The following is a 47347-nucleotide window of genomic DNA, read 5'->3' as shown; positions in this document are numbered from 1 at the left end:
AAGGGTGGAAACGGCTTGCCATCCTCCCCCGATGATCAGTCGGGGACTATGACCTCGCAAAGAGGCCTCAGTCGAGATACAAGGGTGGAAAACCGAGGAGCGTTTTCCACGCGGGTATCGTGCCGTCGTGGATGAGGCTGCGCTTATCCACCCTACGGAGTCGAGCGCATGCCGGTGGCTTCGCGCGGGGCGGTTCCCTCACCCCAGCCCTCTCCCAGGGGGAGAGAGGGCAGAGCGGTGCGGGTGCCGTACCGTCGTGGATGAGGCTGCGCCGTCATTCACCCTACGAAATCGAGCTCAGGCGAGCCTGTGGCTTTCCTAGGTTGGGTTGAGACGGCTCCACCGTCGAAGCCCAACACGGCGGAGTCGAGCCTATGCCGGTGGCTTCGCGCGGGGTGGTTCCCTCACCCCAGCCCTCTCCCGGAGGGAGAGGGGGCGGAGCAGGTGTCTGGCGTAGCGTGGAAAACCGCAGAGCATTTTCCACGCGCGTGCGCGCCGTCGTGGATGAGGCTGCGCCGTCATCCACCCTACGGAATCGAACGCAGGCCGGGCCTATGGCGTTCGTAGGTTGGGTTGAGACGGTTTCATCGTCGAAGCCCAACGCGGCGGAGTCGAGCCTATGCCGGTGGCTTCGCGCGGAGCGGATCCCTCACCCCAGCCCTTTCCCTGAGGGAGAGGGGGCGGAGCGGTTGCCGTGACTCCGTAGGCCGGTAGCTTCGCGCGGCGCGGCTTCCTCATCCCAACCCGCTTCCTACGCCTCCTGCGCCGCCCGGACCTCGGCGGTCAGGGCCTGGAGGCGGGCGTCGAGGGCATTGAGGGCGCCGGCGTCGGCGGCGGTGTCCAGGCTCAGGCGCAGGGCGGCCAGCACCAGCAACTCGGTGGCGTCGCCGCGGCGGCGGTCGCCCTGGATGGCGACCAGTTCGTCGCGCAGGCGGGCGGCGGCCTGTTGCAGGGCGGCGCGGTCGCCTTCGGCCACCTTGAAGCGGTAGCGGCGACCGAGCACCTCCACCTCGTCGTCGGCGCCCGTCTTGGCGGTCTTCACTCGACGCTGGCCGCGTGGCGCTGCTCGGCGTCGGCGGCCACGGCCTGCTCGACGGACTGCGCGGAGAGCAGGGCCAGCAGGCCTTCCACGCGCTGACGGGTGCTGGCGCCGTGTTCTTCCTGCTCCAGCAGACTCAGTTGCAGGGTGTCGTTTTCCTCGCGCGCGGCCAGCAGGGCCTGCTCCAGTTCCTGGGTGCGGGCGGTCAGGCGCTGGTTGCGCTGCAGCAGGTCGCGGATGGCGGTTTCCAGTTCGCTCAGGGTGTTGTCCAGCATGGGCGCGGTCGTCTCTCGTGTCAGGTTCGGGACTGCCATGGGGGCAGGGGTCAGCATTCTAGGCCTCTCACCGACCACCGGCACCCCATTCGTCGTGGGCTAAGCCCTTGTTTTGCCAAGAGGTTCACGGGGGCGGCCGGCGAGCTGACCGGCTGTCAGGCAGTTGTCAGCTTGCGCTAAGGGGGCCGTAAGGCAAGACGCCTTAGCCTGGGCTCATCGCGTCGGCTGTCCTGTCCCGGCGCCCCTCGCTTCGGATGAGCCGCCATGACCGATCTGTCCCAGAGCACCGCCCCGCGCCAGCTGGACGAGCCCTTCCTGCCGTTTTCCCGGCCCAGCATCGGCGCCGAGGAAGTGGCCGCGGTGAGCCAGGTGCTGACCTCGGGCTGGATCACCACCGGGCCCCAGGCCAACCTGCTGGAAGAGCGCTTCGCCGATTCGGTGGGCACCACCCATGCCGTGGCCCTGTGCTCGGCCACCGCCGCCATGCACGTGACCCTGCTGGCACTGGACATCGGCCCGGGCGACGAGGTGATCACCCCCTCGCTGACCTGGGTCTCCACCGCCAACATGATCACCCTGATCGGCGCCACCCCGGTGTTCGTCGACGTCGACCGCGACACCCTGATGGTCTCCGCCGAGCAGGTGGCCGCCGCCATCACCCCGCGCACCAAGGCCATCGTGCCGGTGCACTACGCCGGCGCCAGCTGCGACCTGGCCCCGCTGCGCGCCCTGGCCCGCGAGCATGGCGTGGCGCTGATCGAAGACGCCGCCCACGCCGCCGGTACCCGCTACCAGGGCGAGCCCATCGGCCAGCGCGGCACTGCCATCTTCAGCTTTCACGCCATCAAGAATCTGACCTGCGCCGAAGGCGGCATGCTGGTGACCGACGACGCCACCCTGGCCGAGCGGGTGCGCCGGTTGAAATTCCACGGCCTGGCAGTGGATGCCTTCGACCGCCAGACCTTGGGTCGCAAGCCCCAGGCCCAGGTGCAGGAACCCGGCTTCAAGTACAACCTTTCGGACATCCACGCCGCCCTGGCCCTGGTGCAGCTGGATCGCCTAGGCGACATCAACAGCCGTCGCCGCCTGCTGGCCCAGGCCTACACCCAGCGCCTGGCCCATCTGCCGGTCGCGCCCCTGGCGCTGCCCGACTACGCCCAGACCCACGCCTGGCACCTCTACATCCTGCGCATCTGCCCCGAGCGGTGCGGCCTGGAGCGCGAAGCCTTCATGGCCGGCCTCAAGGCGCGCGGCATCGGCACCGGCATCCATTTCACCGCCACCCACCTGCATCCCTGGTACCGCGAGCGCTGGCCCGAGCTGGCGCTGCCCAACAGCGAATGGAATTCGGCACGGCTGTGCTCCATCCCGCTGTTTCCCGACATGACCCTCGCCGACGTCGACCGCGTGGTCGGCACCATCGAAGACCTGCTGGAGAAAGGCGCATGAAGCCCTATGCCATCGACCGGGTATCCGTGGTGATTCCCGTCTACAACGAAGAAGCCAGCCTGCCGGAACTCTTGCGCCGCACCCGCGCCGCCTGCCGCCTGCTGGATTGCCAGGTGGAGATCATCCTGGTCGACGACGGCAGTCGCGACCGCAGCGCCGAGATCCTGCAGCGGGCCGCCAGCGAGCCGGACAGCCCGGTCGTGGCGGTGCTGCTCAATCGCAACTACGGCCAGCACTCGGCGATCCTCGCCGGCTTCGAGCAGGCCCGGGGCGATCTGATCATCACCCTGGACGCCGACCTGCAGAATCCGCCGGAAGAGATCCCGCGGCTGGTGCACACCGCCGCCCAGGGCTACGACGTGGTCGGCACCGTGCGCCAGCAGCGCCAGGATTCCTACCTGCGCACCCTGCCGTCGCGGCTGATCAATCGCGCCGTACAGCGCTCCACCGGCGTCGCCATGCGCGACTACGGCTGCATGCTGCGCGCCTATCGCCGCCAGGTGGTGCAGTCGATGCTGGCCTGCCACGAGCGCAGCACCTTCATCCCGATCCTGGCCAACAGCTTCGCTCACCACACCACCGAGATCGAGGTGGCCCACGCCGAGCGCGAACACGGGGATTCCAAATACGGCTTCCTCAAGCTGATCAACCTGATGTTCGACCTGCTGACCTGCATGACCACCACCCCGCTGCGCATGCTCAGCCTGTTCGGCGGTGGCCTGGCGGTCTTCGGCTTCCTCTTCGCCGCGCTGCTGCTGGTGCTGCGCGTCACCCACGGCGCCGAGTGGGCGGCCGATGGCGTGTTCTCGCTGTTCGCCGTGCTGTTCATCTTTACCGGCGCCCAGTTCGTCGGCCTCGGTCTGCTCGGCGAGTACCTCGGCCGGGTGTACCACGACGTCCGTGCCCGGCCCCGGTTCCACGTGGAACAAGTGATCCGCGCCGCCACCCTTTCTCCTTCGCCGGCGCCGCTGCGCCAGGTCCAGTAACAGGAAAGCCCCTGATGAAAACCGCCATCGTCTTCGCCTACCACGACATCGGCTGCGCCGGCCTCGCCGCGCTGATCCAGGCCGGCTATCCCATCGCCGCCGTCTTCACTCATCCGGATGACCCGAGCGAAAACCGCTTCTTCGGTTCGGTGGCCCAGCTCTGCGCCCGCCACGGCATCCCGGTGCACGCGCCGGAAGACGTCAACCACCCGATCTGGGTCGAGCGCATCCGCGCCCTGGAGCCGGATTTCATCTTCTCCTTCTATTACCGCAACCTGCTGTCGGGCGACGTCCTGGCCTGCGCCAAGCGCGGCGCCTACAACCTGCACGGTTCGCTGCTGCCGCGCTATCGCGGTCGCGCCCCGGCCAACTGGGTGCTGGTCAATGGCGAGACCGAGACCGGCGTGACGCTGCACCGCATGGTCCAGCGCGCCGACGCCGGCGCCATCGTCGCCCAGCAGCGCGTCGCCATCGCCGCCGACGACACCGCCCTGACCCTGCACGCCAAGCTGCGCGAAGCCAGCCAGACGCTCCTGCGCGACAGCCTGCCGGCCCTGGCCGAAGGCCGGCTGACCGAGCGCGAGCAGGACGAGAGCCAGGCCACCACCTTCGGCCGCCGTAGCGCCGCCGATGGCGAGCTGGAGTGGAGCCGTCCGGCCGTGGAACTGGGCAACCTGGTACGCGCCGTGACCCAACCCTATCCGGGCGCCTTCGGCTGGATCGGTGACCGCAAGCTGATCGTCTGGAGCGCCCTGGCCCGCCAGGAAAGCCATGACCAGACCCCCGGCAGCGTGCTGAGCCTGGAGCCCCTGCGCATCGCCTGTGGCGAGGGCGTCCTGGAAATCCAGGCCGGCCAGCTGGGCGACAACGGCCTCTATCTGTCCGGTCCGCAACTGGCCCGCGAAGCCGGCCTGGTGGCCGGTGCCCGCCTGCATCGCCAGGATCGCCGCGCCAAGCGCCGCACCCGGGTGCTGATCCTGGGCGTCAACGGCTTCATCGGCAACCACCTCTCCGAGCGCCTGCTGGCCGACGGCGAGTACGAGGTCTATGGCCTCGACATCGGCTCCGATGCCATCGAGCGGCTCAAGGCCAATCCGAATTTCCACTATGTGGAAGGCGACATCTCCATCCACACCGAGTGGCTGGAATACCACATCAAGAAGTGCGACGTGGTGCTGCCGCTGGTGGCCATCGCCACCCCCATCGAATACACCCGCAATCCGCTGCGCGTGTTCGAACTGGACTTCGAGGAAAACCTCAAGATCGTTCGCCACTGCGTGAAATACGGCAAGCGCGTGATCTTCCCGTCCACCTCCGAGGTGTACGGCATGTGCCAGGACGAGCGTTTCGACGAAGACCGCTCCAACCTGGTGGTCGGCCCGATCAACAAGCAGCGCTGGATCTATTCGGTCTCCAAGCAGCTGCTCGACCGGGTCATCTGGGCCTATGGCGCCAAGGGCCTGAAATTCACCCTGTTCCGTCCGTTCAACTGGATGGGCCCGCGCCTGGATCGTCTGGACTCGGCGCGCATCGGCAGCTCCCGCGCCATCACCCAGCTGATCCTCAACCTGGTGGAAGGCACTCCGATCAAGCTGGTCGACGGGGGCGCCCAGAAGCGCTGCTTCACCGACGTCGACGACGGCATCGAGGCGCTGTTCCGCATCATCGAGAACCAGGGCGGTCGCTGCGACGGCCAGATCGTCAACATCGGCAACCCGGACAACGAAGCGAGCATCCGCGAACTGGCCGAAGAGCTGCTGGCGCAGTTCGAGGCCCATCCGCTGCGCCATGAATTCCCGCCCTTCGCCGGCTTCCGCGAGGTGGAGAGCAAGAGCTTCTACGGCGACGGCTACCAGGACGTGGCCCACCGCAAGCCCAGCGTGGAAAACGCCCGTCGCCTGATCGACTGGCAGCCGACCACCGCCATGGCCGCCACCGTCGGCAAGACGCTGGACTTCTTCCTGCGCGAAGCCCTGGCGCAGCGGGAGGCCTGATGAACACCCTGATCCCGGCCAGCCTGCGCATCGACGTGGACACCTATCGCGGCACCCGCGAAGGGGTACCGCGGCTGCTCGACCTGCTGGACGAAGCCGGGGTCAAGGCCACCTTCTTCTTCAGCGTCGGGCCGGACAACATGGGGCGCCACCTCTGGCGCCTGGTGAAGCCCACCTTCCTGTGGAAGATGCTGAGGTCCAAGGCCGCCAGCCTCTATGGCTGGGACATCCTGCTGGCCGGCACCGCCTGGCCGGGTCGGCCCATCGGTCGCGACCTCGGTCACCTGATGCGCGAGACCCGCGCCCGCGGCCACGAGGTCGGCTTGCACGCCTGGGACCACCACGCCTGGCAGGCCCATACCGGCAGCTGGAGCCTGGAGCGCCTGGGCGCCGAATTCGGCCGTGGCCTGCAGGCCCTGGAAGACATCCTCGGCGCCAGGGTCGACTGCTCCGCCGCCGCCGGCTGGCGCGCCGATCCGCGCGTGGTGCTGGCCAAGGAGGCCTTCGGCCTCAGGTACAACAGCGATTGTCGCGGCAGTGCGCTGTTTCGCCCGCGGCTGGGCAACGGCAGCCACGGCACCCCCCAGGTGCCGGTGGACATGCCGACCTTCGACGAGGTGGTCGGCCCGGAACTGGCCGCCGGTGACTGGAACAGCTATCTGCTCAAGCGCTTCCGTCCGGGGGCGCTCAACGTCTACACCCTGCACGCCGAGGTGGAAGGCATCGCCTTCGCCGACGACTTCCGCGCCCTGCTCAAGGCCGCGCGGGAGCAGGGCATCCTGTTCCTGACCCTGGGCGACCGCCTGCCGGCCGATCCGCGCCAGTTGCCCGCGGGCAACCTGGTGCGTGGCAGCCTGGCCGGCCGCCAGGGCTGGCTGGGCGTGCAGGCATGAGTCGGCGTCGCCTGTGGATGCTGCTGCCGCTGGCGCTGCTGGCCTATGCCCTGCCGCTGGCCTGGCGCGGCCTGTGGATTCCGGACGAGTCGCGCTATGCGCAGATCGCCCAGGAGCTCTGGCGGCGTGGCGACTGGGTGGTGCCGCACTTCCTCGGCCTGCCCTATTTCGAGAAGCCCATCGGCGGCTACTGGACCCAGGCCATCGCCCAGGCCTGGCTCGGTGACTCGCTGTTCAGTGTGCGCCTGGTGCCACTGCTGGCCAGTCTGGCCACCGCCGCCCTGGTGGTGCGCCTGACCCGGCTGATCTGGCAGGACCGCCCGCTGGCGCTGCTCGCCGGGGTGGTCTATCTCTCCTGCGTGGCCGTGGCGGGGCTGGCCACCTACGTGACCCTCGACGCCCAGTTCGCTTTCTGGATGGCCCTGGCGCTGCTCGCGCTCTGGCAGGCCCAGGCCGCCGAGACCCGCGGCGCGGCCCTGGTGCAATGGGCGCTGCTGGGGCTGGCCTGTGGCTGCGGCCTGCTGACCAAGGGCTTTCTCGCCCTGGTGCTGCCGGTGCTGGTAGCCGTGCCCTTCTTCATCCTGCAGCGGCGGCTGGGCGAGTTGCTCTGCCGCGGTCCCCTGGCGGTGCTGGTGGCGATCCTGGTGGTGGCCCCCTGGGCGCTGCTGGTGGCCCAGCGCGATGCGGATTTCTGGAATTTCTTCTTCTGGCACGAGCACATCCAGCGTTTCGCCGGCCAGGATGCCCAGCACGAGCGGCCGTTCTGGTTCTATGGCCCGGTGCTGCTGCTGGCCATCCTGCCCTGGGCCGGCCTCCTGCCGCGTACCCTGGGCCAGCTCTGGCAGGACCGGCGTCACCGCGGCACCGCCTTCCTCGGCATCGCCGTGGTCGGCCAGCTGCTGTTCTTCAGCCTCAGCCGCGGCAAGCTGCCGACCTACCTGCTGCCGACCCTGGCCGCCCTGGTGCCGCTGCTGGCGCGCACCCTGCAGGAGGCGGGCCGGCGCGGCGCCACCGGTGCCCTGCGCCTGAACGGCCTGTGCAATCTGCTGCTGGGCCTGGCCGGCCTTGCCGCCCTGCTGATCTATGGCGGTCGCCTCTATGAGAGCGGCGAAGGCCTGACCCGCGCCCTGGCCCTGCTGGCGCCCCTGGCGCTGCTGCTGGCCGGCCTGGCCGCGCTGGTCTGGCCGCGGCGCACCCTGCTGGCGCCGGCCCTGGCGCTCTGGGTGCTGCTGCCGCTGCTGTCCATCGCCCTGCCCAACGGCCTGGTCGACAACAAGCTGCCGAGCACCTTCATCCAGGCCCAGCTCGGCCACTTCAAGAATGCCGGCCTGCTGGTCAGCAACGACCTCGGCGTAGCCGCCAGCCTGGCCTGGGCCACCCACCGCGATGACGTGGTGCTGGTGGGCGGTCCGGGCGAACTCAAGTACGGCTTCGCCCGTGAGCCGGCCAGCGGCCGGCTGATCGAAGAGCGCGACCTGGCCGCCTGGCTCGCCGCCCATCGCGACCAGGGTCCGGTGGCCATCCTCCTGCGGGTCGACGGTCCCAGCGATCGCCAGCTGCTCGACAGCCTGCCCGAGCCCGGCGAGAGCATCGCCAGCGAGCGCCTGGTGCTGCTGGTCTATCCGAGGCCGACGCCATGACCGCCCTCGACGGCCTGCTGATCGCGGTGGTGATCGGCCTCACCAGCGCCGGCCAACTGGGCCAGAAGCGCGCGGTAGCCGCCGGCAATGCCCTGGCCGCACGCCTGCGCTCGCCCTGGCTGTGGGGCGCCCTGGTCTGCCTGGGCCTGGCCCTGCTGGTCTGGTGCGCGGTGCTGCAGCGGGTGCCGGTGGGCGTCGCCTATCCCCTGCTGTCGCTCAACACCCTGGCGGTAACCCTGCTGGCGCGCCTGGTGTTCGGCGAGGTGGTGGACGCCCGCGCCTGGTGTGGCTGCCTGTGCATCGTCGCCGGCGCCGCGCTGCTGGGTGGCCAGCTATGAACGGCCTGCTGCCCCTCGGCCTGAGCATCCTGCTCACCACCCTGGCGCAACTCGCCCTGCGCGCGGCGCTGGTGCGGCTGCCGGCCATGGCCAGCTGGGCCGGCGCGCCCGCGGCGCTGCTGAGCGCGGCCGGGCTGCTGCTGGCCCTGGGCATCCTCTGCTACGGCCTGTCGCTGCTGGCCTGGCTGGCCGCCCTGGCGCGCCTGCCGCTGGGTCGCGCCTATGCGGCGCTCGGCCTCTCCTACGTCTTCGTCCACCTCGGCGCGGCCTGGCTGCCAGGCGCCGCCGAATCCTTCACCCCCTGGAAAACCCTGGGCGTCGCGCTGGTGGTGGCCGGCGTCGCCCTCGTCGGCGGGCCCCGCGCCAGCGCCGCTCCCACCCTGAGGAATACCCTATGAACATCAGCGTTTTCGGCATCGGCTACGTGGGTCTGGTGCAGGCCGCCGTGCTGGCGGAAGTCGGCCACCAGGTGGTGTGCATGGACATCGACCGCGCCAAGATCGACAAGCTCAAGCGCGGCGAGGTGACCCTCTATGAGCCGGGTCTGGAAGATCTGGTACGCAGCAACTTGGCCGCCGGCCGCCTGGTGTTCACCCACGAGGCCGCCGAGGCCGTGGCCCATGGCGCCGTACAGTTCATCGCCGCGGGCACCCCGCCGGCCGCCGATGGTTCGGCCGATCTGTCCGCCGTCTTCTCCGTGGCCGAGACCATCGCCCGCCTGCGGCGCGAGCCGCTGATCGGCCAGCCGGTCTCCCGCGATCCGCTGCTGGTGGTGAACAAGTCCACCGTGCCGGTGGGTACTGGCGACCGTGTCCGCGCGCTGATCCACGAGGTGCTCGCCGAAGAGGGCCGCACCCTGCACGTGGAGGTGGTCTCCAATCCGGAGTTCCTCAAGGAAGGCGCGGCCATCGCCGACTGCAAGAAGCCCGATCGCATCGTGGTGGGTACCGACTCGCCCGTGGCCCGCGACGTGATGCGCGAACTCTATGCGCCCTTCAACCGCAACCATGACCGCATCCAGTGCATGGACCTGCGCAGCGCCGAGCTGGCCAAGTACGCCGCCAACAGCCTGCTGGCGGTCAAGATCAGCTTCATCAACCAGATCGCCGAGCTGGCCGAGCACGTCGGCGCCGACATCGAGGCGGTGCGCCAGGCCATCGGTGCCGATCCGCGCATCGGCCACCACTTCATCTACCCGGGCTGCGGCTACGGCGGCTCCTGCTTCCCCAAGGACCTGCAGGCACTGATCCGTACTGGCGAGGAAAACCAGGTGGAGCTGGACCTGCTGCGCGCCGTGGAAGCCATCAACGTGCGCCAGAAGACCAAGCTGTTCGAGCGCATCAACACCTACTTCGACGGTGACCTGCGCGGCCGCACCTTCGCCCTCTGGGGTCTGGCCTTCAAACCCAACACCGACGACATGCGCGATGCGCCCAGCCGGGTGCTGATGGAAGCCCTCTGGGCAGCCGGCGCCAAGGTACGCGCCTTCGATCCGGTGGCCATGGCCGAGGCCCAGCGCCTCTATGGCCACGACGAGCGCCTGGCGTTGATGGGCACCCCCGAGGCCGCCCTGGCCGGGGCCGATGCCCTGGTCATCTGCACCGAGTGGCAGCAGTTCAAGGCGCCGGACTTCGATCTGATCGCCCGCCAGCTCAACCAGCCGGTGATCTTCGACGGGCGCAACCTGTTCGATCCCGAGCGCATGGAGCGTCGCGGCATCGAGTACTTCGCCATCGGCCGTGGCGCCGCCCTGGGCGGTCCCCAGGTCACCCGCCGCGTGGACGCCGCCTGATGGTCTCGCCCATGCCCCTGACTCCACGCAGCGCGCCGCTCGCCGCGCTGCCGGCTGCCAGTCGCCTGCGCCGCGAAAGCCTGCTGCTCGGGGTGGTCGCCACCCTGATGTTCACCCTCGGCATCTGGAACCAGGCGCCCCAGGGCTTCGACGGTCGCTGGGCGGTCTTTCTCGGCGAGATGTTTCGCCATGGCCCGTCCTTTTTCGCCACCACCTACGGCCAGCCCTATCCGGACTATCCCGGCACCGCCACGTGGCTGAGCTGGCTGGCCGCGCGGGTGATCGGCGCGCCCAATCACCTGGCCAACGTGCTGCCCACCGCCCTGGCCTCGGCCGCGGTGCTGGCGCTGACCTATCGCCTGCTGGCCGATACCCGCCGCGCCTGGGCGCTGCTCACGGTGCTGCTGGTGGCCCTAACTCCGCAGTGGCTGGAAAAGGCCCGCGCGGTCTGCCTGGACCAGCTGGTCGCCCTGGTGGTGCTGCTCTGCTTCTACCTGCTCTACAGCGCCGACCGTGACGGTCGCCCGCTGCGCCGCCTGCTGGTGCTGCCGCTGTTCGCCCTGGGCTTCGCCATCCGTGGTCCGCTGGGCCTCATCGAGCCCTGCGGCGTGGTCTGCCTCTACTGGCTGGTGGTGGCCTGGGGCGAACCGGCCCGGCGCACCCTCGCCCTGCAGCGCCTGTTCGGCTACGGCCTGGCCGGTCTGGCGCTGCTCGCCCTCGGCTGGTGGACGCTGATCCAGCTCGCCCACCACGAGGGTGGGGCGGATTTCGCCGCCGAGGTCTGGCACATGCAGGTCACCGGCCGGCTGGACGAGAGCGGCAAGCCGTTCTGGTTCTATCTGCAGCTGGGGCTCTATCGCTATCTGCCGGTGCTGCCGCTGGCGCTGCTGGTGCTGGCGGCCGAGCGCCGCCGCCTGCTGGCCTGGCCGCACACCGCCCAGCGCCGGCTGCTGCTGGGGCTGGCCGGCAGCGGTCTGCTGATCTTGGTCGGGTTGTCCATCCCGCACTTCAAGCGCGCCTACTATGTGGTGCCCATGGTGCCCTTCCTGGCCGCCCTCGCCGCCCATGGCCTCCTGCGCGCCGAGGGCGGGTTCCGCCGCATCGCGCCGGTCTACACCGCGCTGGTGCTGGCGCTGCCCGGGCTGGCGCTGGTGGCCATGCTGGTCTGTCGTCACCTCTGGCAGCGCCACGGCTACTGGCCGGATGTCTCCCTGGCGCTGCTGGTGCCGGCCTTCGTCCTGCTGCAGATCGCCGCCCTGGTCAGCTGGCGCCGGCTGGACGGCAGTCGCCGCCTGCTGACGCTGAGCGCCCTGGCGCTGGCCGCCCAGTGGCTGATGCTGGTCACGGTGGTGGAGCCGGCCCAGGACCTGCAGTACGACACCCGCGGCTTCGTCCAGCAGGTGGAAGGTCTACGCCAGCAGCAGCCGGGTCCCCTGGTGTTCTTCGGCCTCGGCCAGGACAGCTGGGCGATCCGCTACATGATGAACCTGGACCACGACGAGCAGCCGATCTTCATCGCCCGGCCGCAGGTCGCGGACCTGGCGCACCTGCCGTCCGGCGCCTGGATCATCCTCGCCCGCGACGACCGCGAATTGCTGGCGGGCACCCCGCTGGCCGACCTCACCCCGGTGCTGGGGCGCCGCCTCAACGGCAATCCCTGCCTGGTGTATCGCCTGCCCTGAAGTCCCCGGAGCCGCTCGCCCTAGCGAGCGGCTCCGGCGTCTCGCGAGAACTCCAGGATGCGGTTGCGCCCCTGCTCGGCGACCAGGTAATGACCGTCGCCGCGCGGGATCAGTGTCTGCGCCGAGCGCAGGTGCGAGAGCACCGTGACCAGGCGGCCATCGGGCTGCACCAGCAGCACCCGGGCGCCGTGGGTGGCGTCTTCGGTGATCCACAGGCCATCGGCCGAGCACTGCACGAAACCGGGCGCATCGAGGCCCGAAGCCACCAGGGTATCGGTACCCCCGGGCTGCCACTGCTTGACCCAGCCCTTGGCCTTTTCGGTATAGAACAGCCGGCCATCCGGGCAGCGCGCCACCCCTTCGCCTTCTTCCAGGCCGTCGCGCAGCACCGCCAGGCGACGCTGCTGCGGGTCGTAGCTGAGCAGGCGACCGGGGGGGGCAGGTCCTCGATGGCATAGAGGGTCTGGCCATCGGTGGCGACGCCCTCGACGTCGTTGCCGTCGAATAGAGACTGGTGCTGGCCATCGCGCAGGAGAAACACCGGCAGCGGTCCGCCTTCCTGGCTGACCACCAGGCCGCCCTGGAACATGACCAGGCCATCGGGCTTGGACAACTCGCCCAGCACCGGCTGCCGCTCGCCATTGTCCAGCAGCCGCAGCAGGCTGCCGCGGCGACTGGAAAATTCCTGGGTCACGAACAGGCTGCCATCGGCGTCCAGGGCCAGGGCGCTGACCATGGGGATGTCGGTGGCGACTTCCCGATAGCGCCAGCCTTCGGCCGCACTGACCGGGTAGAAATGCCGCCAGACCGGATAGGCGAAGCCCGCGGCCAGCACGGCGACGCCCAGCGCCAGACCCTGACACCAGCCCAGGCGCGGAACACGACGCATGGCGATATCTCTGTGGCTGAACGTTGACCGGGCAGTCTAGCGGCCCGGGCGTGAAGAATCCGTCGCCGGCACCCTGGGTGCCGGCGGGGAGGGGGCCTCAGGCGACGAGGAAGGCCTCGGTCAGCTTGACCCAGTAGCGCGCGCCCACCGGCAGCAGGGCGTCGTTGAAGTCATAGGCCGGGTTGTGCAGGTTGGCGCTCGGGCCGTTGCCGACGAACAGGTAGCAACCGGGCACCTGCTGCAGCATGTAGGCGAAGTCCTCGCTGGCCGGGATGGGCGCGAAGGGGTGCAGGGCCTCGGCGCCAAAGTGCTCGACTGCCACCTGGCGGGCGAAGGCGGTGGGGCCGTCGTGGTTGACCAGCACCGGATAACCGCGCTGATAGTCCAGCTCGGCGGTGGCGCCGAAGCTTTCCGCCTGGGCGCGCACCAGGGCGCCGATGCGTTGCTCCAACAGGTCGCGGGTGCTGTCCTGGAAGGCGCGGATGGTGAGCTTCATCTCCACCGCGTCGGGAATGACGTTGGAAGCCTCGCCGCCGTGGATGCTGCCCACGGTGATCACCGCCGTATCCAGCGGCGCCACGTTGCGCGAGACCACGGTCTGCAGCGCCATCACCGTGGCCGCGCTGGCGACGATGGGATCGACCGCCTTGTCCGGCACCGCGCCGTGGCCGCCCTGGCCGCGGATGCGCAGGAGGGCGGTATCGGACGAGGCCATGGCGGCGCCGTCGACAAAGCAGAACTTGCCGGTGGGCACGCCGGGCATGTTATGCAGGCCGAACACCTGGTCGCAGGGAAACAGCTCGAAGAGGCCGTCCTGCATCATCTTCAGGGCGCCGCCCAGGCCTTCCTCGGCCGGCTGGAAGATCAGGTGCAGGGTGCCGTCGAAGGCGCGGGTCTCGGCCAGGCAGCGGGCGGCGGTGAGCAGGGTGGTGGTGTGGCCGTCGTGACCGCAGGCGTGCATGCGCCCCGGGTGCTGGCTGGCGTAGTCGAGGCCGGTGGTCTCCAGGATCGGCAGGGCGTCCATGTCGGCGCGGATGCCCAGCACCTTGCTGCCGCTGCCGGCGCGCAGGGTGCCGACCACCCCGGTGCCGCCCAGCCCGCGATGGACCTCGTAGCCCCAGCCGGCGAGGGCGGCGGCCACCAGGTCGCTGGTGCGCTGTTCCTGGTAACCCAGTTCGGGATGGCGGTGGATGTCGCGGCGCAGGGCGACCATGTCCGGCAGGTAGCCGGCGATATGACGGGCGGTGGCGTCTTGATCCGCAGCGGTGGCAAGGCTCATGGCGATCTCTCTCAATCCAGGTGGCGTTCGGGATAGCTCAGCAGTGCCAGCCATCCTATCAGCAGCATGCCGATCAGGTACCAGGCCGGGGCGAGCGGGCTGCCGGTGGCGCCGATCAGCCAGGTGGCGATGAACTGGGCGGTGCCGCCGAACAGGGTCACCGCCAGGGCGTAGGTCATGGCCAGGCCCGTGGCGCGCACCGGGCGCGGCAGGCCGGCGAGGATCAGCAGCAGTCCGGCGGTCATATTGACGCTCATGGCGGTGATCACCACGAAGCGGGCGGCAAAGGCCAGGCCCTGGGTGGTGGGGTCGTTCAGCCAGACGAAGGCCGGGTAGATGCCCAGCAAGGCCACCGCCAGGCTGATAAGGGCCACCGGCTTGTAGCGACCGAAGCGATCCAGCAGCAGTCCGGCGGCCAGGGCCGCGGCCATCTGCACGGCGCTGGAGGCCACCCCGGCCAGATAGGCGCTGGTGGCCGGCAGGCCGACGATGCGGGTCATGTAGGTGGGCATGTAGAACTGCATCAGATAGGTCAGCAGGGTGGCCGACATCACGATCAACAGGCCCAGGCCGAAGCGCCGCGGGTGCTCGCGCAGGAAGGCCCGCACCGGACCGCCCTCGACCGAGCCGGCGCCGCTCCAGGTCTCGTCCACCTGGCGGCGGATATAGAGGCCGACCGGGATGATCAGCAAACCGACCAGGAAGGGGATGCGCCAGCCCCAGGCGTGCAGCTCGGCCTCGGACAGGCTGCGGGTGAGTAGGGCGCCCAGGCCGGCGCCGAGCAGGGCGCTGCCGCCCTGGCTGATCACCTGCCAGCTGACGTGGAAGCCACGCCGGCCGGGGCTGGCCGATTCCAGCAGCAGGGTGGTGGCGGCGCCGATCTCGCCGCCGGCGGAGAAGCCCTGCAGCAGGCGCCCCAGCAGCAGGATCAGCGGCGCGGCGATGCCGATCTGGGCGTGGGTCGGGGTAAAGGCGATCAGGGCGCTGCCCAGGCCCATCAGCGAAATGGTCAGCAGCATGGCCTGCTTGCGCCCGTGGCGGTCGGCATAGGCGCCCAGCACCATGCTGCCCAGGGGGCGCATGACGAAGCCGACGCCAAAGACGCCAACCGCCATCAGCAGGGAGCCGTAGGGCGTATCCGAAGGGAAATACAGCTGGCCGATGATGGCGGCGAAAAAGCTGAAGACGGTGAAGTCGAACATCTCCAGGCCGTTGCCGAGACTGGCCGCGGCGATCAGCTTGGCCCGCGAGGGCGTGGCGACCGTGCTGGCGGGGGCCGCGTCGGCACGGGAGGAGGACGTCGGAAGAGCCTGGGCCATGGTGCGTTCCTCTGCACTGAGATGAATGCTTAGCTATGCAAATGACGGTCCGAGCCGCGCGGGCCGCGTGCCTGGGCGGTCGTGGCGGGGCCGGAGACCGGGCGTGCGCCAGGGTGGTGCAGCGCAGGCCCTCTTGCAGCCTAGTCGAACCTGCCGGCGCGGCTGGCACTTGCTCATAAATCCGTCACAATGCGCGCCTAGAGTGCCGGCTTGCGCCTGAGCGTCGCCGGCCCAGGCCTGTCACCCATCTCCGCGAGGAATCCGGCATGGACATCAAAGGTCCGCTGACCGCTGTGGCGCTTGCCCTGGCGCTAGGTGGCACGACCGCTCGGGCCGAGGGCGTCGACCCGGCCATCCCCGACTACCAGAAGGTGAGCGGGATCTCTGGCAACTTGTCGAGCGTGGGCTCCGATACCCTGGCCAATCTGGTGACGCTCTGGGCCGAGAGCTACAAGCGCGAGTATCCCAACCTCAATATCCAGATTCAGGCGGCCGGTTCGTCCACGGCGCCCCCGGCGCTGACCGAGGGCACCGCCAGCATCGGACCCATGAGTCGCAAGATGAAGGACGCCGAGCTGCAGGCCTTCGAGCAACGCTTCGGCTACCCGCCCACCGCGGTGCCGGTCGCCATCGATGCCCTGGCGATCTTCGTCAACAAGGACAATCCCCTGCGGCAGCTGACCCTGGAGCAGGTCGATGCGATCTTTTCCAGCACCCGGCTCTGCGGCGGTCCGCGCGAGCTCAAGACCTGGGGCGACCTGGGCCTGACCGGCGACTGGGCCAAGCGGCCGATCCAGAGGTTCGGGCGCAATTCGGTGTCGGGCACCTACGGCTACTTCAAGGAAGCGGCGCTGTGCCGTGGCGACTTCCGCGCCAACGTCAACGAGCAGCCCGGCTCGGCCTCAGTGGTCCAGGCCATCAGCCAGTCCCTGGGTGGCATCGGCTACTCCGGCATCGGCTACCAGACCGCCAGCGTCCACACCCTGGCGCTGGCCCGCCAGGGCACCACCGACTTCGTCGAGGACAACCAGGAAAACACCCTCTCCGGGCGCTACCCCCTGGCGCGCTATCTCTACGTCTATGTGAACAAGGCGCCCAATCGCCCGCTCAACCCCCTGGAAGGGGAATTCCTGCGGCTAATCCTCTCGCGCAGCGGCCAGGAAGCCGTGGTCAAGGACGGTTATATCCCCTTGCCGACGGCGGTGGTGCAGCAGGCCCTGAAGACCCTGGGCTACTGAGCGCCCGGCACCCTGCGCCCGTCCCGGGCGTAGCGCCTCTGGCCGTCCATTCGCTGTAACCTTTCTGTCACACGACGTGATTAGGCTCTGCGCCATGAAATCCCCGGTACCTCCGTCCCCGCCCGATCCTCGCGGCCCTGCTCGGCTGGACTTCAACACGCCTGCACTGCGCCGGCGGCGGCGCTGGCGGGCCCTGCAGGATCGCCTGATACGGGGCTCGGTGCTGGCTGGTGGCCTGGCCGTGCTGGCCACCATCACCCTGATCTTCTTCTATCTGGCCTATGTGGTGCTGCCGCTGCTGCGCGGCGCCAGCCTCGAGGCCCAGCCGCTGCCCCAGCCCGATTGGCTGGCGACTGCCGGGGCGCCGCTGCTGTTGGGCATCGACGAACAGAATCGCCTCGGTCTGCACCTGTCCCCGGCCGGCGAAGCCATCTTCTTTACCCTAGCCGACGGCCAGGCAGTCATGCGCGAGCGCCTGCCGCTGCCGCCCGGCGTCACCGTCAGCAGCCAGGCCCAGGACGCCCCCCGCGGGCTGATCGCCCTGGGCCTGTCCGATGGTCGCGTGCTGGTGGCGCACAAGCGCTATGTTTCCCGTTATTCCCAGGGCAACCGGGTCATCACCCCGGAACTGGACTTTCCCTACGGGCGCGAGCCCCTGGACCTGGGCGCTTCGCGTAGCGCTCTGGAGCGCGTCGCCATCGCCGGTGACGAGGATCTGCTGGTGCTGGCCGGTGCCCAGGGCAACCGGGTGACCGCGCTGCGCCTGTCCGGGCTGGCCGCGCCGGTGACCGGTGGCGCGGCCACGCCGGTACGCACCTCGCTCTCCCTCGGACCACTCAACACCGCGGCCAAGGCGCTCTACCTCGACCCTCGCGGCCACTGGCTCTATGCCCTCAATGGTCGCGCCCAGGCGGACGTCTTCGACCTGCGCGACGGCAGTCTCAACGGCCACTACAAGCTGCTCGACGCGGCCGACGACGAGGTCACCGCCAGCGCCCAGCTCCTGGGCGGCGTGTCCCTGCTGGTGGGTACCGCCAAGGGCGGCATCGGCCAGTGGTTCATGGTCCGTGGCCAGGACGGCGAGCCGGTGCTGCGGCACATCCGCAGCTTCCAGCTGGGTACGGCGCCCATCGTCCAGCTGGTGGCCGAGCAGCGGCGCAAGGGCTTCCTGGCGCTGGATGCCACGGGCGAGCTGGGGGGCTTCCACAGCACCGCCGGGCGCACCCTGTTGCGCGAGCAGATCGCCCCCGCCGCCGGGGTGCTGGCGCTGTCGCCGCGCGCCGATCGGCTGCTGCTGGAGGAAAACGGCCGGCTGCTCGGCTTCCGCCTGGACAATCCGCACCCGGAGGTCTCCTGGTCGGCGCTCTGGGGCAAGGTCTGGTACGAGAATTACGAAGCGCCGGCGCGGGTCTGGCAGTCCAGCGCCGCCACCGCGGACTTCGAACCCAAGCTGAGCCTGGCACCGCTGACCTTCGGCACCCTAAAGGCGGCCTTCTACGCCATGCTGTTCGCCGCGCCCCTGGCCATCGCCGCAGCGGTCTATACCGCCTACTTCATGGCGCCGCGCATGAGACGCACGGTCAAGCCGGTCATCGAGCTGATGGAAGCCCTGCCCACGGTGATCCTCGGCTTCTTCGCCGGGCTGTTCCTCGCGCCCTTCGTGGAAAATCACCTGCCGGGGCTGTTCAGCCTGCTGTTGCTCCTGCCACTGAGCATTCTCGCCGCGGGCTTTGGCTGGTCGCGGCTGCCGCTGACGCTGCGCGAGCGCATCCCGGAAGGCTGGGAAAGCCTGCTGCTGTTGCCGGTGGTGCTGCTGACCATCGCCCTGGCGCTGTGGCTCAGTCCCTGGCTGGAGGGCCTGCTCTTCGCCGGTGACCTGCGCCTCTGGCTGAGCCAGACCCTGGGCATCGCCTACGACCAGCGCAACGCCCTGATCATTGGCCTGGCCATGGGCTTCGCGGTCATCCCCAATATCTTCTCCATCGCCGAAGACGCCATCTACAGCGTGCCGCGCAGCCTGACCCTGGGCTCGCTGGCGCTGGGCGCCACTCCCTGGCAGACCCTGGTGCGGGTGGTGCTGCTCACTGCCAGCCCGGGCATCTTCTCGGCGCTGATGATCGGCCTCGGCCGCGCCGTGGGCGAGACCATGATCGTACTCATGGCCACCGGCAACACCCCGATCATGGATGCCAACCTGTTCGAGGGCATGCGCACCCTGGCGGCCAACATCGCCGTGGAGCTGCCCGAATCCGAGGTGGGCGGCACCCATTACCGGCTGCTGTTCCTGGCCGCCCTGGTGCTGCTCAGCTTCACCTTCCTGATGAACACCCTGGCCGAACTGATTCGCCAGCGGCTGAGGAAAAAATATGCGGCCCTCTAGCGCTGGCACGCCGCCAGGGCAGGGCGCCGGGCAGCGACGCTCCCTGGGCGCCTGGCTGCGCGGCGGCGCGCCCGGGGTCTGGCTCAGCGCCGGCGCCGTGGCCATCGCCGTGCTCATGACCCTGGGCCTGATCGGCATCCTCGCCGTGCGCGGCCTGGCGCACTTCTGGCCGGCCGAGGTGGTGCAGGCGCGCTACACGCCGCCGGGCCTGGAACCGCGCCTGGTACTCGGCCAGGTGGTGGACCAGGAGACGATACCGGCCGAGCGGCTGCGCAGCGCCGGGGTGACCCTGCCGACGGATAGCGGCGAAACCCTGACCCGCGAACTCTTCAAGCTGGGCAATCGCGACCTCTATGGCAGCGATTTTGTCTGGCTGGTCGGCGACTGGCTGCGGGATCGCCAGACCCCAGCCGATGCCCTGGTGCTTGAGCGCCGCGAATGGGGCAACTTCTACGGTTATGCGCTGGAGGTGCGCGAAGAGGGGCGCCAGGTGGCCAAGGGCGCCGCGGCCGTGCCCGAGCTGCAGCGCCGCCTGCTGCGCACCCGCGACCTGAGCGACCGCCTGGAGCGCCTCGAAAAGCAGGACATCGGCAGCGTCAACTACGCCCTGGAGCGGCTGCGCTTGGAGGGCCGCGGCCTGGAGCTGGACGGCCGTCTCGACGCTACCTCCCAGGCCGATCTCGCCGCCCGTCGCGCCGAGCTCGAAGCCCGTTACGACGGCCTGGAAGACCAGTTGGCCAGCCTGCGCCAGGAACGCCGGCGCGACAGCGTGGTGCTGCGCGACGTCGAAGGCCGCACCCTGGAACTCAATCTGTCGCGCATCGTGCGCGCCTACCAGCCCAACGCCATGGGCCTGGGCGCCAAGCTCGGCTTCTATGGCAGCAAGCTGTGGGAATTCCTCAGCGCCGATCCGCGCGAGGCCAACACCGAGGGCGGCGTCTTCCCAGCCATCTTCGGCACCGTGATGATGACCCTGCTGATGGCGGTGATCGTCACCCCCTTCGGCGTCATCGCCGCCATCTACCTGCGCGAATACGCCCGCCAGGGTCCGCTGACCCGCACCATCCGTATCGCGGTCAACAACCTCGCCGGGGTGCCGGCCATCGTCTATGGCGTCTTCGGCCTGGGTTTCTTCGTCTATGTGCTGGGTGGCTCCCTGGATCAGCTGTTCTTCCAGGCCAGCCTGCCCACGCCGACCTTTGGCACCCCGGGGCTGCTGTGGGCTTCGCTGACCCTAGCGATCCTCGCCGTGCCGGTGGTGATCGTCGCCACCGAAGAAGGCCTGGCGCGCATTCCCCGCAGCATCCGCGAGGGGTCCCTGGCGCTGGGCGCGACCCAGGCCGAGACCCTGTGGAAGGTGGTGCTGCCGCTGGCCAGTCCGGCGATGATGACCGGGCTGATCCTGGCCGTGGCCCGCGCCGCCGGCGAGGTGGCGCCTCTGATGCTGGTGGGGGTGGTCAAGCTGGCGCCCTCGCTGCCGCTGGACGGCAACTATCCCTATCTGCACCTGGATCAGAAGATCATGCACCTGGGCTTCCATATCTATGACGTCGGCTTCCAGAGCCCCAACGTGGAAGCCGCCCGCCCGCTGGTCTATGCCACCGCGCTGCTGCTGGTGCTGGTGATCGCCGGGCTGAACCTGTCCGCCGTGTTCCTGCGCAACCGGCTGCGCGAAAAGTACCGGCTGCTGGAAGACTAGCGCCTCGGAGAACCCATGCCTTCCGATTCCTCCATCTTCAGAACCGCCGCCGCCTACGCGGCCAGCGCCCAGCCTGCGGCGAGCGAAGGTGGCGTGGCCCTGTCGGTGCCGCGGCTCAATCTGTTCTACGGCAAGAAGCAGGCCCTGCAGGACATCGCCCTGGAGATCCCGCGCCAGCGAGTCACCGCCTTCATCGGCCCCAGCGGCTGCGGCAAGTCGACGCTGCTGCGCTGCTTCAATCGCATGAACGACCTGGTGGAAGACTGCCGCATCGACGGCGAGATCCTGCTCGACGGCCAGAACATCTATGCCCGCGGCACCGAGATCGCCGAGTTGCGGCGGCGTGTGGGCATGGTGTTCCAGAAGCCCAATCCCTTTCCCAAGAGCATCTATGAGAATGTCGTCTACGGCCTGCGCATCCAGGGCATCAAGCAGAAGCGGGTGCTCGACGAGGCGGTGGAGTGGGCGCTGCATGGCGCGGCGCTGTGGGACGAGGTCAAGGATCGCCTGCACGAGTCGGCCCTGGGCCTTTCCGGCGGCCAGCAGCAGCGGCTGGTGATCGCCCGCACCATCGCCGTGCAGCCCGATGTGCTCCTGCTCGACGAACCCTGTTCGGCGCTGGACCCCATTTCCACCCTCAAGGTGGAGGAGCTGATCCACGAACTGAAACAGCGCTACACCATCGTCATCGTCACCCACAACATGCAGCAGGCGGCGCGGGTCTCCGACTACACCGCCTTCATGTACATGGGCCAGCTGGTCGAACACGGCGACACCGACACCCTCTTCACCAACCCGGCGAAGCGGCAGACCGAAGACTACATCACCGGCCGCTACGGCTAGTTCCAGGCAGGCCGGTGCCCCACCCGGCGACTCGCTCCTCTCAGGCAGGACTGACAGCATGATCAACAAAGAAGGCCACACGCAGCACATCTCCCAGCAATACAACGTCGAACTGGAAGAGGTCCGCAGCCACCTGCTGGCCATGGGCGGTCTGGTGGAAAAGCAGGTCAGCGACGCCGTGCGCGCGGTGATCGACGCCGATGCCGGGCTGGCGCGCCAGGTGCGCACCATCGACGACCAGATCGACATCATGGAGCGCGGCATCGACGAGGAATGCCTGCGCATCCTCGCTCGCCGTCAGCCTGCGGCCTCCGATCTGCGCCTGATCATCAGCATCTCCAAGTCGGTGATCGACCTGGAGCGTATCGGCGACGAGGCCTCCAAGATCGCCCGTCGCGCCATCGAGCTGACCGAGGACGGCGAGGCCCCCCGCGGCTACGTCGAGGTCCGCCACATCGGCGAGCAGGTGCGCAAGATGGTCCACCAGGCGCTGGACGCCTTTGCCCGCTTCGACGCCGAACTGGCCCTCTCGGTGGCCCAGTACGACAAGCTGATCGACCGCGAATACAAGTCCGCCCTGCGCGAACTGGCCACCTACATGATGGAAGACCCGCGCTCCATCTCGCGGGTGCTGAGCATCATCTGGGTGCTGCGCTCCCTGGAGCGGGTCGGCGACCATGCGCGCAACATCGCCGAACTGGTGATCTACCTGGTGCAGGGTACCGACGTACGGCACATGGGCCTCAAGCGCATGGCCGAAGAGGTCAATCGGTCGCGCGAATGATCCGCCCGGTCACTCCCCGGGTGGCGTGCCGAACCTGCCTGCTATGCTGGAAGACTTGGCATGGAGTGACCGATGAGCAAGTTGAACGTACTGGTGGTGGATGACGCGCCCTTCATTCGCGATCTGATCAAGAAGGGCCTGCGCAACCTGTTTCCCGGGCTGACGGTGGACGAGGCGGCCGATGGTCGCCGCGCCCAGACGATGCTCGGCAAGCAGCGCTTCGACCTCATCCTCTGCGACTGGGAAATGCCCGGCATGACCGGTCTGGAACTGCTGAGCTGGTTTCGCGCCCAGCCGGACCACAAGGGCGTGCCCTTCATCATGGTCACCAGCCGCGGCGACAAGGAAAACGTCGTCCAGGCCATCCAGGCCGGCGTGTCCGACTACATGGGCAAGCCCTTCTCCAACGAACAGCTGGCGGCCAAGGTCAAGAAGGCCCTGCAGCGCACCGGCAAGCTCGCCGAGTTGCAGGCCGGCGCCCAGCCGCGCCCGGCCACCGGCTTCGCCAATGATTCCCTCGGTGCCCTGACCGCCGGCCGCAGCGACGTGGTCCAGCCCACCGCCGCACCGGTCGCGGCGCCGGCTGCCGCCTCCAGTGCCGCCCTGCTCACCGGCAGCGCGCCGCCGCCACCCGCCCGTGGCAAGCCCGCCGCCAACTTCGGTCAGGGCCAGCTGCGCCTGCCCAACGCCAGCATGGCCTGTCTGATCAAGGCCATCAGCATCAAGGAAGCCCTGCTGGTGGTGCGCCGTGGCGATCCGCTGCCGCAGATCCTGGAAACCGCCGTGCTCGACCTGGAGCAGGGCGAAGACGGCAATGACGTGGCGCGTCTCAATGGCTATCTGCATTCTCTCAGCGCGGTGGAAGCGACGCCGGCCAGCGAGTGGGTGCAGGTCAACTTCCGCTTCATCGATCGGGACCCGGCCAAGCTCGACTACCTGTCGCGACTGATCGCCAAGGGCACCGCCCAGCGGCACTACGTGCCGGGCGCCTAGGGCGGGGCAGCGCGATGAAGGGCCTGGCACGGAGACTGCTTCGCGCTGAGACACCGCGGATTTCTGACGCCCTGCCCATGCCACTCGCCTGTCGCCTGCTGCTGCTGTCGCTCGCCCTCTCGGGTCCCGCCCTGGCGGCGCCCATCTACAAGTACGTCGATGCCAACGGCGTGGTCACTTACACCGACAAGGCGCAGAAGGGCGCCAAGGTGATGACCTTCAGCGACGATCCCATCGAGCGGCTCGACCAGCGGGTCAAGCTGCAGCCGCGGCACTATGCCGGCGGCACGGTGCTGGAGGTGCGCAACGACAGCTTCCTGCCGGTGACCGTCACCCTGCGCCTTTCGGCGCTGCAGAACGTCAGCGGGGTGGGCGAGGCGCCCATTCGCAAGGTCCTGCCGGCGCGTAGCCTGACGCGCCTGGCGACCTTAATCGCGCCCGACCCGGGCCGTCCGCAGCGCTATACCCCCCAGCTCACCACCCTGATGGGCAGTGCCACGCCGGTCTTCGCCTCCGGTTTCGCCTATCCGCTGCCCTGGCTGGGCGGGCCGTTCAACGTCAGCCAGGGCGCCGGTGGCGGCTTCAGCCACAACACGCCCAAGAGTCGCTATGCGGTGGACATCGCCATGCCCGAGGGCACGCCCATCGTGGTCTCGCGCGCCGGCCAGGTGGTAGAAGTGGAAAACGACCAGGACGGGCGCGGCAATCACCCCTCCGGCAACTTCGTGCGCATCCTCCATGACGACGGCACCATGAGCGTCTATCTGCACCTGCAGCGCGGTTCGATCAAGGTCGCCGAAGGCCAGTGGGTGCGCACCGGCCAACCCCTGGCGTCTTCGGGCAACACCGGGCGCAGCACCGGGCCCCACCTGCACTTCGTGGTCCAGCGCAACACCGGCGAGGCGGTCGAATCCATTCCCTTCCGCTTCGCCCAGGCGGTGGACAGCCTGCCGAACTTCGCCGTCGGCGGACCTTGAGAGCCTGTTCAAAGGCTGCTGCGCGTCGGCCAAACGGCGTTGAAAAGCCCTTCGGAATGCTCATTTACCATCTGTAAACTCCGCTTCCTTAGGGCTTTTCGCCTTGTTTGGCTCTAGCTCGCGAGCCTTTGAGCAGGCTCTTACCCTTGTCTAGTTTCAGCCCTGGGCGTCGAGGTACTCGCTCGGCGAGACCCCCAGCACCCGGCGGAACATCCGGGTAAAGGCCGAGGGCGAGGCATAGCCGAGATCCAGGGCCACCCGCGTCACCGACTCGCCAGCGGCCAGCCGCGGCAGGGCCAGCATCAGCCGGGTGTGCTGGCGCCAGGTGGAAAAGCTGGTGCCGGTTTCCTTGAGAAACAGCCGGGCCAGGCTGCGCGAGCAGAGGTGCAGTTGCTGCGCCCAGGTCGCCAGCGCCGTGTCGTCGGCGGGATCGGCGTGCAGGCTGGTCTGGATGGTACGCAGGCGCCGGTCGGCCAAGGCCGGCAGGTGCAGCGCGGTCTCCTCGAGAAACACCAGTTCCGCCAGCATCAGCGCCCGTACGTGGCTGCCCAGCTCGGCTTCGCTGTAGGAGGCGCCGCCGCGTCTCAGGCAGCGCAGCAATTCGCGCAGCAGCGGCGAGATGAGCACCATGCGGGTAGCCGCCTGGGGACAGGGCAGGCCGTTCGGCAATTCGATGATCACCACCTGCAGGGTGGCCTCGCCGTTGGCCCGTGCCCGGTGCTCGATGCGCGGCGGGATCCAGATCGCCTGCTTGGGCGGCACATACCAGACCCCTTCGTGGGTGGTGACCTCCAGTACGCCGTTGACCGTGTACATCAGGTGCGCCTGATCGTGCACATGCGGTGGCCACACCTGGCCATGGGCGAAGGTGCCTAGCTTGGATACCAGCGGCCCGGCGGGCGGAACGGGGGCATCCGCAGCCACGCTCCGCGTCGGGTCGATTGTCTGTTCCTGCATAACAGCTGTCCGTTTCGGTTGGGCCGGGTCAAGGTGCCAGGGCCTAACCTGCAGCACTATGGCCAGAGCATCGGGCGCGCCCGGGGTGATCCCTCTGCACGCCGAAAACCTGCCTCTTGCGGGAGTGTCGCACAGAACACCCGCCGCTTGGCTTACCTGCCTGAACCATCAGGCCTGTATTTGAACTACCGTCCGATCGGTGGCAGCGTGGCACAGGGATCTGAGTGCCACGCTTTTTTATTCGCGACGATGCTTTGCTGGCGGCTTCACAAAGCCGTGGTTTGGCCATCGCCCAGTCTGCACGGCTTTGTTAGGTTCTGTCCTTGCCCATCATGGTGGCCCTATGCCATGGACCGACGCCTGACCGCCCTGATCACCTGCCTGAGCCTCGCCCTGGCCGTGCCCGCCCTCGCGCCGGCTGCCGAAAAGGCGACCCTCACCAAGACCTCCGCCAAGAGTCCGGCCCGCAAGGGGCAGGTCAAGCTCAAGGTGCGCAATGCCAGTGAAGGCCGCATCTTCGAGGTACGCAACGATTTCGACGTGCCCGTGCGGGTCGAACTGCGCCTGCAGCGCACCGTCAACGTGGCCGGTGCCGAGCGTCCCATCCGCCAGGTCATCGAGCCGCGCTCCACGGTGCAGCTGGCGGTGATCCGCAAGCGGCAGCAGGGCTTTCCCATGCACTTCGACCAGGCCTTCAGCTACAGTCCGCAGCTGCCGGTAGGCTCCCTGCCGGCGCTGGCGACCGGTGCGCCGGGCGGGGTTGATAACGGCATCGGCTATGGCTATGCCTGGCCCTGGCGCCAGGGCATCTACTACGTGACCCAGGGCGCGGGCGGCGATTTCAGCCACAACACGCCCAAGGGGCGCTATGCCGTGGACATCGCCATGCCCGAGGGCACCCCGATCAGCGCCGCCCGTGCCGGCACGGTGATCGACGTGGAAAACGGCCAGTTCGGCCATGGTCCCAATCCCTCCGGCAACTTCGTGCGCATCGCCCACGAGGACGGCAGCCAGAGCGCCTATCTGCACCTGCGCCGCGGGTCGGTCAAGGTGCGACCTGGCGAGCGGGTGGAGGTCGGTACGCCCCTCGCGGAGTCGGGCAATACCGGGCGCAGCACCGGCCCCCATCTGCACTTCGTGGTCCAGGCTCACGAAGGTGGTGAAATGGTCTCCATTCCCTTCCGCTTCGTGCGGCCGCTGGCGGCCCTGCCCAACATGGCGCTCGGCGACCGCTGAGTCCCTGCGCAAGGGCGTTCCAGACAGGCTGACGCCACGGGGTCCATAAGGCGACCAGGCTCCCGTTCGCCCGCAGAAATCCCTTGGCAGGAACCGGGTTGGTGGCGTTATGCTATCACCACGCTATTCCTCCAAGGCGCGGGTTCTACCGTGGCCTTCCCTTCCTTCAGGCTATGGATGCCGCTCCATGAAAGGATTCCTGGCCGCCCTGTGCGCCGGTGGGCGCAAGCGTGCTTTCCATCTGTTGGCATTGCTGCTGATCGCCCTCGACGGCCAGGCGCAGGTGCTGCGACTAGATGATCCGGGGCGCAGCTACGATCCGCGGCCGGCGCTGGAGATTCTCAAGGCGCCGGCCAGTCTGACCTTTGCCGAGGCCGCCGCCCGTCCACGCGGTGGCGAGGACGGCTGGCATGCGCCCGATGAACTGGAAATGCTGCTCCATGACGGCCGCCAGGGCCTCTGGCTGCGCTTCGCCATCCAGGGGCGTGACGACCAGGCCTGGTGGCTGATTCCGAGCTGGCCGGTGCTGGATCGCCTGGACCTGCGCACCCGCGATGCCGATGGCCACTGGAGTCCGCTGCAGCAGAGCGGCCTGGCCCTGCCGGCCTCGCAACGGACACTGCCCGGTCGCCAGCTGATGTTCGCCCTGGCGCCGACCGCCGGTGCGGTGGAGGAGGTCTACCTGCGACTGGATTCGCGAGAGACCTTTGTCCTGCCGCTGCGGCTGGTGACCCCGGCCGCCTATCTGCGCGAGGCGCAGCAGGATGCCTGGCTAATCGGCGGCTTCTTCGGCTGCCTGGTCACCATCCTCTTGCTGACCCTCACCCTGTGGGGCTTTGGCCGCCGCTCGGGCTTTGGCTGGTACGCCCTCTATCTGCTCAGCGTCATCGGCTATCAGGCGGTCACCACCGGCTACGGCGCCTGGCAACTCTGGCCGGAGAGTCCGGCCTTCGCCCTGCGTGCCCACCTGGTCTTTACCGCCCTGTGCTTTCTGAGTGGCGGGTTGTTCGTGCGCTATCTGCTCAGCCTCTATCACGGCGGTCGCTGGATCGATTTCGGCAATCGTCTGCTGATCGGCTACTGGAACGTGGCGCTGGTCATCACGCTGATCTGGCCGCATCTGCTGAGCTTCCAGGAAATGCTCGGCATGATGGCGCTGAGTTGCCTGGGGCTGCTGGGCACCACCACCTACCTGGCGCTGCGCGGCAGCCGCATGGCGCTGTGGTTCAGCGCCGCCTGGGCCCTGCTGCTGCTGGGTAGCTCGATCCAGCTGCTGGCGATCGCCGGCTGGCTGCCCGCCGACAGTCCGGCCTTCCACGGGCAGATGGCCGGCTTCGCCCTGGGCTTCGTGATGCTGTCGCTGGGGCTCACCGAAGGCCTGAGTTTGCAGCGCCGGGCGCGGATCGAGGCGCAGCGGCAGGCCCTGGAAGCCTCCAGTGCCCTGGCCCGGGAGCGCGAAGCCTCCTTTGTCGAACTGGAATTGCGGGTGGCGCTGCGCACCGTGGAGTTGCAGCAAGCCAAGGCCAGTCTCGAGCGGCTCAATCGCGAACTGCTGCACCAGAGCCAGACCGACTCCCTGACCGGGCTCGGTAATCGCCGGCATTTCGAACGGGTCTTCCAGCAGGAGATCCGCCGCGCCATCCGCGCCGAACGACCGCTGGCGGTGCTCTTGGTGGACATCGATCATTTCAAGGCGGTCAACGACACCCACGGCCACACCCTGGGCGACGAATGCCTGAGGTGCGTGGCCGAGGTGCTGCGCAGGCACGTCCAGCGGGCGGGGGAGGTAGCGGCGCGCTATGGCGGCGAGGAATTCGTCATCGCCTTGCCCGGGAGCGACCAGCAGGCGGCCCGGACGCTGGCGGAGCGCATCCGCCAGGAGGTGGCAGGGCTGGAGTTGCAGACCGAGCAGGGGCGCCTGCGGCCGTCGATCAGCGTCGGGGTCGCGGTGACCGTGCCGAGCAATCTCGAACACGGCCTGGGGCTTCTGGAAGACGCCGATCGGGCGCTCTATGCGGCCAAGCGCGGCGGGCGCAATCGCGTCTGCCTGAGCGATGGCCTGCCGGAACTGGGCAGCGGACGCGGCTGAGGCCGCGTCGACTCAGCGCTCTTCCGGCTGGCGCCGGCGGACGTCCTTGGGATCCAGCTTGATGACCTTGGCCAGGACGATCTTGGGGCCCTTCATCTTCTTGACGATGATGCGCAGGCCCTCGGCTTCCAGCACCGTCTCCTCTTCGGGGACGCGCTTCAGGCTGTCGTAGATCAGGCCGGCCAGGGTCTCGGCCTCGACGTGATCCAGATCGATACCCAGCAGTCGCTCGACCTTGAACAGCGGGGTGTCGCCGCGCACCAGCAGCTTGCCCGGCTGGTAGGCGACCACGCCGCGCTCGGTCTTGCGGTGTTCGTCCTGGATGTCGCCCACCAGCACCTCGAGCACGTCTTCCATGGTCAGGAAGCCGATGACCTTGTGGTCGGCTTCCTCCACCAGCACGAAGTGCGCGCCGCCGCGGCGGAATTGCTCCAGCAGGTCGGACAGCGGCATGTGCTTGGTCACCCGCTCCAGCGGATGCACCAGGTCGTCGAGGTCGAACGAAGCCGCTTCGCTGTCCAGGCCGGCGATGGCCAGCAGCAGGTCCTTGATGTGCAGGACCCCGGTAAAGGTCTGGCTGTCTTCGTCGTAGACCGGGTAGCGGCTGTACTTGGAGCGGCGGATCTGGGTGAGGATCTCGTCCAGGCTGGCCTTGCTGTCCAGGTAGATGAGGTCTTCGCGGGAATTGGCCCAGTCCACCACCTCCAGCTCGCCCAGCTCCACGGCCGAGGCCAACACCCGGCTGTCCGGGTCGGTGGCGCGGTTGGAGTGCAGGATCAGCTTGAGTTCGTCGCGACTGTAGTGGTGCTCGTGGTGCGCACCCGGCTCGCCCTGGCCGGCGATGCGCAGGATGCCGTTGGCGCTGGCGTTGAGCAGCCAGATGGCCGGATACATCAACCAGTAGAAGAGGTACAGCGGCACCGCCGTCCACAGCGAGAGCAGGTCCGGCTTGCGGATCGCCCAGGACTTGGGCGCCAGCTCGCCGACCACGATGTGCAGGTAGGAGATGATGAAGAAGGCCGAGAAGAAGGCGATGCCGTGGATCACCTCGGGGCTGCTGACGCCGACGGCGCCGAGCAGGGGTTCGAGCAATTCGGCGAAGGCCGGCTCGCCGACCCAGCCCAGGCCCAGGGAGGCCAGGGTGATGCCGAGCTGGCAGGCGGAGAGGTAGGCGTCGAGCTGGTTGTGCACCTTTTTGAGGATGCGCCCGCGCCAGCCGTGCTTCTTGGCGATGGCCTCCACGCGGGTGGCGCGCAGCTTGACCATGGCGAACTCGGCGGCGACGAAGAAGCCGTTGAGCAGCACGAGGAAGAAGGCGAAGAACACGAGGCCGAGATCGGCGAACAACGTCGAGGCGAGACTGGTGGAAGGGTCCATTAGGGCCGAGAGCTGGAAAAAGGTCGGCTAAGCATGGGGGCGGGGCAGGGCAGTTGCAAGATGTTGCGCCCGCCGGAGGGACGGGGCGCACCCCGGGCTGACGGACAGCCGCTCTGGCATCCCCCTTTGCCGGCGGGCCTTTTTCGCTAGGTCCAGCCTTCCAGACGCATGGTGGCCCGCACCAGGCGCTGCTCTTCCTGCTCGATCTCGCGCAGGCTGTCCCTGACGCTGTGGATGTGCTCGCGGGCGGCGGCGTGGGCCTCGTCGGGCAGGCGCTGGCTCACGGCGGCATAGAGGCGGGCATGCTGGGCGTCGATCTCGCGGCGCTGCGGTGGGCGATGGTAGAGATTGGCGATGCAGGCAAACACCGAACCCAGCAAGAGCTCGTTGAGCGATTGCAGGGTGTGCACCAGCACCGGGTTGTGCGAGGCCTCGCTGATCGCCAGGTGGAAGGCGTGATCGAGGCGGGCGTGGGTTTCCGCCGGCAGGGTGGCCGGGTCCTGGCAGGCGGCGCAGAGTTCATCGTAGCGGCGACCGATCAGCACCAGGTCGGCGGTGGTGGCGCGCAGCGCCGCCAGGCGCGCGGCTTCGCCTTCCAGCAGGGCGCGGACCTCCAAGAGGTCGTAGAGGGTGCGCGGCTGGCTGCTGAACAGGTGCAGCAGCGGATTCTCCGCCGCCGGGGCCGCCAGGCGGGCGACGAAGCTGCCCTGCCCGTGGCGGGTCTCGATGATGCCGCGGGCGCGCAGCAGGCCCAGGCCCTCGCGCAGGGCGGTGCGCGAGACGCCGAGCTTGTCGCACAGGCGCCGCTCGGACGGCAGCGGCTGACCGACCTTGAGCACCCCATCCACCACCAGGCGTTCGATCTGCTGACTGACGTTCTCGGCGACGGGAAGACGGGCGACGGGCGCGGACATGGCGAGTTCCTGCTGGTATGACCACGAGGTTTGGCGGTAGTGAGCCACTGGTGGAATCTGCCGTCAAGCCGGCTGAAAGCGGCTCATCCTTTGGTCGAAGAGGGCGCAAAAACTGGTATGACCAGTGCGCTGGACCATGGACGCCCCGCTTGCAGTCGGGGTACAACGAAGCCTTTCCAGCCAGAACAACAACAATGGCGGTTACCCGATGAGCTTGGTCTACGACGAACGTCTCGACGGCGCCTTGCCCCGCCCGGACAAGGCGCAACTGCTGCAGCGGTTGCGTGCCGAACTGCCCGAGCACTGCCTGCTGCACGACAGGGAAGATCTCAAACCCTACGAGTGCGATGGGCTCGCGGCCTATCGCACCACGCCGCTGCTGGTGGTGCTGCCAGAAACCGTGGAGCAGGTGCAGGCGACCCTGCGCCTCTGCCATGAGCTGCAGGTACCCCTGGTGGCCCGCGGCGCCGGCACTGGCCTGTCCGGCGGCGCCCTGCCGCTGGAGCAGGGCGTGCTGCTGGTGATGGCGCGCTTCAATCGCATCCTCGAGGTGGACCCCGACGGTCGCCGTGCGCGGGTCCAACCCGGGGTGCGCAACCTGGCCATCTCCCAAGCCGCGGCGCCCCATGACCTCTATTACGCGCCCGATCCCTCGTCGCAGATCGCCTGTTCCATCGGTGGCAACGTGGCCGAGAACGCCGGCGGCGTGCACTGCCTGAAATACGGTCTGACCGTGCACAACGTGCTGGCGGTGGAGATCGTCACCTTGGAAGGCGAACGCCTGACCCTGGGCGGCGGCGCCCTGGACAGCCCTGGCTTCGACCTGCTGGCGCTGTTCACCGGCTCCGAAGGGTTGCTCGGGGTGGTGGTGGAGGTGACCGTCAAGCTGCTGCCCAAGCCGCCCTGCGCCCGGGTGGTCATGGCCAGCTTCGCCGACATCGAGCGCGCCGGGGCGGCGGTGGCCGACATCATCGCCGCCGGCATCATCCCCGGTGGCCTGGAGATGATGGACAACCTGACCCTGAGAGCCGCCGAGGACTTCATCCACGCCGGCTACCCGGTGGACGCCGCCGCCATCCTGCTCTGCGAGCTGGACGGGGTGGAAGCCGACGTGGCCGCCGACATCGAGCGGGTCAGCGCCCTGCTGGCCACCGCCGGCGCCACCGAGATCCGCCTGGCCCGCGACGAGGCCGAGCGGCAGAAATTTTGGGCCGGGCGCAAGAACGCCTTTCCCGCCGTGGGGCGGCTGTCGCCCGACTACTACTGCATGGACGGCACCATCCCGCGTCGCGCCCTGCCCGAGGTGCTGCGCGGCATCGAGGCCTTGTCGGCGGAATACGGCCTGGCGGTGGGCAATGTCTTCCACGCCGGTGACGGCAACTTGCATCCGCTGATCCTCTTCGATGCCAATCGGCCCGGCGAGCTGGAGCAGGCCGAGGCCCTGGGCGGCCGCATCCTCGATCTCTGCGTGGCGGTGGGCGGCACCATCACCGGCGAACACGGCGTCGGTCGCGAGAAGATCAATGCCATGTGCACCCAGTTCCGGCCGGGCGAGCTGACCTTCTTCCATGCGGTAAAGGCCGCCTTCGACGCCCCCGGGCTGCTCAATCCCGGCAAGAACGTGCCGACCCTGCACCGCTGCGCCGAATTCGGCGGCCTGCACGTGCACCACGGCCAGTTGCCCCACCCCGAACTGGAGCGTTTCTGATGGATAGTCTGAACCTGCTCCTCGACCAGGTCCGCGAGGCCCTGGTCCGTCGCCAGCCGCTGCGCATCCATGGCGGCGACACCAAGGCCCGGCTGGGCCGTGCGGTGGAGGGCGAGCCGCTGGACGTCAGCGGCCATCGCGGTCTGGTGCACTACGATCCCACCGAACTGGTGGCCACGGTGCGCACCGGTACGCCGCTGGCCGAACTCAACGCCGCCCTGGCCGAACAGGGGCAGATGCTGCCCTGCGAACCGCCGCGGCTGGGGGAGGGCGCCACCGTCGGCGGCACCCTGGCCTGCGGTCTTTCCGGTCCGCGCCGCCCCTGGGCCGGCAGCCTGCGGGACTTCGTCCTGGGCACGCGCCTGATCACCGGCACCGGCGAACACCTGAGATTTGGCGGCGAGGTGATGAAGAATGTCGCCGGCTATGACGTCTCCCGGCTGTTGGCCGGTAGCCAGGGTTGCCTGGGGGTGATCACCGAGGTGTCCTTCAAGGTGCTGCCCAGGCCGCGCTGCACCCAGAGTCTGAGCCTGGAGCTGGACGCCGCGCGTGCCCTGCAGCGGCTGGCCGTCTGGGGCCGCGAAGCCCTGCCGATCTCGGCGGCCTGCCATGACGGCGAGCGGCTGCACCTGCGCCTGGAAGGCGGCGAGGGTTCGGTGCGCTCGGCGGCCGATCGCCTGGGCGGTGAGGCCCTGGGCGAAGGCTTCTGGGACGACCTCAACGAACAGCGGCTGGCCTTCTTCGAAGGGCCCGCACCCCTGTGGCGGCTGTCGGTGCCGGTCAACACCCCGCTGCTGGACCTACCCGGCAGCCGCTTATTGGATTGGGGCGGTGCCCAGTACTGGCTCAAGAGCGATGCCCCGGCCACCGTGCTGCGCGAGATCGCCGCGCGCGCCGGCGGCCATGCGCTCTGCTACACGCCGGACGCCGAGCGCGAGGCTCAGCATCCGCTGCCCGCCGCGCTGCTGGACTATCACCGCCGCCTCAAGGCGCGCCTGGACCCCCAGGGGATCTTCAATCCGGGTCGGCTGTACGCCGGGCTGTAGGGGAAAGACGTCATGCAAACCAATCTGAGTCCCGCCGCCCGCGAACTGCCCCGCGCCGCCGATGCCGAGCGGGTGCTGCGCAGCTGCGTGCACTGCGGCTTCTGCAATGCCACCTGCCCGACCTACCAGCTGCTCGGCGACGAGCTGGACGGTCCACGCGGGCGCATCTACCTGATCAAGGGCATGCTCGAAGGCGGCGAGGTCAGCGAAAAGACCCGCGAGCACCTCGACCGCTGCCTGACCTGCCGCAACTGCGAGACCACCTGTCCCTCGGGCGTCTCCTATCACGAACTGCTCGACATCGGCCGCGCCGAGGTGGAGCGCCGGGTACCGCGCCCGCTGGGCCAGCGCCTGCTGCGCGCCGGCCTGCGCCAGGTGCTGCCACAGCCACGCCTGTTCGGCGCGCTGCTGAAAAGCGGCCAGGCGCTGAAGCCGCTGTTGCCAGCCAGCGTCCAGGCCAAGTTGCCGGCGCGCATTGCCGCTCCGGGCGTGCGTCCGGAACTGCGCCATGCCCGGCGCATGCTGATCCTCGAAGGCTGCGTGCAGCCGGGGCTCTCGCCCAACACCAATGCCGCCACCGCACGGGTGCTGGATCGTCTCGGCATCAGCCTGGAGGCCGCGCCCCGTGCCGGCTGTTGCGGCGCGGTGGACTACCACCTCAATGCCCAGGAGGCCGGACTCGACCGCGCCCGGCGCAACATCGACGCCTGGTGGCCGGCGCTGCAGGGCGGCACCGAAGCCATCATCCAGACCGCCAGCGGCTGCGGCGCCTTCGTCAAGGAATACGCCAGCCTGCTCAAGGACGATCCGGCCTATGCGGCCAAGGCGCGGGAAGTCTCGGCGCGTACCCGTGACCTGGTGGAGGTGCTGCGCGAGCTGCCGCTGGAAGAGCTGCAGCTAGAGGACACCCCGCGACTGGCCTTCCACTGTCCCTGCACCCTGCAGCACGCCCAGCGCCTGGGCGGCGCCGTGGAAGGCGTCCTGCAGCGCCTCGGCTTTCCGCTGGCGCCGGTGCCCGACGGCCACCTCTGCTGTGGCTCGGCCGGCACCTATTCGCTGACCCAGCCGGACTTGTCGCGGCGGCTGCGCGACGCCAAGCTTGACGCCCTGGAGAGCGGTCACCCCGAGGTGATCGCCACCGCCAACATCGGCTGCCAGAGCCATCTCGACGGCGCCGGGCGGACTCCCGTGCGCCACTGGATCGAAATCCTCGACGCGGCCCTGGCCGCTCCGACTCAACCCTGAACCCTGGAGGCCCCATGAAGACCAAAGCCGTGCTCACCCTTGCCGAGATCGACATCCTGCTGGCCGCCGGTCGCGCCGAAGCCGAGCGCCAGGGCTGGGCCGTGTGCATCGCCGTGGCCGACGACGGCGGTCATCCGCTGGCCCTGCTGCGCCTCGACGGCGCCGCGCCCAACAGCGCCTACATCGCCCCGGAAAAGGCCCGCAGCGCCGCCCTGGCGCGCAAGGAGTCCAAGGTGCTGGAAGAGATGATCAACAACGGCCGCACCGCCTTTCTCAGCGCCCCGCTGATGCAGGGCATGCTCGAAGGTGGGGTGCCCATCCTGGTGGACGGCCAGGTGGTGGGCGCCGTCGGCGTCTCGGGCGTCAAGGCGCCGGAAGATGCCCAGGTCGCGAAAGCCGCCATCGCCGCGCTCAACTGAATTCACAGCTTCATATCAAGGAAAGCCATCATGACCGACCGTACTACCCTGGGCCGCCTGCAGGTGGCCACCGAGCTGCAGCGCTTCATCGACGAGGAAGTGCTGCCCGGCACCGGGCTCGACACCGCCGCCTTCTGGTCGGGCGTGGACCAGCTGGTGCACGAGCTGGCACCGCGCAATCGCGAACTGCTGGCCGAGCGGGATCGCCTGCAGGTGGAACTGGACAACTGGCACAGCGCCCATCCCGGTCCGGTCACCGATCTGCCCGCCTACCAGGCCTTCCTCGAACGCATTGGCTATCTGCAGCCGGTCCCCGGCCAGGTGCAGGCCTCGACGGCCGGGGTCGACCGCGAGATCGCCGAACAGGCCGGTCCGCAACTGGTGGTGCCGGTGCTCAACGCCCGCTACGCCCTGAACGCCGCCAACGCCCGCTGGGGGTCGCTGTACGACGCCCTCTATGGCACCGACGCCCTGCCCGAAACCGATGGCGCCGAGCGCGGCAAGGGCTACAACCCCGCCCGTGGCGCCAAGGTGGTGGCCTTCGCCCGCCAGGTGCTGGACGGCGTGGCCCCCCTGGCCAGCGGCTCGCACCGGGACGCCACCGCCTACCGCATCCAGGACGGCCGCCTGGTGGTGGACCTCAAGAGCGGTACCAGCGAACTGGCCGATCCGGCCGCCTTCGTCGGTTACCAGGGCGATGCCGCCGCACCTTCGGCCGTACTGCTGCGCCACAACGGCCTGCACCTGGAGATCCAGATCGACCGCGACAGCAGCATCGGCAAGACTGACGCCGCCGGTGTCAAGGATCTGCTGATGGAGGCTGCGGTCAGCACCATCATGGACCTGGAAGACTCCATCGCCGCGGTGGATGCCGCCGACAAGGTGCTGGCCTATCGCAACTGGCTGGGCCTGATGAAGGGCGACCTGGCCGAAGAGGTCAGCAAGGGCGGCGAGACCTTCACCCGCCGCCTCAACCCCGATCGCGAGTATCAGGGCGCCGACGGCCAGCCGCTGAGCCTGCACGGACGCTCGCTGCTGTTCATCCGCAACGTTGGTCACCTGATGACCAATCCGGCGGTGCTGCTGGAAGACGGCCGCGAGATCCCCGAGGGCATCCTCGACGCCGTGGTCACCGTGACCATCGCCCTGCACGACCTCAAGCGCCAGGGCAATTCCCGCAGCGGCTCGGTGTACATCGTCAAACCCAAGATGCACGGCCCGGCCGAGGTGGCCTTCGCCGTCCAGCTGTTCGACCGTGTCGAGGCCCTGCTGGGGCTGCCGGCCAACACCGTCAAGCTGGGCATCATGGACGAGGAGCGGCGCACCAGCGTCAACCTCAAGGCCTGCATCCATGCCGCCGCGGCGCGGGTGGCCTTCATCAATACCGGCTTCCTCGACCGCACCGGCGACGAGATGCACACCGCCATGCTGGCCGGCCCCATGCTGCGCAAGGGCGACATGAAGACCTCCAAATGGATCACCGCCTACGAGCGCAACAACGTGCTGGTCGGCCTGGCCTGTGGGCTGCGGGGCAAGGCGCAGATCGGCAAGGGCATGTGGGCCATGCCCGATCTGATGGCGGCCATGCTGGAGCAAAAGATCGGCCACCCCAAGGCCGGCGCCAACACCGCCTGGGTACCGTCGCCCACCGCCGCCGTGCTGCACGCCCTGCATTACCACCAGGTCAACGTCCAGCAGGTGCAGCAGGAGCTGGAGCGCAGCGATGTCGACGCCGCCCGCGGCGAATTGCTCGCCGGGCTGCTCAGCGTACCGGTGGCCGAATCGCCGGACTGGTCCGCCGAGGCCATCCAGCAGGAGCTGGACAACAACTGCCAGGGCATCCTCGGCTACGTGGTGCGCTGGGTCGACCAGGGCGTGGGCTGCTCCAAGGTGCCCGACATCCATGACGTCGGCCTGATGGAAGACCGTGCTACCCTGCGCATCTCCAGCCAGCACATCGCCAACTGGCTGCACCACGGCGTGGTCAGCGCCGAACAGGTGGACGAGACGCTGCAGCGCATGGCCAAGGTGGTCGACGGCCAGAACGCCGGCGACGCCCTCTACGAGCCTATGGCCGGTCACTTCGACACGTCCTACGCCTATCGCGCCGCCCGCGACCTCATCTTCAAGGGCCGCGAGCAGCCCAGCGGCTACACCGAGCCGCTGCTGCACGCCTGGCGCCTGAAGAAGAAAGCCGGCGCCTGATCCGGCCAGGGCTCCCGTCCGGCGCGGGCGGGAGCCACTTCCCCAGGTGCGGTGCCGGTGGTCCTCCGACCACCGCCCCTTCCCTTGCCACTGGCGAATTTTTATACTATTGGGTCCCCCGTTCCCGGGATCATCATCGCCACGAGGAAGACCATGGCCCGCGTTACTGTCGAAGACTGCCTGGACAACGTAGACAACCGATTCGAGCTGGTCATGCTCGCCACCAAGCGCTCGCGCCAGCTGGCCACCGGCGGCAAGGAGCCCAAGGTACCGTGGGACAACGACAAGCCCACCGTCGTCGCCCTGCGCGAGATCGCCGAAGGCCTGGTCGACGAAGAAGTCATCCGTCTTGACGACATCGTCGAAGAAGAGCCGCTGTTCGCCGCCTTCGAAGTCAACGAAGAAGCGGACGGCGAGGCCCTCTAAGCCATGGCCGCCGAGCCTGCGTATGGTGACGTCCACCCGACCGGCATCGACCTGCTGGCCGAGCGTCTGGCGGACTACCTGACCCCCGACCAGGTCAATCTGGTACGGCGGGCCTACTACTACGCCGAGCAGGCTCACGACGGGCAGCGCCGCCGCAGCGGCGAGCCCTATGTCACCCATCCGCTGGCCGTCGCCAACATCCTCGCCGACATGCACATGGACCATCAGAGCCTGATGGCGGCCATGCTGCACGACGTGATCGAGGACACCGGCATCGCCAAGGAAGCCCTGGCCGGCCAGTTCGGCGAGACGGTGGCGGAGCTGGTGGACGGGGTCAGCAAGCTGACCCAGATGAAGTTCGAGACCAAGGCCGAGGCCCAGGCGGAGAACTTCCAGAAGATGACCATGGCGATGTCCAAGGACATCCGCGTCATCCTGGTCAAGCTGGCCGACCGGCTGCACAACATGCGCACCCTGGACGCCATGCCGCCGGACAAGAGCCGGCGCATCGCCAAGGAAACCCTGGAAATCTACGCGCCCATCGCCAACCGGCTGGGCATGCACGATTTCTATGTGGAATTCGAGGACCTGGGTTTTCGCGCCATGCACCCGATGCGCGCCGAACGCATCCAGCGGGCGGTCAAGACCGCGCGGGGCAACCGCCGCGAGATCCTCGGCAAGATCCAGGAATCCCTGGCCAATTGTCTGGCCCGCGACGGCCTGGACGGCGAGGTGGTCGGACGCGAAAAGCACCTGCACAGCATCTACCAGAAGATGCGCGGCAAGCGTAAGTCGTTCAACGAGATCATGGACGTCTACGGCTTCCGCATCATCGTCGACAAGGTCGATACCTGCTACCGCGTGCTCGGCGCGGTGCACAATCTCTACAAGCCGTTCCCGGGGCGCTTCAAGGACTACATCGCCATCCCCAAGGCCAACGGCTACCAGTCCCTGCACACCACCCTGTTTGGCATGCACGGCGTGCCCATCGAGATCCAGATCCGCACCCGCGAGATGGAAGAGATGGCCAACAACGGCATCGCCGCCCATGGCCTGTACAAGGCCGGCGGCGACGAGCCGCGCGCCAGTCACCTGCGCGCCCGCCAGTGGGTGAAGGGCATCCTCGAGTTGCAGCAGCGCGCGGGCAACTCTCTGGAATTCATCGAGAACGTGAAGATCGACCTCTTTCCCGACGAGGTCTACGTCTTCACCCCCAAGGGCCGCATCATGGAGCTGCCCAAGGGCTCCACGGCCGTGGACTTCGCCTACGCGGTGCACACCGACGTCGGCAACAGCTGCATCGCCTGCCGCATCAACCGCCGCCTGGCACCGCTGTCGCAGCCGCTGGGCAGCGGCGAGACGGTGGAGATCGTCACCGCCCCCGGTGCCCGGCCCAATCCGGCCTGGCTCAACTTCGTGGTCACCGGCAAGGCGCGCACCAACATCCGTCATGCGCTCAAACAGCAGCGTCGCTCCGAGTCCATCAGCCTCGGCGAGCGGTTGCTGAACAAGGCGCTGTCCGGCTTCGGCACCCAGCTGTCGAAGATCTCGCCGATGCGCATCCTCTCGGTGCTGGGCGAATACAAGGGCGTGGTGCTGGAAGACCTGCTCGAAGAGATTGGCCTGGGCAACCGCATGGCCTATGTGGTGGCACGCCGCCTGGTGTCCGGCAGCGAGCAGGAAGAGCCGCTGGAACCCCAGGCCAGCACCGCGCCCCAGGGACCGCTGGCCATTCGCGGCACCGAAGGCCTGGTGATCAGCTACGCCAAGTGCTGTACGCCGATTCCGGGCGATCCCATTGTCGGTCACTTGTCGGCCGGCAAGGGCATGGTGATCCACCTGGAAAACTGTCGGAACATCGCCGAATTCCGGCACAACAGCGAAAAGTGCATCGTGCTCAACTGGGCAAAGGACGTCACCGGTGAATTCAGCGTCGAATTGCGCGTCCAGCTGGAGCACCAGCGCGGCCTGATCGCCATGCTGGCCAACAACGTCACCGCCGCGGACGCCAACGTCGAGAAGATCGGCATGAACGAGCGTGACGGCCGGGTCAGCGTGGTCCAGCTGGTGGTCAGCGTGCGTGATCGCGTGCACCTGGCGCGGGTGATCAAGAAGCTGCGTACCCTCAAGGGCGTGGCCGGTATCACTCGGGTTCGCAGCTGAGGTTGCAGCGGATCGCCACCGGCTTGCAGAATCGGGCCTTTCCCGCACAGGAGCGACCCATGAGCAAGCAAGTGATCCACACCGACAAGGCGCCCGCCGCCATTGGCACCTATTCCCAGGCGATCAAGGTCGGTGACACCGTCTATCTCTCCGGGCAGATCCCGCTCAATCCGACCAGCATGGAGCTGGTGGACGGCTTCGAAGCCCAGGTGGTCCAGGTCTTCGAGAACCTCAAGTCCGTCGCTGAAGCCGCGGGCGGTTCGCTGGCCGATATCGTCAAGCTGAACATCTTCCTCATCGACCTCGCCCATTTCGCCACCGTCAACGAGATCATGGGTCGCTACTTCCAGCAGCCCTATCCGGCGCGCGCCGCCATTGGCGTGGCCGCACTGCCGAAGGGTTCCCAGGTGGAAATGGACGGGGTGTTGGTGCTGGGTTGACCCGCCATCGCGGTTAATCCCAGCCAGGCTATCGCGGCCATAAGCCGCTCCTACAAAAGCATCAATCTCCTGTAGGAGCGGCCGCATCGGCGGACCGCCATGGCCGCGATAGCCCAAAAATGAAAAAGCCGACCGTCTCGCGACGGTCGGCTTTTTTCATGCCCGCGGCTTTAGGCCGGGATGGACTTGATCTTCGGCATCCGCGCCCAGCAACGGTGCTTGGCGATGGCGGCGAAGAAGCCCTGCTGTACCGCCTTGAAGTCGCTGCCAGTGAGCAGCGCCTCATCGGTGTCCAGGTAGACCGCCTTGAGCAGCTGCTCGGCTTCGCCGGTGAGGGCGATGGCCTTGAGGTGCTTGTAGGCTTCCAGCAGGTAGTGCTTGATCACGCCGTCGTCGAGCATGGCCTTGACGCTCTCGGCGCCGCCCGGCACATAGACCGCATCCAGCGCCACCGAAGGCATGCCTTCGGCCGAGCTGTCCACGGCGACTTCGCTACCATCGGCGGCCTTCACCGGGCCGGCGGTGGGGCCGAGCACCTTGACGTGAGCACCTTCGGCCTTGAGCGCCTGCTTGATCGCCTCCACCTCGCTGGCGATGACGCCGTCACCCACCAGCACTGCCACCTTGAAGCCCTTGATGTTGCCGGACAGCAGGTTCAGCTGGCTCAGCGCCGGCGACTTGTCGATGGAGATCTGGCGCGGCGGTACGGTAGGGGCGGTGGGCGGGGTCACGCCGATCTTCTTGGCCACCTTCTGCGCCAGCTCCAGATCGATGTTGGCGAGGATCTCGTTGACCTGGCGCTCGCGAATCCACATCCGCTCGACCTTGCCCAGTTCGAAACTGTAGGCATCGGCGACGTGAGCCTGCTCGGCTTCCGACAGGCTGTTGTAGAACAGCGTGGCCTGGGAGAAGTGATCACCGAAGGACTCGCTGCGTTCGCGCACCTTGTAACCGTCGATGCGCTCGTAATAGCTCTCGAAGCCGCCGTCCTGGGGCGCCGGCGGGGTTTCCTTGGGCCAGCCGCCGTCAATGGAATTGGGCTCGTAGGAGGCGCGACCCTTGTCGATGGTCATGCGGTACTTGGCGTCGCGCTGGCCGTTGTGATTCGGTACCACCGGGCGGTTGACCGGCAGCTCGTGGAAGTTCGGCCCGCCCAGACGGCTGATCTGGGTGTCGGTGTAGGAGAACAGGCGACCCTGCAGCAGGGGGTCGTTGCTGAAGTCGATACCGGGCACGACATGACCGGGGCAGAAGGCCACCTGCTCGGTCTCGGCGAAGTAGTTGTCCGGATTGCGATTGAGCACCAGCTTGCCCAGCGGAGTGATGGGCACCAGTTCCTCGGGAATGATCTTGGTGGCGTCGAGGATGTCCCAGTCGAACTTGTGCTCGTCTTCCTCGGGAATGATCTGCACGCCGAATTCCCACTCGGGGTAGTCACCGGCCTCGATGGCTTCCCAGAGATCGCGGCGGTGGGCATCGGTGTCCTTGCCGGCCAGCTTCTGGGCTTCGTCCCACACCAGGGAGCGCACGCCACCCGCGGGCTTGAGGTGGATCTTGACGAAGACGCCCTTGCCGGCGGTGTTGATCATGCGGAAGGTGTGGATGCCGAAGCCCTGCATGCTGCGCAGGTTCACCGGGATGGCGCGGTCGGTCATGGTCCAGAGCACCATGTGCGCCGACTCGGGCACCAGGGAGACGAAGTCCCAGAAGGTGTCGTGGGCGCTGCCGCCGGTGGGGATCTCGTTGTGCGGCTCGGGCTTCACCGCGTGGACGAAGTCCGGAAACTTGATGGCGTCCTGGATGAAGAAGACCGGCATGTTGTTGCCGACCATGTCCCAGTTGCCTTCCTCGGTGTAGAACTTGATGGCGAAGCCGCGCACGTCGCGCACGGTATCGCCGGAGCCGCGCGGGCCCTGTACGGTGGAAAAGCGCACGAACACCGGGGTCTGGTGGTTGGGATCGCGGAAGAGGGCGGCCTTGGTCAGGTCGGACCAGTCCTGGTAGGGCTGGAAGTAGCCGTAGGCGCCGGTGCCCCGGGCATGGACGATCCGCTCCGGAATACGCTCGTGGTCGAAGTGGGTGATCTTCTCCCGCATGATGAAGTCTTCGAGCAGGGAAGGCCCGCGGGTGCCGGCGCGCAGCGAATTCTGGTTGTCGGCGATCTTCACGCCGTGATTGGTGCGCAGTGCCTGGCCGGTGGCATCGGAGCGGAACTGTTCGAGTTGCTCGAGTTTCTTTGAGGTGTTCTGGCGATCCAGGGTATCGGTACCGGCGAGTTCACTCTTGGGGGGCGTAGCCATGGAAAGTCCTCATCAGGCGCCTGTCAGGCGCTCTCTGCGTCCCCTACGGAATGTGGGGCGAATTCAGGCAGTCCTGTAGTGACTCACGGGCTAGAGCTGGTGTTCCGCTTGGCTGATGCGAAGCGACGGGCTGTTTCCTCAAGTGAAGTCCCGTCGCAAGAACTGGCCATATGCCTTTATTGGCTTAATACCCGACAACAAGTGCTAAGCAGATATAAGCGCGCGCGTTAAACTGCGCGGCTGGATCACTATCCTGTTGTCTGACGATACCCACAAGGTTTTTCCATTGATCGAATTCCACGCTGTCCACAAGACGTACCGCACACGCGGTCGCGAGGTCGCGGCGCTCCAGCCGGTCGACCTGAGGATCGAAGCCGGCGAGATCTTCGGCCTGATCGGCCATTCCGGTGCCGGCAAGAGCACTCTGCTGCGCCTGATCAACCGCCTCGAAGCCCCCAGTGGCGGGCGCCTGCAGGTCGATGGCGCCGAGGTCACCACCCTGGGCTCGACCGAGTTGCGCGATTTCCGTCGCCGCATCGGCATGATCTTCCAGCACTTCAATCTGCTCTCCTCGAAGACCGTGGCGGCCAACGTGGCCATGCCGCTGGAACTGGCCGGCGGCCGTTCGCGGGCGCAGATCGCCCAGCGCGTCGAGGAATTGCTGGCGCGGGTCGGCCTGTCCGACCAGGCGCGCAAGTATCCGGCGCAACTCTCCGGCGGCCAGAAGCAGCGCGTCGGCATCGCCCGCGCCCTGGCCACCAAGCCGAAGATCCTGCTCTGTGACGAGGCCACCAGTGCCCTCGATCCCCAGACCACCGCCCAGGTGCTGCAACTGCTCGCTGAACTCAATCGCGAGCTGGGCCTGACCATCGTGCTGATCACCCACGAGATGGACGTGATCCGCCGCGTCTGCGACCGCGTCGCCGTGCTCGACGGTGGCGCCGTGGTGGAGCAGGGCACCGTGGCCGATGTCTTCCTGCATCCGCAGCACCCCACCACCCGCCGCTTCGTGTTCGAAGCCGAGCACCAGGACGAGGCCGAGCTGGCCGACGCCTATGCCCATGTCGAAGGCCGCATCCTGCGCCTGACCTTCCGCGGCGAAGCCACCTATGCACCGCTGCTGGGCCATGTGGCCCGGGAGACCGGTGTCGACTACAGCATTCTCGGCGGTCGCATCGACCGCATCCGGGACGAGCCCTATGGCCAGCTCACCATCGCCCTGGTGGGCGGTGACCTGGATGCCGCCCTGGCTCGCTTCCAGGCCGCCGACGTCACCGTGGAGGTCCTGCGCTGATGGACGAACTCTTCACCAACATCGACTGGGCCGAGATCTGGCAGGCGACCCAGGACACCCTGGCCATGCTGGGCTGGTCCATGCTCTTCACCCTGATCCTCGGCCTGCCGCTGGGCGTGCTGCTGTTTCTCACCAGCCGCCGCCAACTGCTGGAGCAGCCGCTGGTCTACGGCATCCTCTCCTTCGTGGTCAACGTGCTGCGCTCGGTGCCCTTCATCATCCTCTTGATCCTGATGATCCCCATCACGGTCTGGCTGATCGGTACCTCCCTGGGCGTCGAGGGCGCCATTCCGCCGCTGGTGGTGGGCGCCGCCCCCTTCTTCGCCCGGCTGGTGGAGACCGCCCTGCGCGAGGTCGACCGCGGCATCATCGAGGCGACCCAGGCCATGGGCGCCAGTCTCTGGCAGATCGTCACCCGCACCCTGTTGCCCGAGGCCCTGCCCGGGCTGATCGCGGCCACCACCGTCACCGCCATCGCTCTGGTGTCCTACACCGCCATGGCCGGGGTGATCGGCGGCGGCGGCCTCGGCGATCTGGCCATCCGTTTCGGCTACCAGCGCTTCCAGACCGACGTCATGGTGGTCACGGTGCTCTTGCTGCTGGTGCTGGTCCAGGTACTGCAGATGGTCGGCGATCGCCTCGTCGCCCATTTCAGTCGTCGTTGATCGAGGGCGCTGTCCGAAGGGTCGCCAAGCAGCCGCCGGCACCTTTCAGGCAAGTCCCAAGGCTTCATCCACTCGCGGTTTTGCACAAGGAAAATCCCAGATGTCGCTGAAACGTACCCTGCTGTCCCTGGCCTTCGGCCTGGGTGTCGCCACCGCCGCCCAGGCCGAGACCCTGACCGTCGCGGTCAATCCGGTTCCCCACGCGGAGATCCTGGAATTCATCAAGCCGCAACTGGCCAAGGAAGGCGTGGACCTCAAGATCAAGGTCTTCACCGACTACATCCAGCCCGATCGCCAGACCGATCAGAAGCAGGTGGATGCCAACTACTTCCAGACCAAGCCTTATTACGCCAGCTACAAGAAGAGCAACCCGAGCAGCGACCAGGTGCCGGTGGTGGCGGTGCACGTCGAGCCCTTCGGTGCCTATTCGCAGAAGATCAAGGACATCAAGGAGCTCAAGGACGGCGCCACCGTGGCCATCCCCAACGACCCGAGCAACTCCGGTCGCGCGCTGCTGCTGATCGCCAAGCAGGGCCTGATTACCCTCAAGGATCCGAGCAACGTCACCGCCACCCCGCGTGACATCGTCGAGAATCCCAAGCACCTGAAGTTCAAGGAGCTGGAAGCCGCGACCCTGCCGCGCGTGCTGAACCAGGTCGACCTGGCGCTGATCAACGCCAACTACGCCCTGGAAGCCAAGCTGGTGCCGACCAAGGATGCCATCTTCATCGAGAGCGGCGAGTCGCCCTACGCCAACCTGCTCTACACCCGCGCCGACAAGGCCAATGACCCGGCCATCCAGAAGCTGGCCAAGGCCCTGACGACCCCCGAGGTGAAGCAATTCATCGAGAAGAAGTACCAAGGCGCCGTCGTTCCCGCGTTCTGAGTCTCGGCTCCATCGCCGTCGACGCCCGCAGAGACGTCGACGGTTCCACCCCGTTCTAGGAAACTGTCATGAAGAAATTGCTCGCCACCGCCGCCCTGCTGGCCGCCAGCCTGACCGCCCACGCCGCCGAGACCCTCAGCGTCGCCGCCACCCCGGTGCCCCACGCCGAGATCCTCGAATTCGTCAAACCCCAGCTGGCCAAGGAAGGGGTGGACCTGAAGATCAAGGTCTTCACCGATTACGTGCAGCCCAACCTGCAGGTGGCCCAGAAGCGTCTGGACGCCAACTTCTTCCAGCACCAGCCCTACCTGGATGAATTCAACAAGAGTCGCGGTACCGACCTGGTGACCGTCGCCCAGGTGCATGTCGAGCCCTTCGGCATCTACTCGCAAAAGATCAAGAAGCTCGACGAAGTCCGCGAAGGCGCCGTCGTGGCCATCCCCAGCGACGCCACCAATGGCGGCCGTGCCCTGCTGCTGCTGGAAAAGGCCGGCCTGATCAAGCTCAAGGACAGCGCCAACATCCTCGCCACGCCCAAGGACATCGCCGAGAATCCCAAGAAGCTCAAGTTCAAGGAGCTGGAAGCCGCGACCCTGCCGCGCGTGCTGAATCAGGTCGACCTGGCGCTGATCAACACCAACTACGCCTTGGAAGCCAAGCTCAACCCGACCCAGGATGCGCTGCTGCTGGAAGGCAAGGAATCGCCCTATGCCAACATCCTGGTCGCCCGTCCGGACAACAAGGACAGCGATGCAGTGCAGAAGCTGGTCAAGGCACTGAACACCCCGGCGGTGAAGCAGTTCATCGAAGAGAAGTACAAGGGCGCCGTGGTTCCGGCGTTCTAAGCGCTGCCCGAAACAAAAACACGCCGGCCCAGTGCCGGCGTTTTTCATGGCTTGCTCAGGTCGCCTCGGCAACCGTCGCCGGCGCGCTGCCCCGGCGTCCGACGATCACCAGCAATACCGCGGCACCGGCAGCCATCAGCAGCGGCAGGGCGTGACCGGTGAGCCACTGGCTGGCGGCGCCGGTGACCAGCGGGCCGACCAGACAGCCGAGCCCCCAGAGCTGGGCGATGCAGGCGTTGGCGCTGACCAGTTCGGCGTCGCGATAGCGCTCACCCACCAGGATCAGTGCCAGGGTGAAGAGACCGCCGGCGGTCGCGCCGAACAGCACCAGCAGCGGCCAGACGCCTGCGGTGTGCAGCAGCAGCGGCAGGGCCAGACTCACCGCCAGCAGCCCCAGGACGCAGCCAAGGAACAGGCCCTGGCGCGAGAGGCGGTCGGCAAGCAGCCCCAGGGGCAGTTGCAGCAGGGCATCGCCCACCACCACGGCGCTGACCATGTACAGCGCCAGTTGCTGACCGAAGCCCTGGTTGAGGGCGTAGACCGGCAGCAGGGTGAGGATCATTGCCTCGAAGCAGGCGAACAGCGCCACCGCCCAGGCGATGGCCGGTGCACCCCGGCAGAAGTCCAGCAGTGCCCGCCAGGC

Annotated in this window: 41 protein-coding genes (1 of these 41 only partly in view); 31 read left to right on the top strand and 10 right to left on the bottom strand. The window is 68.0% G+C overall.

All coding sequences use genetic code 11. From position 1 onward, the window contains the following. Positions 1-751 precede the first annotated feature (751 nt). Together zapA and EC839_RS09890 are read right to left on the bottom strand one after the other, a co-directional pair. Entirely contained in the window at positions 752-1042 is a 291-nt protein-coding gene (gene zapA / locus EC839_RS09895) for a cell division protein ZapA (RefSeq protein ID WP_007161496.1), read from the bottom strand. Next, entirely contained in the window at positions 1039-1314 is a 276-nt protein-coding gene (locus EC839_RS09890) for a hypothetical protein (protein ID WP_007161495.1), read from the bottom strand. Before EC839_RS09890 ends, zapA begins: the two co-directional genes overlap by 4 nt. 300 nt (positions 1315-1614) lie before the next feature. On the opposite strand from EC839_RS09890, the gene arnB reads away from it, so the two are divergent. Genes arnB through EC839_RS09845 form a run of 9 tightly spaced genes read left to right on the top strand, consistent with a single transcriptional unit; the run spans position 1615 to position 12088 of the window. Beyond that, positions 1615-2763 (top strand): UDP-4-amino-4-deoxy-L-arabinose aminotransferase, encoded by a 1149-nt coding sequence (arnB, locus tag EC839_RS09885; RefSeq protein ID WP_132832527.1) that lies wholly within the window; start codon positions 1615-1617, stop codon positions 2761-2763. Then, positions 2760-3749: an undecaprenyl-phosphate 4-deoxy-4-formamido-L-arabinose transferase gene (gene arnC, locus EC839_RS09880; protein ID WP_007161493.1), complete on the top strand. Its 990-nt coding sequence runs from the start codon at positions 2760-2762 to the stop codon at positions 3747-3749. Before arnB ends, arnC begins: the two co-directional genes overlap by 4 nt. A 14-nt stretch (positions 3750-3763) precedes the next feature. Beyond that, entirely contained in the window at positions 3764-5743 is a 1980-nt protein-coding gene (gene arnA, locus EC839_RS09875; protein ID WP_007161492.1) for a bifunctional UDP-4-amino-4-deoxy-L-arabinose formyltransferase/UDP-glucuronic acid oxidase ArnA, read from the top strand. Between the two features lie 11 nt (positions 5744-5754). Further along, the gene (arnD, locus tag EC839_RS09870; RefSeq protein WP_039976030.1) at positions 5755-6636 is read left to right on the top strand and encodes a 4-deoxy-4-formamido-L-arabinose-phosphoundecaprenol deformylase; all 882 of its coding nucleotides are present in this window, start codon (positions 5755-5757) and stop codon (positions 6634-6636) included. Continuing rightward, complete coding sequence (gene arnT, locus EC839_RS09865; protein WP_256681059.1) at positions 6633-8276, top strand: lipid IV(A) 4-amino-4-deoxy-L-arabinosyltransferase; 1644 nt, start codon at positions 6633-6635, stop codon at positions 8274-8276. The genes arnD and arnT overlap by 4 nt, the downstream gene beginning before the upstream one ends. Then, positions 8273-8614 carry an EamA family transporter gene (locus EC839_RS09860; RefSeq protein ID WP_007161489.1) on the top strand — a complete coding sequence of 114 codons (342 nt, stop codon included), beginning with the start codon at positions 8273-8275 and terminating at the stop codon, positions 8612-8614. The genes arnT and EC839_RS09860 overlap by 4 nt, the downstream gene beginning before the upstream one ends. Continuing rightward, positions 8611-9012: a 4-amino-4-deoxy-L-arabinose-phosphoundecaprenol flippase subunit ArnF gene (gene arnF, locus EC839_RS09855; RefSeq protein ID WP_007161488.1), complete on the top strand. Its 402-nt coding sequence runs from the start codon at positions 8611-8613 to the stop codon at positions 9010-9012. The genes EC839_RS09860 and arnF overlap by 4 nt, the downstream gene beginning before the upstream one ends. Next, positions 9009-10406 carry a UDP-glucose/GDP-mannose dehydrogenase family protein gene (locus EC839_RS09850; protein ID WP_132832525.1) on the top strand — a complete coding sequence of 466 codons (1398 nt, stop codon included), beginning with the start codon at positions 9009-9011 and terminating at the stop codon, positions 10404-10406. The genes arnF and EC839_RS09850 overlap by 4 nt, the downstream gene beginning before the upstream one ends. After that, entirely contained in the window at positions 10406-12088 is a 1683-nt protein-coding gene (locus EC839_RS09845; RefSeq protein ID WP_007161486.1) for a glycosyltransferase family 39 protein, read from the top strand. Before EC839_RS09850 ends, EC839_RS09845 begins: the two co-directional genes overlap by 1 nt. 20 nt (positions 12089-12108) lie before the next feature. Here the strand turns inward: EC839_RS09845 and EC839_RS24505 are convergent, their stop codons facing one another. Further along, a complete protein-coding gene (locus EC839_RS24505) occupies positions 12109-12477 on the bottom strand; it encodes a hypothetical protein (RefSeq protein ID WP_007161485.1) in 369 nt (122 codons plus the stop codon). 125 nt (positions 12478-12602) lie between these two features. Between EC839_RS24505 and EC839_RS24500 the strand changes: the two genes are divergently transcribed. Then, positions 12603-13004, top strand: a complete 402-nt coding sequence (locus EC839_RS24500) for a hypothetical protein (RefSeq protein ID WP_237709565.1) — start codon at positions 12603-12605, stop codon at positions 13002-13004. Positions 13005-13074: 70 nt separating this feature from the next. On the opposite strand, the gene EC839_RS09835 is transcribed toward EC839_RS24500, so the two are convergent. Together EC839_RS09835 and EC839_RS09830 are read right to left on the bottom strand one after the other, a co-directional pair. Then, complete coding sequence (locus tag EC839_RS09835; RefSeq protein WP_007161484.1) at positions 13075-14256, bottom strand: M20 aminoacylase family protein; 1182 nt, start codon at positions 14254-14256, stop codon at positions 13075-13077. 11 nt (positions 14257-14267) lie between these two features. After that, complete coding sequence (locus tag EC839_RS09830) at positions 14268-15575, bottom strand: MFS transporter (RefSeq protein WP_007161483.1); 1308 nt, start codon at positions 15573-15575, stop codon at positions 14268-14270. 266 nt (positions 15576-15841) lie between these two features. Between EC839_RS09830 and EC839_RS09825 the strand changes: the two genes are divergently transcribed. The 7 genes from EC839_RS09825 (at position 15842) to EC839_RS09795 (ending at position 24489) form a co-directional block, all read left to right on the top strand. Then, complete coding sequence (locus EC839_RS09825; RefSeq protein ID WP_007161482.1) at positions 15842-16813, top strand: PstS family phosphate ABC transporter substrate-binding protein; 972 nt, start codon at positions 15842-15844, stop codon at positions 16811-16813. Between the two features lie 94 nt (positions 16814-16907). After that, entirely contained in the window at positions 16908-19193 is a 2286-nt protein-coding gene (locus tag EC839_RS09820; RefSeq protein ID WP_051119475.1) for an ABC transporter permease subunit, read from the top strand. Then, on the top strand, positions 19180-20892 hold the full coding sequence (gene pstA, locus EC839_RS09815; RefSeq protein ID WP_007161480.1) for a phosphate ABC transporter permease PstA: 1713 nt from the start codon (positions 19180-19182) through the stop codon (positions 20890-20892). The genes EC839_RS09820 and pstA overlap by 14 nt, the downstream gene beginning before the upstream one ends. A 15-nt stretch (positions 20893-20907) precedes the next feature. Then, positions 20908-21735, top strand: a complete 828-nt coding sequence (gene pstB, locus EC839_RS09810) for a phosphate ABC transporter ATP-binding protein PstB (protein WP_007161479.1) — start codon at positions 20908-20910, stop codon at positions 21733-21735. A 58-nt stretch (positions 21736-21793) separates the two neighbouring features. Beyond that, positions 21794-22519, top strand: coding sequence for a phosphate signaling complex protein PhoU (gene phoU / locus EC839_RS09805; RefSeq protein ID WP_007161478.1), 726 nt, complete (start codon positions 21794-21796; stop codon positions 22517-22519). Between the two features lie 72 nt (positions 22520-22591). Beyond that, complete coding sequence (locus tag EC839_RS09800) at positions 22592-23512, top strand: response regulator (protein ID WP_007161477.1); 921 nt, start codon at positions 22592-22594, stop codon at positions 23510-23512. 77 nt (positions 23513-23589) lie between these two features. After that, complete coding sequence (locus tag EC839_RS09795) at positions 23590-24489, top strand: M23 family metallopeptidase (protein WP_007161476.1); 900 nt, start codon at positions 23590-23592, stop codon at positions 24487-24489. Between the two features lie 156 nt (positions 24490-24645). Here the strand turns inward: EC839_RS09795 and EC839_RS09790 are convergent, their stop codons facing one another. Then, positions 24646-25446 carry an AraC family transcriptional regulator gene (locus tag EC839_RS09790; RefSeq protein ID WP_007161475.1) on the bottom strand — a complete coding sequence of 267 codons (801 nt, stop codon included), beginning with the start codon at positions 25444-25446 and terminating at the stop codon, positions 24646-24648. Positions 25447-25794: 348 nt separating this feature from the next. On the opposite strand from EC839_RS09790, the gene EC839_RS09785 reads away from it, so the two are divergent. After that, positions 25795-26682, top strand: a complete 888-nt coding sequence (locus EC839_RS09785) for a M23 family metallopeptidase (protein ID WP_007161474.1) — start codon at positions 25795-25797, stop codon at positions 26680-26682. Positions 26683-26869: 187 nt separating this feature from the next. Further along, the gene (locus EC839_RS09780; RefSeq protein WP_007161473.1) at positions 26870-28771 is read left to right on the top strand and encodes a diguanylate cyclase; all 1902 of its coding nucleotides are present in this window, start codon (positions 26870-26872) and stop codon (positions 28769-28771) included. Positions 28772-28783: 12 nt separating this feature from the next. Here the strand turns inward: EC839_RS09780 and EC839_RS09775 are convergent, their stop codons facing one another. After that, positions 28784-30148 (bottom strand): hemolysin family protein, encoded by a 1365-nt coding sequence (locus tag EC839_RS09775; protein ID WP_042135189.1) that lies wholly within the window; start codon positions 30146-30148, stop codon positions 28784-28786. A gap of 146 nt (positions 30149-30294) precedes the next feature. Next, positions 30295-31062: a transcriptional regulator GlcC gene (glcC, locus tag EC839_RS09770; protein WP_007161471.1), complete on the bottom strand. Its 768-nt coding sequence runs from the start codon at positions 31060-31062 to the stop codon at positions 30295-30297. 208 nt (positions 31063-31270) lie between these two features. On the opposite strand from glcC, the gene glcD reads away from it, so the two are divergent. The 8 genes from glcD to EC839_RS09730 all read left to right on the top strand — a co-directional run bounded on the left by glcD (position 31271) and on the right by EC839_RS09730 (position 40714). Next, positions 31271-32770 (top strand): glycolate oxidase subunit GlcD, encoded by a 1500-nt coding sequence (gene glcD / locus EC839_RS09765; RefSeq protein ID WP_007161470.1) that lies wholly within the window; start codon positions 31271-31273, stop codon positions 32768-32770. Beyond that, positions 32770-33816 (top strand): glycolate oxidase subunit GlcE, encoded by a 1047-nt coding sequence (gene glcE / locus EC839_RS09760; protein ID WP_007161469.1) that lies wholly within the window; start codon positions 32770-32772, stop codon positions 33814-33816. The genes glcD and glcE overlap by 1 nt, the downstream gene beginning before the upstream one ends. A gap of 12 nt (positions 33817-33828) precedes the next feature. Next, entirely contained in the window at positions 33829-35061 is a 1233-nt protein-coding gene (gene glcF, locus EC839_RS09755; RefSeq protein ID WP_007161468.1) for a glycolate oxidase subunit GlcF, read from the top strand. A gap of 14 nt (positions 35062-35075) precedes the next feature. Further along, complete coding sequence (locus EC839_RS09750; RefSeq protein ID WP_007161467.1) at positions 35076-35480, top strand: heme-binding protein; 405 nt, start codon at positions 35076-35078, stop codon at positions 35478-35480. 30 nt (positions 35481-35510) lie between these two features. Beyond that, positions 35511-37685: a malate synthase G gene (locus EC839_RS09745; RefSeq protein WP_007161466.1), complete on the top strand. Its 2175-nt coding sequence runs from the start codon at positions 35511-35513 to the stop codon at positions 37683-37685. Between the two features lie 153 nt (positions 37686-37838). Then, positions 37839-38111, top strand: coding sequence for a DNA-directed RNA polymerase subunit omega (gene rpoZ, locus EC839_RS09740; RefSeq protein ID WP_007161465.1), 273 nt, complete (start codon positions 37839-37841; stop codon positions 38109-38111). Positions 38112-38114: 3 nt separating this feature from the next. Next, the gene (spoT, locus tag EC839_RS09735; RefSeq protein ID WP_007161464.1) at positions 38115-40274 is read left to right on the top strand and encodes a bifunctional GTP diphosphokinase/guanosine-3',5'-bis pyrophosphate 3'-pyrophosphohydrolase; all 2160 of its coding nucleotides are present in this window, start codon (positions 38115-38117) and stop codon (positions 40272-40274) included. Between the two features lie 59 nt (positions 40275-40333). After that, positions 40334-40714, top strand: coding sequence for a RidA family protein (locus EC839_RS09730; RefSeq protein WP_007161463.1), 381 nt, complete (start codon positions 40334-40336; stop codon positions 40712-40714). Between the two features lie 170 nt (positions 40715-40884). On the opposite strand, the gene katE is transcribed toward EC839_RS09730, so the two are convergent. Next, complete coding sequence (katE, locus tag EC839_RS09725) at positions 40885-43014, bottom strand: catalase HPII (RefSeq protein WP_007161462.1); 2130 nt, start codon at positions 43012-43014, stop codon at positions 40885-40887. Positions 43015-43300: 286 nt separating this feature from the next. Between katE and EC839_RS09720 the strand changes: the two genes are divergently transcribed. The 4 genes from EC839_RS09720 to EC839_RS09705 all read left to right on the top strand — a co-directional run bounded on the left by EC839_RS09720 (position 43301) and on the right by EC839_RS09705 (position 46704). Further along, positions 43301-44308: a methionine ABC transporter ATP-binding protein gene (locus EC839_RS09720; protein ID WP_007161461.1), complete on the top strand. Its 1008-nt coding sequence runs from the start codon at positions 43301-43303 to the stop codon at positions 44306-44308. Then, complete coding sequence (locus EC839_RS09715) at positions 44308-44973, top strand: methionine ABC transporter permease (protein ID WP_007161460.1); 666 nt, start codon at positions 44308-44310, stop codon at positions 44971-44973. The genes EC839_RS09720 and EC839_RS09715 overlap by 1 nt, the downstream gene beginning before the upstream one ends. Before the next feature lie 106 nt (positions 44974-45079). After that, positions 45080-45859: a MetQ/NlpA family ABC transporter substrate-binding protein gene (locus EC839_RS09710; protein WP_218568244.1), complete on the top strand. Its 780-nt coding sequence runs from the start codon at positions 45080-45082 to the stop codon at positions 45857-45859. A gap of 68 nt (positions 45860-45927) precedes the next feature. Then, positions 45928-46704 carry a MetQ/NlpA family ABC transporter substrate-binding protein gene (locus tag EC839_RS09705; RefSeq protein ID WP_007161458.1) on the top strand — a complete coding sequence of 259 codons (777 nt, stop codon included), beginning with the start codon at positions 45928-45930 and terminating at the stop codon, positions 46702-46704. 55 nt (positions 46705-46759) lie between these two features. On the opposite strand, the gene EC839_RS09700 is transcribed toward EC839_RS09705, so the two are convergent. Further along, positions 46760-47347, bottom strand: partial view of an MFS transporter gene (locus tag EC839_RS09700; RefSeq protein WP_007161457.1) — the 3' portion only. It continues 561 nt past the right edge of the window; the window shows 588 of its 1149 coding nt (coding positions 562-1149); its start codon lies beyond the right edge, outside the window; it ends in the stop codon at positions 46760-46762.

Origin of the sequence: Pseudomonas sp. JUb52 (assembly GCF_004341115.1) — a bacterium.
In the GTDB taxonomy this organism is placed as follows: domain Bacteria; phylum Pseudomonadota; class Gammaproteobacteria; order Pseudomonadales; family Pseudomonadaceae; genus Chryseomonas; species Chryseomonas oryzihabitans.
This window is presented reverse-complemented; position numbering and strand designations above follow the sequence as displayed.

Coding starts and splice junctions, on each gene's coding strand:
- EC839_RS09835 (WP_007161484.1), bottom strand. CDS start 14,256: ATGAGCCTTGCCACCGCTGCGGATCAAGACGCCACCGCCCGTCATATC.
- EC839_RS09860 (WP_007161489.1), top strand. CDS start 8,273: ATGACCGCCCTCGACGGCCTGCTGATCGCGGTGGTGATCGGCCTCACC.
- EC839_RS09795 (WP_007161476.1), top strand. CDS start 23,590: ATGCCACTCGCCTGTCGCCTGCTGCTGCTGTCGCTCGCCCTCTCGGGT.
- EC839_RS09800 (WP_007161477.1), top strand. CDS start 22,592: ATGAGCAAGTTGAACGTACTGGTGGTGGATGACGCGCCCTTCATTCGC.
- EC839_RS09750 (WP_007161467.1), top strand. CDS start 35,076: ATGAAGACCAAAGCCGTGCTCACCCTTGCCGAGATCGACATCCTGCTG.
- arnA (WP_007161492.1), top strand. CDS start 3,764: ATGAAAACCGCCATCGTCTTCGCCTACCACGACATCGGCTGCGCCGGC.
- rpoZ (WP_007161465.1), top strand. CDS start 37,839: ATGGCCCGCGTTACTGTCGAAGACTGCCTGGACAACGTAGACAACCGA.
- pstB (WP_007161479.1), top strand. CDS start 20,908: ATGCCTTCCGATTCCTCCATCTTCAGAACCGCCGCCGCCTACGCGGCC.
- EC839_RS09780 (WP_007161473.1), top strand. CDS start 26,870: ATGAAAGGATTCCTGGCCGCCCTGTGCGCCGGTGGGCGCAAGCGTGCT.
- arnF (WP_007161488.1), top strand. CDS start 8,611: ATGAACGGCCTGCTGCCCCTCGGCCTGAGCATCCTGCTCACCACCCTG.
- EC839_RS09730 (WP_007161463.1), top strand. CDS start 40,334: ATGAGCAAGCAAGTGATCCACACCGACAAGGCGCCCGCCGCCATTGGC.
- EC839_RS09785 (WP_007161474.1), top strand. CDS start 25,795: ATGGACCGACGCCTGACCGCCCTGATCACCTGCCTGAGCCTCGCCCTG.
- EC839_RS09830 (WP_007161483.1), bottom strand. CDS start 15,575: ATGGCCCAGGCTCTTCCGACGTCCTCCTCCCGTGCCGACGCGGCCCCC.
- EC839_RS09775 (WP_042135189.1), bottom strand. CDS start 30,148: ATGGACCCTTCCACCAGTCTCGCCTCGACGTTGTTCGCCGATCTCGGC.
- spoT (WP_007161464.1), top strand. CDS start 38,115: ATGGCCGCCGAGCCTGCGTATGGTGACGTCCACCCGACCGGCATCGAC.
- glcE (WP_007161469.1), top strand. CDS start 32,770: ATGGATAGTCTGAACCTGCTCCTCGACCAGGTCCGCGAGGCCCTGGTC.
- EC839_RS09890 (WP_007161495.1), bottom strand. CDS start 1,314: ATGCTGGACAACACCCTGAGCGAACTGGAAACCGCCATCCGCGACCTG.
- EC839_RS09790 (WP_007161475.1), bottom strand. CDS start 25,446: ATGCAGGAACAGACAATCGACCCGACGCGGAGCGTGGCTGCGGATGCC.
- EC839_RS09715 (WP_007161460.1), top strand. CDS start 44,308: ATGGACGAACTCTTCACCAACATCGACTGGGCCGAGATCTGGCAGGCG.
- arnC (WP_007161493.1), top strand. CDS start 2,760: ATGAAGCCCTATGCCATCGACCGGGTATCCGTGGTGATTCCCGTCTAC.
- EC839_RS09705 (WP_007161458.1), top strand. CDS start 45,928: ATGAAGAAATTGCTCGCCACCGCCGCCCTGCTGGCCGCCAGCCTGACC.
- glcF (WP_007161468.1), top strand. CDS start 33,829: ATGCAAACCAATCTGAGTCCCGCCGCCCGCGAACTGCCCCGCGCCGCC.
- EC839_RS09845 (WP_007161486.1), top strand. CDS start 10,406: ATGGTCTCGCCCATGCCCCTGACTCCACGCAGCGCGCCGCTCGCCGCG.
- katE (WP_007161462.1), bottom strand. CDS start 43,014: ATGGCTACGCCCCCCAAGAGTGAACTCGCCGGTACCGATACCCTGGAT.
- arnT (WP_256681059.1), top strand. CDS start 6,633: ATGAGTCGGCGTCGCCTGTGGATGCTGCTGCCGCTGGCGCTGCTGGCC.
- glcC (WP_007161471.1), bottom strand. CDS start 31,062: ATGTCCGCGCCCGTCGCCCGTCTTCCCGTCGCCGAGAACGTCAGTCAG.
- EC839_RS09825 (WP_007161482.1), top strand. CDS start 15,842: ATGGACATCAAAGGTCCGCTGACCGCTGTGGCGCTTGCCCTGGCGCTA.
- EC839_RS09745 (WP_007161466.1), top strand. CDS start 35,511: ATGACCGACCGTACTACCCTGGGCCGCCTGCAGGTGGCCACCGAGCTG.
- pstA (WP_007161480.1), top strand. CDS start 19,180: ATGCGGCCCTCTAGCGCTGGCACGCCGCCAGGGCAGGGCGCCGGGCAG.
- EC839_RS09820 (WP_051119475.1), top strand. CDS start 16,908: ATGAAATCCCCGGTACCTCCGTCCCCGCCCGATCCTCGCGGCCCTGCT.
- glcD (WP_007161470.1), top strand. CDS start 31,271: ATGAGCTTGGTCTACGACGAACGTCTCGACGGCGCCTTGCCCCGCCCG.
- phoU (WP_007161478.1), top strand. CDS start 21,794: ATGATCAACAAAGAAGGCCACACGCAGCACATCTCCCAGCAATACAAC.
- EC839_RS09850 (WP_132832525.1), top strand. CDS start 9,009: ATGAACATCAGCGTTTTCGGCATCGGCTACGTGGGTCTGGTGCAGGCC.